At 56.1% G+C, this 57,671-nt stretch carries 48 protein-coding genes, 1 tRNA gene and 1 pseudogene (1 of these 50 running past the window's edge); 39 read left to right on the plus strand and 11 right to left on the minus strand.

Translation table 11 applies throughout. The features are described from left to right. Positions 1-107: 107 nt before the first annotated feature. The 7 genes from AB1805_02975 (at position 108) to mnmE (ending at position 11,135) form a co-directional block, all read left to right on the plus strand. Positions 108-353 (plus strand): hypothetical protein, encoded by a 246-nt coding sequence (locus AB1805_02975; GenBank protein MEW5744392.1) that lies wholly within the window; start codon positions 108-110, stop codon positions 351-353. A 108-nt stretch (positions 354-461) separates the two neighbouring features. Next, a complete protein-coding gene (locus AB1805_02980; GenBank protein MEW5744393.1) occupies positions 462-6,434 on the plus strand; it encodes a chitobiase/beta-hexosaminidase C-terminal domain-containing protein in 5,973 nt (1,990 codons plus the stop codon). Between the two features lie 16 nt (positions 6,435-6,450). Then, positions 6,451-7,458, plus strand: coding sequence for a tail fiber domain-containing protein (locus AB1805_02985; protein ID MEW5744394.1), 1,008 nt, complete (start codon positions 6,451-6,453; stop codon positions 7,456-7,458). Between the two features lie 265 nt (positions 7,459-7,723). Next, a complete protein-coding gene (rpmH, locus tag AB1805_02990) occupies positions 7,724-7,864 on the plus strand; it encodes a 50S ribosomal protein L34 (protein MEW5744395.1) in 141 nt (46 codons plus the stop codon). Between the two features lie 24 nt (positions 7,865-7,888). After that, on the plus strand, positions 7,889-8,098 hold the full coding sequence (gene yidD, locus AB1805_02995) for a membrane protein insertion efficiency factor YidD (GenBank protein MEW5744396.1): 210 nt from the start codon (positions 7,889-7,891) through the stop codon (positions 8,096-8,098). A 19-nt stretch (positions 8,099-8,117) separates the two neighbouring features. After that, the gene (gene yidC, locus AB1805_03000; protein ID MEW5744397.1) at positions 8,118-9,647 is read left to right on the plus strand and encodes a membrane protein insertase YidC; all 1,530 of its coding nucleotides are present in this window, start codon (positions 8,118-8,120) and stop codon (positions 9,645-9,647) included. Between the two features lie 108 nt (positions 9,648-9,755). Beyond that, positions 9,756-11,135, plus strand: a complete 1,380-nt coding sequence (gene mnmE, locus AB1805_03005; GenBank protein MEW5744398.1) for a tRNA uridine-5-carboxymethylaminomethyl(34) synthesis GTPase MnmE — start codon at positions 9,756-9,758, stop codon at positions 11,133-11,135. Positions 11,136-11,220: 85 nt separating this feature from the next. On the opposite strand, the gene AB1805_03010 is transcribed toward mnmE, so the two are convergent. Continuing rightward, positions 11,221-12,126, minus strand: coding sequence for a peptidylprolyl isomerase (locus AB1805_03010; protein MEW5744399.1), 906 nt, complete (start codon positions 12,124-12,126; stop codon positions 11,221-11,223). 305 nt (positions 12,127-12,431) lie between these two features. Here AB1805_03010 and AB1805_03015 point away from each other — a divergent pair, with 305 nt between their 5' ends. The 8 genes and pseudogenes from AB1805_03015 (at position 12,432) to holA (ending at position 21,656) form a co-directional block, all read left to right on the plus strand. Continuing rightward, the gene (locus AB1805_03015) at positions 12,432-12,779 is read left to right on the plus strand and encodes a DUF3024 domain-containing protein (GenBank protein MEW5744400.1); all 348 of its coding nucleotides are present in this window, start codon (positions 12,432-12,434) and stop codon (positions 12,777-12,779) included. A 27-nt stretch (positions 12,780-12,806) separates the two neighbouring features. Beyond that, a pseudogene (gene mnmA, locus AB1805_03020) lies at positions 12,807-13,883 on the plus strand (tRNA 2-thiouridine(34) synthase MnmA). A 111-nt stretch (positions 13,884-13,994) separates the two neighbouring features. Next, positions 13,995-14,441, plus strand: a complete 447-nt coding sequence (locus AB1805_03025; protein ID MEW5744401.1) for an MOSC domain-containing protein — start codon at positions 13,995-13,997, stop codon at positions 14,439-14,441. Between the two features lie 97 nt (positions 14,442-14,538). Next, positions 14,539-15,018 (plus strand): MogA/MoaB family molybdenum cofactor biosynthesis protein, encoded by a 480-nt coding sequence (locus AB1805_03030; GenBank protein ID MEW5744402.1) that lies wholly within the window; start codon positions 14,539-14,541, stop codon positions 15,016-15,018. Then, positions 15,006-16,805: a cytochrome c biogenesis protein CcdA gene (locus AB1805_03035; GenBank protein ID MEW5744403.1), complete on the plus strand. Its 1,800-nt coding sequence runs from the start codon at positions 15,006-15,008 to the stop codon at positions 16,803-16,805. Before AB1805_03030 ends, AB1805_03035 begins: the two co-directional genes overlap by 13 nt. Before the next feature lie 357 nt (positions 16,806-17,162). Beyond that, positions 17,163-19,730 (plus strand): leucine--tRNA ligase, encoded by a 2,568-nt coding sequence (gene leuS, locus AB1805_03040; GenBank protein MEW5744404.1) that lies wholly within the window; start codon positions 17,163-17,165, stop codon positions 19,728-19,730. Positions 19,731-19,805: 75 nt separating this feature from the next. Beyond that, entirely contained in the window at positions 19,806-20,741 is a 936-nt protein-coding gene (locus AB1805_03045; protein MEW5744405.1) for an LptE family protein, read from the plus strand. Positions 20,742-20,762: 21 nt separating this feature from the next. Continuing rightward, positions 20,763-21,656, plus strand: a complete 894-nt coding sequence (holA, locus tag AB1805_03050) for a DNA polymerase III subunit delta (protein MEW5744406.1) — start codon at positions 20,763-20,765, stop codon at positions 21,654-21,656. Between the two features lie 40 nt (positions 21,657-21,696). Here the strand turns inward: holA and rpsT are convergent, their stop codons facing one another. Beyond that, entirely contained in the window at positions 21,697-21,978 is a 282-nt protein-coding gene (gene rpsT / locus AB1805_03055) for a 30S ribosomal protein S20 (protein ID MEW5744407.1), read from the minus strand. A 128-nt stretch (positions 21,979-22,106) separates the two neighbouring features. Between rpsT and AB1805_03060 the strand changes: the two genes are divergently transcribed. Continuing rightward, positions 22,107-23,045: a hypothetical protein gene (locus tag AB1805_03060; GenBank protein ID MEW5744408.1), complete on the plus strand. Its 939-nt coding sequence runs from the start codon at positions 22,107-22,109 to the stop codon at positions 23,043-23,045. 1 nt (position 23,046) lies between these two features. Further along, positions 23,047-23,238 carry a ferredoxin gene (locus AB1805_03065; protein MEW5744409.1) on the plus strand — a complete coding sequence of 64 codons (192 nt, stop codon included), beginning with the start codon at positions 23,047-23,049 and terminating at the stop codon, positions 23,236-23,238. Positions 23,239-23,421: 183 nt separating this feature from the next. On the opposite strand, the gene AB1805_03070 is transcribed toward AB1805_03065, so the two are convergent. The 3 genes from AB1805_03070 to AB1805_03080 all read right to left on the minus strand — a co-directional run bounded on the left by AB1805_03070 (position 23,422) and on the right by AB1805_03080 (position 24,777). Next, on the minus strand, positions 23,422-23,973 hold the full coding sequence (locus tag AB1805_03070; GenBank protein ID MEW5744410.1) for a TetR/AcrR family transcriptional regulator: 552 nt from the start codon (positions 23,971-23,973) through the stop codon (positions 23,422-23,424). A 339-nt stretch (positions 23,974-24,312) separates the two neighbouring features. Further along, positions 24,313-24,398 (minus strand) — tRNA-Leu (locus AB1805_03075). 7 nt (positions 24,399-24,405) lie between these two features. Continuing rightward, entirely contained in the window at positions 24,406-24,777 is a 372-nt protein-coding gene (locus tag AB1805_03080) for a hypothetical protein (GenBank protein MEW5744411.1), read from the minus strand. A gap of 255 nt (positions 24,778-25,032) precedes the next feature. Here AB1805_03080 and AB1805_03085 point away from each other — a divergent pair, with 255 nt between their 5' ends. The 9 genes from AB1805_03085 to AB1805_03125 all read left to right on the plus strand — a co-directional run bounded on the left by AB1805_03085 (position 25,033) and on the right by AB1805_03125 (position 38,997). After that, positions 25,033-26,064, plus strand: coding sequence for a type IV toxin-antitoxin system AbiEi family antitoxin (locus AB1805_03085; protein MEW5744412.1), 1,032 nt, complete (start codon positions 25,033-25,035; stop codon positions 26,062-26,064). Then, positions 26,039-26,893, plus strand: a complete 855-nt coding sequence (locus tag AB1805_03090) for a nucleotidyl transferase AbiEii/AbiGii toxin family protein (GenBank protein MEW5744413.1) — start codon at positions 26,039-26,041, stop codon at positions 26,891-26,893. The genes AB1805_03085 and AB1805_03090 overlap by 26 nt, the downstream gene beginning before the upstream one ends. Before the next feature lie 422 nt (positions 26,894-27,315). After that, entirely contained in the window at positions 27,316-28,764 is a 1,449-nt protein-coding gene (locus AB1805_03095) for a hypothetical protein (protein ID MEW5744414.1), read from the plus strand. Then, entirely contained in the window at positions 28,761-29,468 is a 708-nt protein-coding gene (locus tag AB1805_03100; protein MEW5744415.1) for a hypothetical protein, read from the plus strand. The genes AB1805_03095 and AB1805_03100 overlap by 4 nt, the downstream gene beginning before the upstream one ends. 4 nt (positions 29,469-29,472) lie before the next feature. Beyond that, positions 29,473-33,807, plus strand: a complete 4,335-nt coding sequence (locus AB1805_03105; protein MEW5744416.1) for a hypothetical protein — start codon at positions 29,473-29,475, stop codon at positions 33,805-33,807. Then, positions 33,804-34,835 (plus strand): hypothetical protein, encoded by a 1,032-nt coding sequence (locus tag AB1805_03110; GenBank protein MEW5744417.1) that lies wholly within the window; start codon positions 33,804-33,806, stop codon positions 34,833-34,835. The genes AB1805_03105 and AB1805_03110 overlap by 4 nt, the downstream gene beginning before the upstream one ends. 36 nt (positions 34,836-34,871) lie before the next feature. Further along, on the plus strand, positions 34,872-35,579 hold the full coding sequence (locus AB1805_03115; protein ID MEW5744418.1) for a hypothetical protein: 708 nt from the start codon (positions 34,872-34,874) through the stop codon (positions 35,577-35,579). A gap of 257 nt (positions 35,580-35,836) precedes the next feature. Then, positions 35,837-37,579 (plus strand): SIR2 family protein, encoded by a 1,743-nt coding sequence (locus AB1805_03120; protein MEW5744419.1) that lies wholly within the window; start codon positions 35,837-35,839, stop codon positions 37,577-37,579. A gap of 194 nt (positions 37,580-37,773) precedes the next feature. Further along, on the plus strand, positions 37,774-38,997 hold the full coding sequence (locus AB1805_03125) for a hypothetical protein (GenBank protein ID MEW5744420.1): 1,224 nt from the start codon (positions 37,774-37,776) through the stop codon (positions 38,995-38,997). Positions 38,998-39,225: 228 nt separating this feature from the next. On the opposite strand, the gene AB1805_03130 is transcribed toward AB1805_03125, so the two are convergent. The 3 genes from AB1805_03130 to AB1805_03140 form a co-directional block, all read right to left on the minus strand. Beyond that, the gene (locus tag AB1805_03130) at positions 39,226-40,089 is read right to left on the minus strand and encodes a cation diffusion facilitator family transporter (GenBank protein MEW5744421.1); all 864 of its coding nucleotides are present in this window, start codon (positions 40,087-40,089) and stop codon (positions 39,226-39,228) included. After that, positions 40,073-41,257, minus strand: a complete 1,185-nt coding sequence (locus AB1805_03135; protein ID MEW5744422.1) for a tRNA guanosine(34) transglycosylase Tgt — start codon at positions 41,255-41,257, stop codon at positions 40,073-40,075. The genes AB1805_03130 and AB1805_03135 overlap by 17 nt, the downstream gene beginning before the upstream one ends. A 112-nt stretch (positions 41,258-41,369) precedes the next feature. Further along, positions 41,370-43,352: an ATP-binding protein gene (locus AB1805_03140; protein MEW5744423.1), complete on the minus strand. Its 1,983-nt coding sequence runs from the start codon at positions 43,350-43,352 to the stop codon at positions 41,370-41,372. A 294-nt stretch (positions 43,353-43,646) separates the two neighbouring features. Here AB1805_03140 and AB1805_03145 point away from each other — a divergent pair, with 294 nt between their 5' ends. From AB1805_03145 to AB1805_03170, 6 genes are all read left to right on the plus strand, one after another. Further along, on the plus strand, positions 43,647-45,890 hold the full coding sequence (locus tag AB1805_03145; GenBank protein ID MEW5744424.1) for a vitamin B12-dependent ribonucleotide reductase: 2,244 nt from the start codon (positions 43,647-43,649) through the stop codon (positions 45,888-45,890). Positions 45,891-45,988: 98 nt separating this feature from the next. Then, positions 45,989-46,516, plus strand: a complete 528-nt coding sequence (locus tag AB1805_03150; protein ID MEW5744425.1) for a dCMP deaminase family protein — start codon at positions 45,989-45,991, stop codon at positions 46,514-46,516. 204 nt (positions 46,517-46,720) lie between these two features. Then, the gene (locus tag AB1805_03155) at positions 46,721-47,104 is read left to right on the plus strand and encodes a TraR/DksA family transcriptional regulator (GenBank protein ID MEW5744426.1); all 384 of its coding nucleotides are present in this window, start codon (positions 46,721-46,723) and stop codon (positions 47,102-47,104) included. Between the two features lie 219 nt (positions 47,105-47,323). Continuing rightward, positions 47,324-47,557 carry a hypothetical protein gene (locus AB1805_03160; GenBank protein MEW5744427.1) on the plus strand — a complete coding sequence of 78 codons (234 nt, stop codon included), beginning with the start codon at positions 47,324-47,326 and terminating at the stop codon, positions 47,555-47,557. Beyond that, on the plus strand, positions 47,554-49,005 hold the full coding sequence (gene rmuC / locus AB1805_03165) for a DNA recombination protein RmuC (GenBank protein MEW5744428.1): 1,452 nt from the start codon (positions 47,554-47,556) through the stop codon (positions 49,003-49,005). Before AB1805_03160 ends, rmuC begins: the two co-directional genes overlap by 4 nt. Before the next feature lie 10 nt (positions 49,006-49,015). After that, a complete protein-coding gene (locus AB1805_03170) occupies positions 49,016-49,729 on the plus strand; it encodes a TIGR00730 family Rossman fold protein (protein ID MEW5744429.1) in 714 nt (237 codons plus the stop codon). Positions 49,730-49,818: 89 nt separating this feature from the next. On the opposite strand, the gene trpD is transcribed toward AB1805_03170, so the two are convergent. From trpD to trpE, 3 genes are read right to left on the minus strand one after another with little or no spacing between them, the layout of a single operon-like run. After that, positions 49,819-50,829: an anthranilate phosphoribosyltransferase gene (trpD, locus tag AB1805_03175; GenBank protein ID MEW5744430.1), complete on the minus strand. Its 1,011-nt coding sequence runs from the start codon at positions 50,827-50,829 to the stop codon at positions 49,819-49,821. After that, positions 50,826-51,401, minus strand: a complete 576-nt coding sequence (locus tag AB1805_03180) for an aminodeoxychorismate/anthranilate synthase component II (protein MEW5744431.1) — start codon at positions 51,399-51,401, stop codon at positions 50,826-50,828. Before AB1805_03180 ends, trpD begins: the two co-directional genes overlap by 4 nt. A 5-nt stretch (positions 51,402-51,406) precedes the next feature. Further along, complete coding sequence (gene trpE, locus AB1805_03185) at positions 51,407-52,918, minus strand: anthranilate synthase component I (GenBank protein ID MEW5744432.1); 1,512 nt, start codon at positions 52,916-52,918, stop codon at positions 51,407-51,409. Between the two features lie 318 nt (positions 52,919-53,236). Here trpE and AB1805_03190 point away from each other — a divergent pair, with 318 nt between their 5' ends. The 7 genes from AB1805_03190 to AB1805_03220 form a co-directional block, all read left to right on the plus strand. Next, complete coding sequence (locus AB1805_03190) at positions 53,237-53,734, plus strand: transcription termination/antitermination NusG family protein (protein ID MEW5744433.1); 498 nt, start codon at positions 53,237-53,239, stop codon at positions 53,732-53,734. A gap of 253 nt (positions 53,735-53,987) precedes the next feature. Beyond that, positions 53,988-54,959, plus strand: coding sequence for an SDR family NAD(P)-dependent oxidoreductase (locus tag AB1805_03195; GenBank protein ID MEW5744434.1), 972 nt, complete (start codon positions 53,988-53,990; stop codon positions 54,957-54,959). Between the two features lie 3 nt (positions 54,960-54,962). Further along, positions 54,963-56,288, plus strand: coding sequence for a UDP-glucose/GDP-mannose dehydrogenase family protein (locus AB1805_03200; protein MEW5744435.1), 1,326 nt, complete (start codon positions 54,963-54,965; stop codon positions 56,286-56,288). A gap of 44 nt (positions 56,289-56,332) precedes the next feature. Continuing rightward, positions 56,333-56,704, plus strand: coding sequence for a nucleotidyltransferase domain-containing protein (locus AB1805_03205; protein MEW5744436.1), 372 nt, complete (start codon positions 56,333-56,335; stop codon positions 56,702-56,704). Beyond that, positions 56,682-57,167, plus strand: coding sequence for a hypothetical protein (locus AB1805_03210; protein MEW5744437.1), 486 nt, complete (start codon positions 56,682-56,684; stop codon positions 57,165-57,167). The genes AB1805_03205 and AB1805_03210 overlap by 23 nt, the downstream gene beginning before the upstream one ends. Before the next feature lie 23 nt (positions 57,168-57,190). Further along, positions 57,191-57,532, plus strand: coding sequence for a nucleotidyltransferase domain-containing protein (locus tag AB1805_03215; protein ID MEW5744438.1), 342 nt, complete (start codon positions 57,191-57,193; stop codon positions 57,530-57,532). Then, positions 57,529-57,671, plus strand: the beginning of a protein-coding gene (locus tag AB1805_03220) for a HEPN domain-containing protein (GenBank protein MEW5744439.1). Its footprint extends 265 nt past the window's final position; the window shows 143 of its 408 coding nt (coding positions 1-143); the start codon lies at positions 57,529-57,531; its stop codon lies off the right edge, out of view. The genes AB1805_03215 and AB1805_03220 overlap by 4 nt, the downstream gene beginning before the upstream one ends.

The raw sequence follows: 57,671 nt of genomic DNA on the forward strand, positions 1-57,671 counted from the left end.
GAACGGGTCGCCCTTGCGGTGATGAGGGGTTCATACACAAGATAGAGCAAGTTGTCGGCAGGAAACTTGTTGCTTTGCCGAGAGGCAGGCCGAGGAGAAGGGAATAAATGGTCGCTGTCCCTATTAAGACCCTATTAAGACCCCGTGTATATGAAGAAAAAAAGACAGAAACTATCATACATGCGCTGGTAGACATTGCAGTATCAATGAAAAAAATCTATTTTGAAATTCTGCCTGAATTAAAACAGCGACAATTATCTGATAATGAATTGAGAGATAGAATTTGGGACATTAGAGAGGAGATGCGACACATAGAATACCATATTAAAGATGCATCTCTTACTGAATTGTAAGATAGAGACTTCAATAGGGTTGCTCAAAAGGTCAGCAGACTAGGATATTGGGAGTTTGAAGATTACAAAGAATTTGGAAAGTAAATGCACAAACAGGTAGGGGGATTGATGAATAATAAAGCACTAAAAATATGCTGGCTTATGATATGCCTGGTTTTACTCTTGCCCTCTTTCCTTTTCGCCGACGACTATTACGATGCCGCAGGATTCAATCCTAATCGAGAGACATTTTCGATGGTGCCCTACGAGCATATCGACACCTTTACCGGCGGGGTGATCCTTAATTTTATAGATGCCAAGCTGCCAGGAAACGGCGGGCTAGACCTTGTTGTACAAAGAACCTATAACAGCAAGATATGGAAGAATATAAATACTCTGAGTCAAAGGCTCGTTGAGAACTCCTGGATGGGCACTGGCTGGTCATTGCACTTCGGCCGAGTCATAAGTCCGGATTCACAGATTCCGATCATCGAGATGCCCGATGGCTCTCGACATAAGGCGTATGTGGCAGCAGGCGATACTTCGAAGAAGATAACAACGGATTATTGGATATATAATTCTCATTCAACACCCCCCACCTTAACATTAACTGATGGCAGGACGATATACTTTGGCCACCGGGGACCACTAGTGGAGGGGGTTACTGCTTTATATGCAACAAAAATAACAGATGCGGACGGCAATACTATAAACATTACCTATAAATATCCGCTTGCCGGCAATGATATTATAGCTTACATTGAGGATACAAATGGAAGAAGAGTCACCTTCAGTACTACTGTTGTTAACGGGGCTGAAAAACTAACAAGAATATCCGGACCCGGCATAAACATGACGTATACTCATGTCGCAGTTCCGGAGGCGCAGTATAGCATCCTGACAAAAGCTACTCCGGCTGTTGGAGCGAGCTGGACCTACTCTTACAATACTACCAATAACCCTCTTTATGAATTAACAGGAGTTACTTCACCTGCTGGCGGCGCCATCTCATATGCGTATGCTACTAAAGCCTTCGTAATAGGCGGCTCATATGTGTACTTCCGAACTATTGTCAGCCGGCAGGCAAGCGGCAGAGATATTCCCTCTGGTACATGGACCTTTAACTATCAGTCCGGTACATCAGGAGACACCACTACGATAAGCGACCCCTGCGGCAGAACAGTCACCTACCAGCACTATGGCTACGGATACGGCAACCAGTGGGGCGAGCTCTGGAAAACGGGTCTCCTGTTCTCAAAAGCCATCTCTGGAGAGGAAACGGTTAACTATGGCTGGGATAAGTCCGCAGCGATATCATACGTGAATGAGTGTACTCCTTTCTATTGCGACTATGATATCTGGGCTCCCCGCCTGATTTCGAAGAGCATAACGCGTGGCGGGAAAACCTACACAACAAATTACAGCAATTATGATTCTTATGGCAATCCTCAAAGAATATCGGAAGCAGGAGATAAATCCAGGACAACGGATATTGCCTACTGGACCAATGCGAGCAAGAATATAGTGCAAGGGAGACCGGCGAGCGAAGCGGTATCAGGCAGTTATCCTGGGACTTTCACAACGAGTTATACATATGACACGAACACCGGCAGGATAACATCGATCACAAAGTATGGTGTTAGGACAGACTTTACCTATTACAGCAATGGGAACCTGTATACTCAAAAGGATGCGAATGGCAATATAGCGAGCTATCAATGGACTAATGGGAACATTTCGAAAATAACCAATCCTCTCTATTCCATTACGCGCTCTATCAACAGCGATGGGACTGTTGCAAGCGAAACCAATGGTCGTGGGCATATCACCTCATTTACCTATGACGGTAATCAAAGACTGACCTCTAAAACCCCTCCTGCCGGTAATGTCATAAATTATACGTATCCTGCGGACAACTCTTATGTTAAAGAGGCGAGGGGAGGATTCTACACCTATCGCTATTTTGACGGTTTCGGAAGGCTATCTGGAACACAGGATAGCCTCGGGGCAACTACTGATATTCAGTACAAAAGCTGCGGTCCGAAATACTACACGACCTCAAATACGGGAGATACGGTCTACTATGATCATTTCGGCAGGAAGACTTCGGTTCTCCATCGAGACAGCAGCAGCATAAGCTACGCCTATTCGGGAAGCAACGTCACTGTTACTGATGAGGCAGCAGCTAAGACCTACTTGTACTACGAAGCATTCGGTAACCCCGATGAAAAGCTCCTGGTCAAAGTCGTCGATGCCAAATCCAACAGCACTGATTATACGTACAACATGGCCGGAAGTCTTACAGGGATGACGCAAGGGGGCTTGGCGAGAAGCTATACCTATAGCACAAAGAATTTTCTGTCTTCAGAAACACATCCCGAAAAGGGAACGATTTCCTACGGCAGAGACAGTGTGGGTAACATGACCTCGAAAACCGATTCCCTTGGCACGGTATCTTACTCGTACGATGGACTGCATCGACTTAAAACCATCTCCTATACCTCGGGACAGGTGAATTTCGGTTACGACAACGCCGACAACAGGATATCCATGAGCAACCCGCATGCCTCGGCAAGCTACGGTTACGATCCGGCGAACCGGCTTACCAACAAGGCGGAGACAATCAGTGGAAGGAACTACCCGACCTCCTACTCATATGACGGCAATGATAACCTGACCGACATCTATTATCCATCGGGTCGTCACGCCATCTATGCCTATAATGCCAATAATCAGATAACCTCGGTTTCGGGATTCGGCGGGACTATAAGCGGTATTTCGTACTATACATCCGGAAACTATTTAGGGCTACCCAGCGGTTTTACCTACGCCAACGGGCTGTATAATTCACTGACGTACAACAGCAGAAATCTTACCACCCAGGTTAGGGCGGGGGCTTCGGCACTCAACATAGGGTATGGCTATGACAGCAGGGGAAATACGACCTCTATCGTAGACTATCTTGATAGATCAAGAGATCAGTCGCTCTCCTATGACTCTTTAAACCGTCTCGAAACGTTCAATGCTGGCGGGCTGTGGGGCACAGGGTTGTTTACCTATGATGCCTCGGGCAACAGGATGAGCAAGACAGTGGCAGGAGTTACGACAAGCTACGGCTATTCCGGTAATCGGCTTGCTGCAACGTCGGGAGGGGAGGCCTTTTCATTCGGTTATAACGGCAGCGGCGATGTGACCTCCTTAAATGGATACGCTCTTGAGTACGACCAGCTTCACAACCTTACGAGCTACAAACAGAACGGCACGCCTGTTGCCGGATTCAGCTACGACGGCGACGGCATGCGGATTACCAAGACTGCAGATGGCAAAACTATCGTCTATCACTACGACCAGGGCGGCAGGCTTTTGTCGGAGAGCTACAGTGACGGAATGCTTATAGCCGATTATGTGTATCTATTCGGCAAGCTGGCGGCAAAAGTAGTTGCCACGCCCACCCTATCGGTGACCCCCGCCCCCAAGGATTTCGGCGCCGTGCCGCTCGGCACGCAGCCTCTGCAGACCTTCACCATAGCCAACACCGGAAGCGCAGTGCTTGAGCTGGGCGCCACAACCCTATCCGGGGCCCAGATAGACGAGTTTGTGAAGACCGCTGATAACTGCTCGGGGAGGGCTCTTGCGCCGGGCGGCAGCTGCACCGTTGACGTAACGTTGACTCCTAGAGGCATCGGCGTGAAGAATGCGATCCTCTCCATTGTCTCCAACGATCCGGACTCCCCCACGAAGAACATAGCCCTTACCGGCACCGTAGTCGTTACCCTCACCACGAGCAAATCAGGGTTGGGCATAGGCACGGTCACGAGCAGTCCTGCAGGCATCTCCTGTGGAACGGACTGCACGGAGAACTATAGCCAGGTTACGACCATCACCCTCACCGCGTCTCCGGATGCCTGTTCAGATTTTGCGGGATGGTCAGGGGGAGGATGCAGCGGGACAGGAGAGTGTACGGTGACGGTGGACAGCAGTCACGTGACCATAACTGCGCTCTTTAATCCTAAGCCAATAACGGCAGCTTTCTCGATGCTCCCTGAAAGCGGCTATGCGCCGCTTTTTGTAACACTTACCGATTTGTCGGCGCACTGCCCGGTCTCCTGGAGCTGGACATTCGGCGACGGTTCAAGCAGCAATGTGCAGAATCCGCCGCTTCACAATTTCGAGGGTGAAGGGAGCTACACCGTGTCACTCACCGTGATAAATCGGGCCGGGGTCTCCAGTACCGCAACCAAGACGGTAACAGCCCAGGCTTGCCCGAATCATCCGGTGAGGATCGGAACGACTTACTTCCCGTCACTCCAGGCGGCCTACGATGCCGCAGCGGACGGTGACGTAATTCAGAGTCATGCCATCAGGTTCTATGAGAACGTGACTATCGCAAAACAAATTGCAGTGACTTTTGACGGCGGCTATGGGTGTGATTACTCTTCGAAGCGCGGGTTTACGACACTGCAGGGGCAGATGGAGACGAAGCCCGGGGCCGGGACAGTGACGGTCAAGAGCTTTATGCTTACCTATGATACTTCACCGGTAACGACGGTTGCCGCGCCGACTGGCGGATATTACAATGCTCCACAGAATATCACGTTAACCTGCACCGGCCCTTGCGGCCCTGTCTACTACACCACCGACGGCTCTCAGCCGACAACCGCCTCGAGCGTTTATACAGGACCTGTTGCCATCTCGTCAACAACAACGCTCAAGTTTTTCGCCTTGACCACTGAAGGCGGCCGTGAATCCATTAGGAGTCAGACGTATATCATGGATACCGCACCGCCGACCGGCGGCATAACAATAAACGGCGGCGCTGCATTAACGAATAGTATAAGCGTGACATTGAGCCTTACCTGCACCGACGACAACGGCTGCGCACACATGAAATTCAGTACTGATAATGCGGTCTGGTCATCAGCCGAAGCGTACAGTACCGGTAAAGCATGGCAGCTGTCCTCGGGTGATGGGACTAAGTCAGTGTATGTGAAATATCAGGATATGGCAGGCAATTGGTCACCAGAGGCATACAACGCCGACATCGTGCTCGACGCGACACCGCCGGTGGTTACGGTGTCACCGGCAGGCGGGACATACAGCAGTACCCAGAGCGTAGTCCTTGGCTCGAATGAGCCGGCAACCATCTATTACACTGCCGACGGGAGCGATCCTTTAATCAATGGTATTGTTTATACGAATCCCCTGGATATTGCGGTGACAACAACGCTCAGATTCTATGCAAAGGATTCTGCAGGGAACAGCTCGGCTGGGGGACAGGAGATCTACTCTATCGGGGTGCCTACGTGCTCTATTTCTATCAACTCCGGTGCACCATTTACCAACAGTACGGCTGTTACCGCAACGATCGGCTGTGGGGGCGGAAACAGTTGCACAGAGATGCAGTTCAGCAATGACAATGCAGTATGGTCTGCAGCAGAGCCCTATGCATCGACCAGGGCTTGGGAGCTTGCGGCAGGAGACGGCTCTAAAACGGTTTATGCAAAGGTCAAGAACACTATCGGCGGATGGTCTTCGGCGTGCACTGCCACTATTGTGCTTGACACGGCCCTGCCGGTAGCCAGCGCATCTCCCCCCGGAGGCGTTTATACGGTGCCCCAGGAAGTCATGCTGACCTGTAGTGATGGCACTGGCTCCGGATGCGGCAGCATCTATTATACGATTGATGGAAGCACGCCAACGCTGCAGTCGCTTGTGTATAACGGGCCCTTAACTGTTGCAGCAACCACAACGCTGAATTTTTTTGCAGCTGACCGGGCAGGCAACAGCGGATCGGTAACTGCGGCGACCTATACCATTGATGCCAACGCGGCCCTGCCGGTAAGAATTGCCGGGACTGCGCCCTACTATTTCAGCACGCTGCAGGATGCCTATAATGCTGCAATTGACGGCGATGTCATTCACGTGCAGGGGACAACTCTCGTTGAGAGCCTGACCGTTAACAGGAATATCTCGGTACTTATCGACGGCGGCTACAGCAATGACTTTTCGAACAAGAGTGGATTCACGACGCTCAAGGGAACGGTACAGACCCTCCCCGGCGGAGGGACGATAACGCTGAAGAATTTTATGCTGATACAGTAAAGGAGGAGGAAAGACTATGAAGAAACTGGTGCTGGCGGTGCTAACGGGTCTATTGCTGATGGGAATGTCCGCATTTGCGGCAGATGGGGATTTGATTGTGAATGGGAAAGTGGGGGTGGGGACGACGAGTCCGGTAGATCGGTTGGATGTTTTCGGTAATATACGATTAGTGGGAGGAGGGTATTTGCAGCAGGTAGGCGGAAATTACTTGAGGTTAAATACGGATAGTGGAGTGCCGGGATCACATATTGCTTTCACAAGGGGAGCAACAGAGATAATGAGAATAGACGCTAGTGGGAATGTTGGAATCGGAACGACAAATCCAACTAACCCGCTTACAGTTGACGGTACTAACTATGGGGGCAATGATAGTATAATTGTTGCTCGTTCACGCTCAAATTATGATATGTTTTCTGTTCTTCCATGGTCTGGGGGTACCTATATTGGTTCAGGTGCGTATTATAAAGATGGGGTATGGATACATAGCGGCACTGATGCTACCAATGCCCTCTTTTACATTGGTGGAACTGGAGGACGCTGGCTTGCTTCGAATAATGGCGTAGCTTCCTGGAATGTAACGGGAGGCAGCTCAATTTTACTGTGGACGGCTTCAGGTGTTCTTCAAGGCGCCTCCTCTCGAGCGGGCAAAGAGAATTTTGAGCCTCTTAACTTCAACGATATTCTTCATAAAATAAACAAACTCGACATCACACGCTGGAACTATAAAACCGAAGGTAGTGAGGTGAAACACATTGGCCCAATGGCTGAAGATTTTAGGGAAGTCTTTGGGGTAGGCGAGAGCGACAAGAATATTGCCCTGATCGATGAGGCTGGTATAGCTCTGGCGGGAGTAAAAGGGTTAATAGAAAGGGTTAAGGTGCAAGAGGATATTATCACTAGTCAAAAGGATGAAATCAGCGGCTTGAAAAAGGAGCTGAGCGATATCAAGAGCGTGCTTCAGAAGATGGCAATTCAGATAACTATAAACAGCAATAATGCCATTGTATCTCAGGCTCAGCATTAAAGGTGTAATTAAGTTTTAGAATAGTAATCCCTTTTGTAGCTGGAGTGGTGAGAGGCGTTTTCACCACTCCGAGTTTTGTTGAGGCGCGTGCTACCGTAATCTCACTGTTGATAAAGCACAATAATTACAGTGATCTGCCCCGAACTTTTGGAGATATGTGCGGAGGCCTGTGTCTCCACGAGGCTGCAGAACGTTTGAAAGGATTGACAGAAGGACCCCTAAAAAATTATAATTTTATTTCAATAATTTTCTCAGGAGGTCTCTTATGGGCACGTATACTACCTATAATCCACATAAAAGCAGAAGGAAGAAGACCCACGGTTTCCTGACGCGGATGAGCACCCAGGCGGGCAGGAGGATTATCAAGAACCGGCGGGCCAAGGGAAGAAAGCGCCTTGCAGGATAGGTCTGCAGAGGGAGCATCGCTCTCGTGAAGACGCTGCTCATAGCCTTGCTCAAGGCATACCGTTATCTGATTTCTCCGCTGTTGCCGCCGCGTTGCCGGTTTACGCCTTCCTGTTCCGAGTACTCCCTGGAGGCAGTGCGGAAATACGGCGCTCTCAAGGGCAGCTGGCTGACTGCACGGCGCCTCTTGAAGTGCCACCCTTTTCATGCGGGCGGATACGACCCGGTGAAATAACATACGAGGATTTCACGTTATGGATAAAAGAACACTCCTTGCCATCGCGCTCTCCATGGCGATACTGCTGGGCTACCAGTATCTTTTTGTAACCCCTACGCCGCCGCCTGCTCCGGACAAGCAGGCCGCACAGGCTCCGGCTAAAGAGACCCCGGCAGCGTCTGCAGCGCCGGCTGCCGTTTCTCCCGGTCCTCCCGGAGCCGTATCGGGCCCCGAGAAAGAGGTCATTGTAGAGAACAATCTTTACCGGGCCGTGCTGACATCGCGGGGCGGCACTATAAAGAGCTTTACGCTGAAGCAGTACAAGGACAAAAGCGGCAACCCGATTACCCTCAAGGGCAACGAGGGCGCTGCGCCGCTCGCGCTCGGCACGAGCGAGGATTTTCAGCTCGCTGCGGTCAACTTCTCGGTAAGCGGGAGCGATATCCGCCTCGACCCTTCGGCGCCGACGGGCTCGCTCATTTTCGAATACGCTTCAGGAGACCAGGTCATCCGCAGGACCTATGTCTTTTACCACGATAAATACGGCTTCGACCTGAAGGATGAGGTGAAGGGGCTGCCTTCCTACTGGATCACGCCGGGCAGGGATTTCGGCATCTACGCACGCGAGGACGGCGCGCATGCCGGGCCCGTGATCCTGCGCGATGCCGAGCGGATGGAGTTCACCGTAAAGGATGTGAGGGATGCGCGGAGCTTCAGGGAGGGCATAAAATGGATCGCCCAGGAGGATAAGTACTTCTTCTCCTCCATCGTGCCGCGCTCACCCGTCGAGGAGGCGAGGGTCTGGAGCAGCAATAACGACGCCCTGGCAGCGCTGAAGATGCCGGCAGGGGTAAACAGCTACTTCGTCTATACAGGACCGAAGGAGCTCGGCCGGCTGAAGGACCTCGGCATGGGCCTCGAGCACATCGTCGACTTCGGTTTCTTCTCGATCCTGGCGAGACCGCTCTTCTGGGTCCTGATGCTCCTCTTCGATCTTACGAAGAACTACGGCGTGGCGATCATCCTTCTCACGATCCTTCTGAGGATTCCCTTCATCCCGCTCATCAACAAGAGCCAGGAGTCGATGAAAAAGCTGCAGGACATACAGCCCAAGATGGCGGCAATCCGGGAGCAGTACAAGAACGACCCGCAGCGGATGCAGCGCGAGCTCATGGAGCTGTACAAGAAGAACAAGGTGAACCCGGTAGGCGGCTGCCTCCCCATGCTGCTCCAGGTGCCCTTCTTTTTCGCCCTCTACCAGGTCCTGAATACCGCCATCGAGCTGCGGAACGCGCCGTTCATGCTCTGGATCAACGATCTGGCGGCCAAGGACCCCTACTTCATACTGCCCATCATCATGGGCGCGACCATGGTGATACAGCAGAAGATGACGCCGTCGACCATGGACCCGACGCAGCAGAAGATCATGCTGCTCATGCCGGTGGTGTTCACCTTCATGTTCCTCAGCTTCCCCTCGGGGCTCGTCCTCTACTGGCTGGTGAACAACGTGCTGAGCATCGCCCAGCAGTTCTACATCAACCGGAAGCTGAAAACCCAGCCCGCGTAAAGGCAGCTCGAAGCTCATGGCTGACAGCTCACAGCCGATGATGCATGGCTTGTGCTCTCACCCGGTGCTCATTTCATCAGACGCTCTAGGAATTGTGGAGCATAGGCCATGAACTCTCTCGATGACACCATAGCAGCCGTATCGACGCCGCCCGGAGAAGGAGGCATCGGCATTGTGCGCCTGAGCGGCAGGGACGCCCTCGCGCTTGCCGGAAGGGTCTTCGTATCGCCGCGGGGAAAGCCGCTCACCGGGACGCGGTCCCATACGATCCTGCACGGCTTCGCGGTTAATCCGGCCGACGGCGCGCGTATCGACGAGGTGCTCGTCACGGTAATGCGCGCCCCCGCCACCTATACCCGCGAGGATGTGGTCGAGATCAACTGCCACGGCGGCATCGTGCCCCTCAGGGCGGTGCTCCAGGCGCTGCTCGATGCGGGCGCGCGGCTCGCCGAGCCGGGGGAGTTCACGAAGCGCGCTTTTCTGAACGGCAGGATCGATCTCATTCAAGCCGAGGCAGTGATCGACGTGATACGGGCGAAGACGGAAACAGCGGAGCGGATCGCCCAGCAGCAGCTCGAGGGAAGGCTCTCCCGGCGCATCGCGGCGCTCCGGGAGAGGGTCACGGAGCTCTGCGCCCATGTCGAGGCGTATATCGATTTCCCCGAAGACGAGATAGAACCGCTCCCGGCCTCCGCGCTGCTCGGCGCCATGGCAGAAATAGAGGCTGAGCTGGCGGGGCTCTCGCAGGGGTATGCCGAGGGCAAGTTCTTCAGGGAGGGCGTCTCCGCAGCCATCGTCGGCAAGCCGAACGTCGGCAAATCGTCGCTGCTCAATGCGCTGCTCGAAAAAGACCGGGCGATCGTGACCGAGATCCCGGGTACTACAAGAGATGTCATCGAAGATGTCCTGAACATCAAGGGCCTTCCCCTCAGGATCATGGATACCGCCGGTATACGGGAGACGCACAACCTCGCCGAACAGGAGGGAGTGAAGCGGAGCGTGAAGGCGATCGAGGGGGCCGATCTCGTCATCGCCGTGCTCGATGCGGGCAGGGAGCTCGATGATGCCGACAGAGAGGTGCTCGACCGGATAGCTCGGAAGCGGGCGATGGTAGTGGTCAACAAATGCGACATCCTGTCGCCGCGCTTTGCCTTCACCGGATATCCCGGCGACGCCGTGAGGGTATCGGCGCTCACCGGAGAGGGCATCGAGGCGGTCAGGCAGCGCATCTATGAGCTCTGCATCGCTTCCGGCAGCGGGCACGACCGGGAAGACCTCCTGGTGACCAACCTGCGCCACAAGCACGCCCTCGACCGGGCGCTCCAGTCCCTCGCTGAGGCGCGGCAGGCGCTGGAGACTCACCTGCCGCTCGAGGTCGTCGCTCTCTTCCTCCGGGAATCGCTCGACCATCTGGGCGGCATCATCGGCGCAGTGACCACCGAGGATATCCTGGAGAGGATCTTCAGCGCATTCTGCATCGGGAAGTAAGGGCGGATACCCGGTTCCGGAAGGGCCGAACAAAAAAGGCAGGAAGAAGACTCTTCCTGCCTTTTTGCATCGTTGAGCGACAGCGCTATTTCTTGGGGGCCTCCGGCGTCTGCACCGGCGGATGGCCGCCTGGGGCAGCGGGGGCTGTCGGCGCCAGCGAGAGCTTCTGTGCCGCCTCTTTGTTTATGTCGACTTTATACGTCTTCTTCAGGTTCTCGATGAACGTGTCGAAGCTGTTCTTCTGGCGTTCTGCCACGAGCCTCTGGCTGATCAACCCCTTTACCTTCTCGAACTCGACGGTCGACCCTTTCAGATCGAGCACCTTCAGGATATGGATGCCGTCTTTCAGCCGTATCGGCATGCTCACCTCGCCCCTCTTGAGCCTGAACACCGCGTCTTCGAGCTCGGGGGAGAGGTCGCCCTTCTTGAAGGTCCCCAGCTTGCCGCCGTCCTTGGCCGACGCCTTGTCGGCGGACATTTCGGCAGCTACCTTTCCGAAGTCCTCGCCTTTCTGTATACGGTCATAGACTTTTTTAGCATCGTCTTCGGTCTTGACCAGGATCTGGCCGATGGTCACCTGGCTGCTCAGGATGAAGTCTTCCTTATGGCTGTCGTAAAACTCTTTGATATCCTTTTCGGTTATATTGGCCGACGCCTCGATCTCTTTTTCGAGGAGCTGGTTGATGAGGGTTATCTTCTTGAACTCCTCGACCTTGCGCTGGAACTCCTTATCTTTATCGAGCCCGCGCTTCTTCGCCTCGAGGTAGAGCAGCTCTTTCTTCGTCAGCTCCTCGACGAACCGCTCGGCTCCTCCGGGACCCATGAAGAACTGCTGGGCCATGGGAGGAAGCGACGCCATCTCAGCCTTCACATCCTCGGTCGTTATGGTGGTTCCCCCTACCTTCGCCACATAGCTGCCCTTGGACCCGCTTCCCTTCGAGCAGGAAACGGCAATCAAAAGGGCGAACGCCACGATGAGTACTTTCTTCATGTGTCACACTCTCCTTCACGGTTATTAATCTACCACTCTAACATATTGGTCTTCCCTGCGGCAAGCAGCAGTGGCGCTGGCGCAGAGAGGCATCGCCTTCGCCCGCAGCCCGTTCAGTACACGAAAGGGAAAGGCGCTCGCTGCTATTTTTGCTATAATTTTAGTAATACCCTCCGTACTTCCCCGCACCTGTATGCCGATCCGCTGTTCCGATCCCGGGAGATACTATCTTGTGCAAGAGGATGCGCAGCAGCACGGAGGGGAGGGTTTCCTGCAGCAGTGATTTGCAGAGAGGAGGAGCTGCTGTGGCGCTTCCAGCCCTGGTCAGGGTCATCGCGGAAAAGAAGGTGAGCCGGTTTTGCGAGCGGCGCGTGCCGAAGCAGGCGCGCCACCATGTCCGGCTCCTCTATCTGTTCCGGGGCAGTACGGTTACCATTGTCGAACGCAGGGCGCCCTGGCACGCGGGCATGAAGGAGTGGCCTTCGATGCCTATCGCCCAGATACGGTATAATGAGAAGACCGGAAGGTGGCGCCTCTATTATGCCGATGCGGCGATGGGCTGGCAGGAGTGCAGTGACATCGAGGCGACCAGGGACATCGATGTCCTCCTCCGGGAGATCGATGAAGACAGCACCGGTATCTTCTGGGGGTAGGTCGTCCGGTGAGCAGGAGTGCGGAGCATGAAAAAAAAGGTCATCGTCGGCATGAGCGGCGGCGTCGATTCGTCGGTGGCCGCCCATATGCTGCAGGAGCAGGGGTACGAGGTCGAGGGGGTGAGCTTCATTCTCTACGAGATGCGGCTGAGGGGGACGCGGCCTTCCGCGGCGCCCTCCTGATGTACCCTCGAGGCTCTGGAAGACGCCCGAAAGACCGCCGAGTCCCTCGGCATCCCGCACACCATGGTAAACCTGAGGGATGAGTTCATCAGCACGGTTGTGGAGCCGTTCACTGCCGCCTACGCGAAAGGTATCACCCCGAACCCCTGCATTCTCTGCAACAAGATGATCAAGTTTCCCCACCTGGTACGGGTCGCCGGGGAGAGAGGCGCCGAGGCTATCGCAACAGGACACTACGCCCGCGTGGAACGGCAGAGCGGAAGCGCGGAAGCCCTGCTGAAAAAGGGAATAGACTCGAAGAAAGATCAGTCATACGTGCTCTATGTGCTCGACAGAGAGGCGCTCGAGAGGCTGGTCCTTCCCCTGGGGACGAGGAGAAAGGAAGAGATCAGGCAGCGGGCGAGGGAGCTGGGGCTTTCTGCCGCCGAGCGGCCCGAGAGCCAGGAGATATGCTTCGTGGAGGACCGGTACTACTTCCGGCTTGTCGAGGAGCTGACCGGCGGTTCGCAGGGCCCCCTCATCGACAGCGAGACCGGAACGGTCCTCGGTCATCACGGCGGCATCCATCGGTATACGATAGGTCAGCGCAAGCGGCTGGGCATCGCGACGGGCGCGCCGCGGTACGTTACCGGAATCGACCCTGCGTCGAATGCCGTATATGTCGGGCCCCGGGAGGGGGCGATGACGCGGGAGTTCCTCGTGAGGGAGATCAATTGGCTGCTTCCGATAGCGGAGGAGAGCTTTCGCGCAGGCGTGAAAGTCAGATCTACCATGAGCGATGAGCCCGCGACCATCGCTGTTCTCGATCATGCTGCTGCAAAAGTCATCTATGACGAGCCCCAGTGGGCTCCTGCGCCCGGCCAGAGCGCGGTATTTTACGACGGCGATACAGTGGTAGGGGGTGGCGTCATCTCCCGGTGATATCGTGCATGATGCACCGCCCTTCAGCCTGATGCGATGGGCGTCGGTAGTGCTGACTTCACTGCATTTTTTGTGGTATCGTAAGAAGTATTACTACGGTGAGGCGAGGTCATGACGGGAAGAATAGTATCCATCAATATCAGCGAAAAAAAAGGCGTGCGGAAGAAGCCGGTCGATGAGGCGGTGATAGCAGAGAATTACGGCATCGACGGCGATGCCCATGGGTCGTCGGAGTGGCACCGGCAGGTGAGCCTGCTCGCGCTCGAGAGCATCAGGAAGATGCAGGACCTGGGGCTCGAGGTCAAGCCGGGAGACTTTGCGGAGAATATCACCACCGAGGGGCTCGACCTCCTCGCCCTGCCGGTCGGGACGAGAGTGCGCCTCGGCAGCGACGTTATCGGCGAGGTGAGCCAGATCGGCAAGGAGTGCCATTCCCGGTGCGCCATCTACTACCAGGCGGGCGATTGCGTCATGCCCAAAGAGGGGATATTCATCAGGGTCCTCAAGGGCGGCACGATCAAGACCGGCGACAGGATAGAGATTTCCCTCAGAAAATAGCTTCAAAGAGAGATGCCGCCCTGTGCTGGAGCGCGTACGATCCTTTCACCGCATTTCTTCTGAAGCGCCCGAATGGATAAACCTGTGAGAGGTAGAGATGATAACGGTTGCAGTGCTTACTCTCAGCGATAAGGGTTCCCGGGGAGAACGGGCCGATGCGAGCGGCCCTGCGATCGCCGAAGCGCTTAAAGATCTTGCCGAGGTAAAGCATTACGATGTCCTGCCCGATGAGCGGGAGATGATACGGGATAAGCTCATGGAGTATGTCAATAAGGTCGATCTCGTTCTTACGACCGGCGGCACCGGACTCTCGCCGCGCGACGTCACGCCCGAGGCGACACGGGAGGTCATCGAGCGGGAGGTCCCCGGCATTGCCGAGGCGATGCGGAGGGAAGGTCTGAAAAAGACGAACCGGTCCATGCTCTCCCGGGCGGTTGCCGGTGTGCGGGGAGCGACGCTGATCATCAACCTGCCGGGCAGCCCTGCCGCGGTGCGGGAGAACCTGGCGGTCATCATCGAGGTGCTGCCCCATGCAATCGAAAAGATCAAGGGAGATGCCGGAGAGTGCGCACGGTAAGCGGCCTTTCAGCCATACTCTGCAGCCTGCTCATCCTCATCGGCTTTGGACCTGCTGCGACTGCTGAAGCACCCGAAGATATCCTCGCCGTAACCCCCTACTACGCCACCGGCGAGATCGCTGCGGGCAGCCCCTTCACGCTGGCGCTGCAGGTGCGTCTCAAACAGGGCTGGCACGTGAACAGCAATACACCGTCCGGCGCGTTCTCGATTCCCTCCGAGCTCGTCCTCGACGCCGTACCGGGGATCGGCATCGAGAGGATCGTCTTTCCCCCTCACGTCGTAAAACAACTGACCAAGACCGGCGAAAAGAGCGAGCTCTTCGAGGGGACGTTTTACGTGGCTATTCACGGAAGGGCCGATGCTGGTCTCCAACCGGGGAACTATGCAGTGAACGGGAGCTTCCGCTACCAGGGATGCAACGAGGTCACCTGCCTGCCGCCCGCGGAGAAGACGGTCGCTTTTACGCTGCAGGTAGTGCCCGCGGGAGCGAGCGTCAAGGAGGTCAATCCCGGTATCTTTTCGAATATCACCGCCTCGGGAGCAGTCGTTGCCGCCGGAGAGAAAGCGGACGATTCCATCTCGCGCTCCATCGCCGAAAAAGGGCTCCTCCTCACGCTGCTGCTCATCTTCCTGGGCGGCCTTGCGCTGAATCTCACGCCCTGCGTCTATCCGCTCATTCCGATTACGGTCAGCTACTTCGGCTCCCAGCAGCATAGGGGCAAGGGGGTGCTTAATGCGGCAGCGTATGTGTGCGGGATTGCGCTCACCTATTCGGTGCTCGGTACCGTCGCTGCGCTTACCGGAGGCATGCTCGGCTCGCTGCTGACCAGCCCGGTTACCATCGTGGTCATCGCCGGTATCATGGTCGGCCTTTCGCTCAGCATGTTCGGCCTCTACGAGATACGGGTGCCCCGCTTCCTGATGAACATGGCGGGCGGCGAGGCGCGCGGCGGCGCGCTGGGGGCGCTGATCATGGGGCTCTCGATGGGCGTTATCGCCGCTCCCTGCATCGGCCCCTTCGTGATCGGGCTCCTGACCTATGTGGCGACCCTCGGGAGCCCGGTAAAAGGCTTCCTTATGTTCTTCGTCCTCTCCCTCGGATTGGGCCTCCCCTATCTCATCCTGGGCCTGTTCTCGAGCAGGATCAGCTCCCTGCCCCGGTCGGGAGAGTGGATGATCGGGGTGAAAAAGATATTCGGGTTCATCCTGATCACCATGGCGGTCTACTTTCTCAATCCGCTCCTGAGCGCCCCGTGGTACCGCATCCTCTTCTCCGGCTCGCTCTTCTTCGGCGGTTTCTGGCTCCTCGTCATCGACCGTTCGGGCGAGGGGAGGCGCGGTTTTCACGCCTTCAAGGCGGTTGTCGCCATCGCGATGATCGTTGCCGCCACCTGGTTCATCAAGCCCGAGCCCGAGGCTGCAGCGCGCCTCCCGTGGCAGCCCTATTCGGCCGAACAGCTTGCCGGTGCACGGGAGGCGGGCACGCCGGTGGTGATCGACTTCTATGCGGACTGGTGCATTCCCTGCAAGGAGCTGGACGAATTCACCTTCACCGACCCGCGGCTCCAGAAGTATGCAGGGCAGTTTATCTTTCTGAAAGTCGATCTCACCAGCGATGCGAGCGAACAGACGAAGCGGCTCAAGCAGCAGTACGCGATCAAGGGCGTTCCTACCATTGTCTTCCTGAATCCTGCCGGGGCCGAGATGGCGGAGCTGCGGCTCACCGGGTTCGAAGAGGCCGAGCAGTTCGCCGCCCGCCTCGAGAGGGCCCGGGGCGGCGGGTAATATTCCCGAGGAAAAGGGGAGGGACAGGTGCGCTGAGAACGCCTTTTCAGCGCACCTGTTCCTGCTCATTCCGTTAAGCACCCTCAGCCGGTAGTCAAGGCGTTTCCTTGCTAATGCCGTTCTGTTTATGGTAGTTTTTTAGAGCGTCTAACAGAATGAGCAGAGGCGAGTCAGACAAGGCACAGTATGTTCGCTCATTCTCGGACGGCATCCAGCCGTCCTCCGAGGCACCAGCCCGCTTCGTCATCCATGACTTCGCTCGGGCTGCTGATACCGCTCCACATACTATACCTTGTCTGACTCCAAGCTCTTTCATTATTATCAGGAGCTCTTAGATGGTTTCGGAGGAGAAGAGCGTTGGAAGAGAAGTATAATGCGCAGAAAATAGAGGAGAAGTGGCAGGCCTTCTGGTCAGGGCGGCAGCTCTACAGGGCGGGGCGGGACGAAGGGAAGAAAAAGTTCTACTGCCTCGAGATGTTCCCCTATCCCTCGGGTAAGATCCACATGGGGCATGTCCGCAACTACGCCATCGGCGATGTTATCGCGCGCTACAAGCGGATGCGCGGGTTCACTGTGCTCCATCCCATGGGCTGGGACGCCTTCGGCCTCCCTGCGGAGAATGCGGCGATCAAGCACGGGCTGCATCCGGCAAAGTGGACCTATGAGAATATCGCCTTCATGAAGAAGCAGCTCGTCCGCATGGGACTGAGCTACGATTGGGATAGAGAAGTGACCACCTGCAGCCCCGGGTACTACCGGTGGAACCAGTGGCTCTTCCTCAAATTCTTCGAGAAGGGGCTCGCGTATAAAAAGGCCTCGTTCGTCAACTGGTGCCCCTCCTGCGTCACCGTCCTCGCCAACGAGCAGGTCATCGACGGCAGGTGCTGGCGCTGCGACGCCCCCGTCGTCCAGAAGGAGCTCGAGCAGTGGTTCTTCAAGATCACCGCTTACGCAGAGGAGCTGCTCCGGGGCTGCGATAGCCTCACCGGCTGGCCCGAGCGGGTGGTCGCGATGCAGAAGAACTGGATCGGCAAGAGCGAGGGCGTCGAGGTCGATTTCCCTGTCGAGGGGAGCAGCGGGGCGTTGCGCATCTATACCACGCGGCCGGATACCCTCTTCGGGGTCACTTATATGTGCCTCGCGCCGGGCCATCCGTTTGCGGACCGCCTCGTGGCTGATAAGCAGGCGCTCGAGGCGATCAAGGCGAAGTACGGCAAAGAGGACGAGAAAGTCGGTCTCTTCACCGGCCATTACGCCGTCAATCCCCTCACCGGGGACCGAATCCCGATCTATATCGCCAACTTCGTTCTCATGGAGTACGGAACCGGCGCGATCATGTCCGTCCCCGCCCATGACCAGCGCGACTTCGAGTTCGCCCGGAAGTACGGCCTGCCGGTCAAGGTCGTCATCGTACCCGAAGAAAGTCCGGAAGCACGGGCTTCCGAGCTTAGCGCCGCTTTCGAGGATGAGGGCGTGCTCGTGAGCTCGGGCCGGTTCAGCGGCATGAGGAGCAGCGAGGGGAAGCGTGCGATCGCAGCGTATATCGAAGAAAAAGGGTTGGGGAAGCGGACCGTGAACTACAAGCTCCGCGATTGGGGAATCTCGCGTCAGCGCTACTGGGGCACGCCTATTCCCATCATCTACTGCGACCGCTGCGGCATGGTCCCGGTCCCCGAAAAGGAGCTCCCGGTCCTCCTGCCCGAAGATATCACGCTCACCGGGAAAGGGTCCTCTCCGCTCAAGGAGTCGGAGGCGTTCCAGAACGTGCCCTGCCCGCAGTGCGGGGGAAGGGCGCGGCGGGAGACGGACACCATGGATACCTTTGTGGACTCCTCATGGTATTTTGTGCGGTACTGCTCGAAGAAGGAGGAGGACCCCTTCGCCAAACAGAATATCGCCTCCTGGATGCCGGTGGACCAGTATATCGGCGGCATCGAGCATGCGGTGCTGCACCTGCTCTATTCGCGCTTCTTCACGAGGGCGATGAGGGACCTCGGCATCCTCTCCATCGACGAGCCCTTCGCGAACCTCCTCACGCAGGGGATGGTCTGCAAGGAGACCTGGAAATGCCCGGAGCACGGGTGGCTCTTCCCCGAAGAGGTGAACATAAACATATGCGTCCACTGCGGAAGCGCGGTCGAAAGGGGCCGGGTCGAGAAGATGTCGAAGTCGAAGAAGAATGTCATCGACCCCGATGCGCTGATAAGCCGCTACGGCGCTGACACGATGCGGCTCTTCTCGCTCTTTGCCGCACCGCCCGAACGGGATCTCGAGTGGTCCGATAAGGGGGTCGAGGGCGCGTACCGCTTCCTGAACAGGGTCTGGGCCGTTGTCCATAAAAACCGTAACGAGCTGCGCGCGGCGGGCGGCGAGAGGGAAGAGATTTCTCCCTCGCGGATCACGGACCACGCTTCACGGCTCCTGCGGAAGACGCACCAGACGATACGGAAGGTCACCGCCGATATCGAAAAGGACTACCACTTCAACACGGCGATCGCCTCGCTGATGGAGCTGGTGAACGAGATGTCGTCCTTCACTCCGTCCCCCTCGCCCTCGAATAACGAGGATGCTGCGGTGCTCTCCTTCGGCGTGAGGAACACCCTGCTGATGCTCGCTCCCTTTTCACCGCATATTGCCGAAGAGTTGTGGCGCGCCATCGGCGAAGAGCGCGGCAGCGATACCAGTATCTTCGAGCATCCCTGGCCGGCATGGGACGAGGAGCTCGCCAAAGAGGAGGAAGTGGAGCTGGTCATACAGATAAACGGAAAGCTCCGCGCAAAGGTCCTCGTGCCTGCCGGGATATCCGATGAGGAGGCGCAGCAGCGCGCATTGGCCGATGCGAAGGTGAAGGAGATACTCGACGGCAGGAGCGTCAGGAAGATCGTGGTCGTAAAGGGAAGACTCGTTAACATTGTCGTATCATAAATGAGACGTGGAAGGTGGAAAGTGGGAACTGAAGAACGGAAGGAAAGCAGAACCGGGGCAGCCCTGTCTGCAGCTATGGACCAAAGCCCAGGCTCTTCGACAGTTCGTCCTAAGGCTTGCTCTCCTCTCCTCCTTACTTCCTGTTTTTTACTCCTTGCGTTTTTTTTATACGGGTGCGGCTATACGCTCCATACGAGGGCCCAGCTTCCTTTCGATACGATCGCGGTCGGCAGGATCGAGAATAAAACGTTCGAGCCGAAGCTGCAGGACAGGTTCAACAGGGTGCTGGTCGATACCTTTGCGGAATACGGCTATCGCCTCAGCCCCTCGGCCCGGTACCTGCTCGAGGGCGAGATCGCCGAGTTCGAGCTGACGCCCCGCTCGGAGCAGGCCCTCGTGGCTACACAGTACGAAGTCATCATCAGGGCAGCGTTTCGCCTGATCGACCGGGAGACCGGCAGGGCCATTCCCCTGGTTGCCGGGAGCCCCTTCATCACCTACTTCAGCACCACGGGGAAGCTCGAGAACGTCCTGGCGCAGAAAGAGGTCTCGACCGTAAGCGCGATGAGGAACCTCTCGCAGGAGCTGGTGCGCCAGATAACGTATACGACGCCCCAGAACTTCGCCTCCCTCCTGTTTACGGCCGATACGATACGCGATGCGGACAGGTTCGCTCGCAGGCTGCGGGACGCCGGAGATCCCCTTTCGCGGTACCTCTACGGCAGGCTCTCGCCGGATACGCGCCGGCTTCTGTCGGAAGCCGGCAGCACGAGGGCTTCCGATAAAGAGTTCTTCGAGCGCCTCAAGACCGCGCTGGCGAACGAGCTGAACCAGGTCGTTCAGGGCCTTAGTTTATATGACGAGGAGCGCTTCGCCCACCTGCAGCTCTCTGCCGAAGCGCGCCGCCTTGTCGAGCAGCAGCCGACAGGAATAGAACGCATGCGCCTCAACCGGCTCCTGCTCGAAGAGGCATATCCCGCCGAGCTCGCCCGCTCTTCGGAGCAGCGCTGACCGGGTGAACGGGGGAGCGGTATGAGCATCAAGCAATTCGAACAGGAGCTCGCAGCCGGGCTTCCCGCGCCGGTATATCTCTTCTCTTCATCAGAGGGCTTCCTCCTCTACGAAGTCCTCTCGGCGGTCAGAGAGCGGTATGCCGCTGACAGCGGGTTCAACTTCGATGTCTACGACAGCAAGTCCCCGGATGACGACGTGCCGATGGAGCATATTGTCGATACGCTGAATACGCTCCCGTTTCTTGCGGAGCGGCGGGCGGTGGTCCTGAAGAATGCGCAGAAGCTGGCCAAGAAAGAGGTAAAGAAACTCGAAGAGTACCTGGCGGACCCGTCGCCGGCATCGCTCCTGGTCCTGCTCCACGAGGGGGCAGCGCCCAAGCTCTTCGACGCTGCTGCGCTGAAGAAGGTGAAGGCGATCGCGCTCGCGGTCCCCGAGCGGGAGATCCCGATGTGGGTAGCGGCGCAGGCGAAGAAGAAGGGGATGAAGCTCACGGGCGAGGCGATAGAGTATCTCGTCAGCATCGTGGGGACGGACCTCGGCCTGCTCGCCGCAGAGCTCGAGAAGCTCTCCTGCCTCGGCGCTGCCTCGACGATTACCCTCAACGATATAAAAGGAATGTTCTATGCCGGCGCAGAATACAGCGCCTTTGATCTCATCGATGCGCTCAAGCGGAGGGAGGTGCGCGAGGCCTTCCGGATATTCGAGCAGGTGAGCAGGGACCAGGACCCGCAGATGCTGCTCGGTGCTCTGAACTACCACTTCTCCCGGCAGTTCGGGGGGGGCTACGGTTCGGGGAAAGGCGCGGGAAACGACGGCGGGGTCTTCAGGCTCCTGCACGAGGCCGATATCGCGCTGAAAACCTCGCACCGCTACGTCATCGAGGAGCTCCTCGTCACCCTGCTGCGGCGGTAGCCGCGCGCAGGGCCTGCCGCCGTGCGGAGCCCGGGAGCGACTAGCTCAGCGCTCCCTGGACCTTCTTGCTCAGCCGGGCGATCTTTCTCGATGCAGTGTTCTTGTGGATCACGCCCTTCGATGCAGCCTTATCGATGGTGCTGACCGTCTTCTTCAGCTCTTTGGCCAGTTCGTCTTTGCTGCCTGCCGCCAAGAGGGACTCTATCTTCTTGGTCGAGGTCTTGATGCTGCTCTCTACGGACTGGTTGCGCAGCCTGCGCTTTTCATCCTGCCGGGTCTTCTTCAGTGCGGAAAGATTTTTTTTCGGAGCTGCTTTTGCCACTGCCGCCCTCCTTGCTATAGGGAAAGTTTTTATACGCTCAGGGATACCCCTCGCCCCTGAAGGGGCGGAAATACAAACTTAGCATAAAACTTAACAGAAAATCAATGTTTATGCTACACTTAGAGGTTATGAGATACCGTCCCGTCGACAGCAGCAGGCTCACGACCTACTCTCTGCGCGAGCGGACGAGCAAGGTCTCTGTCGAGTACCTGGCCCGCCCGCACGACAAGGGAGCCTCGTTCGGGTCGTTTGTCGAACGCCTCCCCGGGTTCCTCGCTGCCCGGGATATCCGGGCGGTCGCACAGGCGGTCGTGGCTGCCTTCCGCAACGGACGGCCGGTCATCCTCGGGATGGGGGCGCATGCGCTCAAAGTGGGGCTCTCTCCGATCATCATCGACCTGATGCAGCGGGGCGTCATCAACGCGGTGGCGACCAACGGCGCCTGCATTATCCACGATTTCGAGCTCGCCTGCATCGGGCAGACCTCTGAAGATGTTGCCCGGGAGCTCTGCACCGGCACCTTCGGCATGGCTGAAGAGACGGGCCGGCTGCTCAACGAGGCTATCAGCAGGGGCGTTGCAGAGGGGCAGGGCATCGGTCGCGCTGTCGGGAGCTTTATCGATGCCGCCGATTTCCCGTTCAAGGACCGGAGCATCTTCAGGGAGGGGTTCCGTAAGGATATCCCGATGACGGTGCATGTGGGCATCGGAGCGGACATCATCCATATGCACCACGCTGCCGACGGCGCCCGTATCGGCGAAGGGAGCCTCAGGGATTTCAGGCTCTTCGCCGGAGTCGTCGCCGAGCTCGAGGGCGGCGTCTACCTCAATCTCGGCTCTGCGGTCATGCTTCCCGAGGTCTTCCTCAAGGCGTTGACCATGGCGAGAAACCTGGGCCATACGGTGGAGTCGTTCACGACCGTGAATATGGACTTTATCCAGCACTACCGTCCGCGCGAGAATGTGCTGCGGCGTCCGACCATGGGCAAGGGGCGGTGCTTCGCCCTTACCGGCCACCACGAGATCATGGTCCCGCTCCTCGCGGCCCTTATCATAGAGGAATTGTAGAATGAACATTATCATTGACGACGAAAAGTGCATCGGCTGCGGCAGGTGTGAAGAGATCTGCCCTGCCGTGTTCCATCTCAACGAGACGATCGGCAAGTCCGAGGTGATCGACCCCGAAGCGTGCGAGTTCGTGGGCTGCTGCGAAGCTGCGGAAGAGAACTGTCCTGTCGACGCGATAACCGTAGAGGAATGAAGCCCCGGGACCTGGCAACGGCCTGGCCGCTGCTGAAGTGCAAAGGTATGAGCAGATAAAAAAAGGGCCCTCTCCGGGGGAAGAGAGGGCCTCTGTATGATCCAGGGCAAAGGGGGGTTCACCCTGGAGGGGGAAAATGCCTGTGCATAGGGGGGAGGGTCAATCCCGCACAGGCAGGAAACATCACGCTGCTACACCGCGCATCAATACCGTGTAAATTTCCGCTGAGAGCCGCTCTGCCTCGACCGTCCCGTTCATCGATGATTTGATCATCCCCATCACGATCTCGGCGGTGGTCGGTATATCCAGATCCCGCCGCAAGCGGCCGTCGGCTATGCCGCGGGCCAGGAGCGCATGGAGCAGGTCCCTGATCGAGCAGGCGCGCTCGTAGCAGTTCTTCAGCCTTTTCGAAAAGAGGCTTCCCTCATCCCGCCGCAGCACCTCGAAGAATTCCTTCTTCTCATTGAAGAACAGGGCGAGTCGGGTGATGAAGAGCCTCAGGTCCTCGACGGCGTCGGTCCCCTTCGATTCGGTTTTGAGACTGACCAGGAGGTTGTCGATGCCCTCCTGAAGGAGCGCGGCATAGAGGTCCTCCTTCGACGTGAAGTGGTAATAGAGGGTCCCTTTTGCCACCCGCGCCTTCTTCGCGATATCGTCCATGGCCACCTGGTGGTAGGGATTCTTCGCGAAGAGCCTGGTAGCGGCGTCGAGTATGGCGGTCCGCTTCGCACTCATGTGGTAGTATACTGACCGCCCGGTCAGATTGTCAATATATTATTAAACTATTAAACTAATTAATAGCAGGTGCGGGGGCAGGGGCTGTGGGCAGGGGCTGTGGTCAGGGGGAACCGAGGCGAACATATCATCTCCGCCCGGTCTCAAGGGCCTCTCTCTATTAAAAAGGTGGCTCTCCGTTCCCCTCGCGTACCGTGGCCGTAGCGCACATTTTCCCGTTTCTGCGGGAAGGAGGGCCTGATCGCCACCTTAACAGCCTCATCTCTACTTACAGAGTATCGCCATTCCGGAGCGCTGTCAAGGGGCGGGGAAGGGTATTTCTCAGGGTTCCTCAAACAATGGTGCCGGAGGAGAGACTCGAACTCTCACGGGGTTGCCCCCAGCGGATTTTGAGTCCGCCGCGTCTGCCATTCCACCACACCGGCAATAGTATTAACAGCTTTCTTGTATTGGGCTTTGGGGATGCAGAAAATAGTGCTTATTTTTTAATATAGCATAGAGTTTCTTTGAAATGGGAATTTCTTGTAGGTAGCTTCCGCTCTTCGATGCTTTGATCTTTACGAGCCGGTTGGAAATATCTAAGACCTCTTTCCCTGTGGCCGATGTGCTTCGACTAATCGGCATCCTGTGTGGACCCTGAGCACAATAAAGGCATAAAGGTATTCCGATGTTGCAACTGCCAGCAATCTTTTCTCCTCCTCTCTCCTTGCTTTCGGTAATGTAATCATTTACCTTCTTTGCGGTGGTCTCTCTGGCTTTCGTCACGAAAAAAGGGATAAGATGATCCAGGTATGCTTTTGCCACGTCCTCATCAGTGGTGTCGCAAGAGCGGAAATAGCGTTGCCCGTTGAGCATGAAGTGGATCATGCCATATTTGTTCAAAATAACAAAGTGTTCATAAAAAATGAACATATATATTTTTGAACGTATTATAGTAGTTCATTGATATAAAATTAAATTAAGAAAAGTTAAATTCTGGCCAACTTGACTTTTGTTCAAAAATTATATATGTTCATAATAGTTGAACATAATAGGATGGTGAACAAAATGCGTGGAACTATGGAGACCTTGGAAAATGAAATCGTTCAGCTTGCGGTAAACGCACTCAAAAAAGATATCACTCTGGATATCCAGCCCGAAGTGTTGATGCCGACGGATGACACGGCCAGAAGAGGAGATTTCATCGTTACGTTTACTGTTCAAGGGAGAGAGTTCCGTTATTTTGCTGAGGTGAAGACGCTCGTGACGAAGGCTACGAAGCTTTTGGCTCTCGTGCAAAAGGAAAAGACCAATCTCCCCTATCTGCTGGTCACCCGCTATGTCAATCCTGAAATGGCAGAGCAGTTGAAAGCAGACGACCTCCAGTTCATCGACACGGCAGGAAACGCCTATATCAAGCAACTGCCCCTCTATATCTTTGTTAAAGGCAACAGGCCCCCTGAGATAACTATGCGTGCTCCTCAGAAAAGAGCCTTTAAGCCGACGGGGCTTAAAGTCATCTATGCCCTTCTCTGTAACCCAGGTCTGGAGAACAAGCCCTATCGTGATATCGCTGATGCCGCTGATGTCGCGCTGGGAACAATCGGGTGGATGATGAGGGAGCTCAAACAAATGGACTACCTGCTCGACATGGGAAAAAGAGGGAAGAAGCTGACTCAGAAAGAGGCGCTCTTACAACGGTGGGTGACGGAATATCCGGAGAGGCTGCGGCCAAAGCATGTAGTGGGCCGTTACAGAGGACCGGAAGAGTGGTGGCAGCAAACAACTCTGGACCCTGTGATTGCGCAGTGGGGGGGAGAAGTGGCTGCACAGAGGTATACGAATTATCTGAAGCCTCAGGTGATTACTCTCTATACAAATACCCGGTACCTGAACCAACTCCTCATGCAGCATCGACTGAAGCGGGACCCGCAGGGAGATATCGAGATCCTCGAAAGGTTCTGGAAGACTACGCAAGAGTGGCAATATGGAGATAAAGTTCATCCGCTACTGGTTTACGCAGACCTTATGGCTACCGGTAATGAAAGAAACATCGAAGTCGCTAAAATGATCTACGAGGAGTACCTTGCTGGACTTGTCAGGCAGAATTGATAATCATTACGTCGAAGCACTTCATGTGCTGAAGGGCGTTACGGATGACCTCGGCATTCCATTCTTCATCGTGGGTGCGACGGCCCGAGACCTTATTTTTGAGCACTGCTACAATATCAGGGCACCCAGAACGACGTTAGATATCGACCTGGGAGTTGAAGTCGCGGACTGGGACCAGTTCACCAGGTTGACTCAAGCAATGATCGGTTCAGGGAGACTCACCGCAGGTGGAGAACCACAGAGGTTTCTTTTCGGGCCTGTCAGAATTGATATCCTTCCCTTCGGACCGGTTGCCGATGCGCAGGGAAGGATATACTGGCCGCCGGAGCATGAAGTATTAATGAGTATGCTGGGGTACCGAGAGGCATATGATTATTCGGAAACTGTAAGGCTGAGCACGGCTCCGGAGTTGGATGTGCGCGTGTCTACATTGCCCGGACTTGCCTTGATGAAGATCATCTCCTGGAATGATAACTATTCTGTTCGTAAGAAAGATGCAGAGGACCTGCTGTTCATAATGCATAACTATGGGGAAGCGGGTAATGAAGAGAGACTTTATGATCGCGAGCAAACCTTGATGGAAGAGGAGAGATTCGATATTCGTCTGGCCGGTATAAGGTTGCTCGGGCGCGATATCGCCCGCATTTGTGATCAGAACACCGCTGAGGTGATTAAATCGATCTTTCTGAAAGAGACTATGGAAGAAGGAGAGTATAGGTTGGTTCGGCATATGATCGCAGGCACTCAAGAGTTCGATAGCAAGTTCGAAGATGTGCTGCAGCTTATAGAGAAGTTGAAGCAGGGTTTTTCAGAAGGTACCGAGAGCTGAAATCGAGGGATTACTCTTAAAAAATTATAGAGGAAATCCCAGGATATTCTTTCCCGAACCCATCTGAAAGGAATCAAGCATGTCCGCCTGCTGCGCCGCTTATGTAAGCCACTTATCCATCTCTATGAACGAACGTATAAAATGTATTAAAACCAAAAAACAGAAACAGCTTGAAATTTAAGCAATGAGTCTGCAACAATATGCCCATTATTATGTTGCTGGGGGGAGCATGGCAGTTGTCGAAAAACTTATAGAGGCATCAACGTGTAGTTTTTTCTCATGTTTAGAATTTGAAGAGAGATGCAACACAGTTCAAGAACACCAGCCTGCCCTCAATCACTCCCTCAGCTCTGGGTGCATACCCAAGACAATGATGCTTTCTTCTGATTAATTGGTGCCCCATGAATGCGCCTGTAGGAAATATGGATCACAATAGATCGTCGGGACAATTGGCAGAAGGTCTTATCGACCTTGCGCCACAGCAACGGAATTTGCTGTTGATGCGCCCATTGTTTCACTTGGAGCTCACAAAAAACAAATTTTCAGACGGTAGTGGCGGGAATCTTCTGGAGAGCATCGATACCCACTATCTCAGCCTTGCAGCGCTAGCCTATATGATGGAAGGCACAGCCGTTGCTTTAGGATACACTCTCTCAGAAGTTCAGCAGTATCTGGCCCAAGTTATCGCACACATGAAGCCAGCGCTGACGACGGCACAACGTAGCCGAATCTCTGAAATTATTCTTGATTCGCTCGACAACGCGTCAAACAACTATCAAGAGCACAGCTACGATTATTTCCACGCACCCACCGGCGACACACGGACGGTGCGCTTCAGACTCACAACCTACGAGCCGGACCTCGAAGACACTTATCGTTATCGCCCCACCGCCGAGGGTTACCTGCTTCTGATGGGGATGCTGGATTTGGAGGTCGAGGATCATCAAATTCTAATCGAGCGTATGCTCCAAATGCTTATCGAGAGGGGAAGATTCGACCAGGCGTATGAGTTTGCGCGCCGCGCACGGATGCTCTCCATCGAGCACCGTCAACAGTTACGCGATTTCATTACCCAGGCCTGGCGGGCACCGGGTTCGGTGGTCTGGACGCGCGACATAGCCCCTCGCCTGAACGAAGCCCGCATTCACATTCATGCACGGCAGGAAGAGGATCGCCGGATGGAGGAATCAGTACGGGAACAACTCATCCAGATCGAAGATATCAGAACCCGCGAACAGCTCGTCCGCCTACACGGAGTACTGAAAAGCGCAAGCAACGTCCGTGCCCACCTTCAGCTGGAAGTGACGAGGGCGGGGGACAAGTTCATGGATGCACAGGCCGGCGCGTTCCGTGCCCGCAAACCGTCGGGACTACCTGACTTGGAGGCAAAACTACTTCCGGCACTCTTGGAGCGTCCGGTGAGCATACTTGCGGAAAATGCTGAGGAACTGCTCCTCAGCCTATATCCCGCCATTGTGCCAAAAACCCCTGACCTTTCAGACCTTCTATCCTTGCTGCTAGAGCAGCGCTCAGTCGAGGAAGACTTTGATGACGAGGAGGAGAAAGGGGAGGTACTGCTATTCAGGATCTATCGAGAACCTTTCTCTGCTGAGATCGTTCAGCACGTATACCAGTGGTTAAGGACGAAATTCTCGCTTGGTGCCAGTTGGAAACTTGATGAGTTATTGATTGCTGCAGAGGATGAGGGCTTTACAGCCCTGGAGAAGCAGTGCATTGCGTATACTCTTTATGGGAGTTTCCCTGATAGCGAGAGCCTTTTCCCGAACATGAAGGCGCACCCTGATGGCGTTTTTCGCGCAGACGTTGTCCAGGGCGACAACCTGCGTTTCGACCAACGGGAGGCAGTGTGACAGCGCTCGCCCGTGATGCTACCCGCCTGCTCTATAAGGCTCTCCAGCTAGGTCTCTCGCCAGCAAACGATACTGAATATCGCGAGTTGCTGGGCAAGTACCGGGCGGACGGGGCCTTTTCAGAGGCCGTTCAGGCGGCAGCCACCGGCATGGAACTGATGATTCTGGACGTGAGCGAGCGAGGACTCGTTATTGCGCCCTTGAGCAGAGAGAGCCGCTTCTCCTTGCGGCTGGCCGACCTGAGACAATACCTCAGCGGCGAGCAGAAGGTGGCGCTTGTGCTTGCGCATCTAGCCATTAGCGCGGTGTTTTTCCCCACTACTGACCGTTTGGAAGATGACGCTAAAACACCATTGCCTGCAACAGTGGCCCGTTTCCGCGATACACTGCTCAGCATGGTGAACCGTCTGGCTGAGGCACAGACTCCGAACGAGTCTGTAGAACAGCTGGTCCCCGGCTGGCAGCTGCTCAAGCGCCTTCCCCCTGTTATCCCGAAGGCTGAGCGCGCAGCGACGAACTCGGTTGAGGGATTTGTGAAACTCGCTCTCAAGCAAATGGCTGAGTACGGGCTTGTCCGCCTGGAACGGGAAAGTGAGGACGAAACACAGACAGTCTATACCGCCACTCATCGCCTCCGCGTCCATTTACGAGAACTTACGCTTTGGCGTCTTTTCGATGCGACGCGTGAGAGCGTCGAGTCCTGAGGCTATGATGCAAAGAATCTCTCGCATCTACGTCGGCCGCTTCGGCAGCAATACCGCTTGGTATGAGCATCATTTATTTGACTTGACTGATCCCGATACACAGGAAACTACTGATACGGTCTTCAATTTGGAGAATGGCGGCGGGAAAACATCTCTTCTTTCGTTCATATTCAGCATGTTCGATCCTAAACAGGAGCGCTGGTTACAGCACCTTCAGAAAAAAGAACTTCGATTCACTGACTACTTCGCTCGGGATGGACGCCCTTCGTTCCTGATAATGGAGTGGGACATGCCAGCTCGTGCAGCAGACCTGTTTGACTATAAGCTCATCATCGGCCAGTCGGTTGCCTTAAAGGAGAGTACCGAACGTGGCACTGATGTGGACCGCTGCTTTTTTGCATTCGAAGCTACAAAAGATATGGGCCTTGAGGAGATCCCCGCTCCCGGCCTCACGGATACGCCGGTGCGCTCAATGACGGAATTCACGCAATGGATGCAACAGGCGAGCAAACGTGCCGGGGACTTCCACCACACAAAAACACAGGATGATTGGGTGAAACACCTCAACTATCGGCTCTTGGATACCGAGTTGTTGCGCATGCAGGTCGATTTCAACAGCAGCGAAGGCGGCATGGAAAAAGGCTTCCTGACTTTTAACACTGAGATAGACCTGCTGCGTCGTTTCCTCTGGCTGACTCTCGACCAGGAGAGATCCGCAACGGTTCGGGATGCTGTAGCTCAGACAGCCGATAAGCTTAAATCAAAACCAAAATACGAGCGGAGGCTTGAGCAACTGATACGCCTTCAATCGGTCATGGTACCTTTTGCGGAGACTGCCACACAGTATGAGACCGCTGATGCAGTCCACAAGGAAACGCAGAGACAGGCGGCGGGTATAGCCGTAGCACTTCTTAAGCACCGTGAACAGAGGCAGCGAAGCATGCAGGAAAAGACGTCCTACGCGCTCACGCAGGACGGCATTGTCAAAACATCACAGGATATAGCCGCTCAGCATCAGAACGATATCATAGCACTGCGGGGACTACTGTATGATCGCAAAGTTGCTGCCGCGGCTGAAAAGCACGGCGCATCCAAGGAGGCTCTTGAGAAGGGAGCACACCGCTTGCGGTGCGTTGAAGGCACCGAGGCCATGGTCCATGTTGAAGCAGCCCGTGAAAGGGTGAAAGAGCTTGAGGCCTTATATGAAAGCGAACGTGAGGGGCTGAAGCCCGCCCGCCAGCAGGCCGAAATTCAAGGCTCTCTCTTTAGCTGCGCACTGCACTCTGCTGAAAAAGCAGCTCTTCAGCGAAAAGGGCAGGCCGAGGAAGCGGAGCGAATCGCAAAATCATTGATTGCCGCCCTTAAAGGGCAACAGAGTGATACCCATAAAGAAATCATTGCGTTATCTACCGAGGAAGGCCAGCTTATACAGTTTCTGGAGACTTACCAAACACAGCGGGATCGACTACGGCAGGAACTCCTTCTTCAGCCTGATGATGCCGATTCTTCATCTGCCCTGAAAAGGCTTCGGCAGCAACTCAAGGGTCTGGAAGAACAGCTCGTAAACTTTCACAAGGAACACCAAGAGTTGGACGCAAAGGAACGCACCCTTAGACAGGGAGCGTCAGAAGAAGCGCTTGCGGCAGCCCATGCGCATGCCGAACAGGAGGCACATCGGACTGTCCTTGCAGCCGGAGAGGCACTGCGTGATGCTCTCAGGCAAGATTCCTCACTGTGCACCGCAGCAGATGCCGAAGAGGTCGATCCAGATTCGCAGGTCTTGTTGGAAGCACTAGACCGTTTGCTCGCTGATACACAGCGAGAAATAGCAGACCGGAACATCAGTCTGGCACAGTTGAAGGCGGACAGAGGGTCGATCATAGAGACAGGTTTGGCTGGCCGCAGCGCTGATATTGATGCGGTTGTTCGTCAGCTTCAAGGAGCGGGAATCCGCTCGGCGAGGGCTGCCAATACGTATGTGGCTGAACTGCGTCCTTCGGTGGAAGAGGCGCGGGCACTTGTTCTCTCAGATCCAGCCCGTTTTCTAGGGGTGAACGTTGCCAAGGGGGAGTGGGCGAAAACTCGACAGCGCATAGGGAGCTTGGTATTCAAATTGTCTGCACCGGTCACCATCGCAGTGGCTTCCGTGGACGATGCCCCTGACACAGGCGACCGTATTGTACTTGCGTCACAGGATGACTCAGCCTACAACAAAGAGGCGGCCCGTACTGTTTTAGCGGCTCTTGATGCACGCATCCACGATCAGGAGGACCAGCTGGCTGCATACGAGAAGCGGCGTGACCTTGCTATAGGAGCACGGGAAAAACTTGTACGGTACCAGTCCGATTACGGAACAGCTTGCTTACGGAAGGCCGAGGCAGAGATAGAACGCCTTCAGGCCGAAGAGCAGGCAGCGCAGAACAGGGGGCACGAGCTTACTATACTGGCAAACAGTGCTCAGGAGGAAGGCAAAATAATTGCGGCCAAGACGCAGTCTTTGCCCACACAGATAGAGAGTATTAAAGGCTCGATCAGACGCATCGGGGACTTCCAGCGGGATTTAGAAACGCCATCGGCAGATAAACGGGACCGTCTTAAGGAAGTGCAAAGTTTGCTGGATTCAAAGAGAAAGCTCCTTGAGGATACAGATAGACAACGCAACGAGGCGGATGAACAAGCCAGGCACGCACTGGAAGACTGCATCAATTACGGCAAAGAGGCGCAGTCCCTTGCAGCCGAGCGGGCGCAAATCACTTATCACGACACTGAGTATCCGGCCGAAGAGCAACTACGGAAAAAACCACGGGGGATCGAAACTCTTCGAATCACGTATGCCGATGCGGAAGAGGCACTGAAAACTCAGGAGAGGCATCGTCTCGGTGTGCTTGCTGAAAAGCTTTCAACTGCGCGTAATGAGCTCACGAAGGCGACAGTCTCTTTCAATGAGGAATTTGCCGACCTTGATACCGCCGAGTTGGAACCTTTTCGGGCCCTCGACTTTGAAGGAGCTCTTCGCGACCAGCGCATTGCTGTGCAGAGGTTGTACAATGCACAACAAGAGGCTCAAACGGCATTCACCGTGGCAAACACCGAAAGAACTGAATTCTGGAAAGGGAAGCGGAAAATTACGTCTACTCAGGAAATGCACGAGAAAACGGATGAAGCCCTTGTTACCACAATCGAGGAGATCAGTGCTGACATCACACGATTTGAAGATATGGCTACCAGGGCAGCACAGGAGGCTGAAAAGGCTCGACACGTAGCCAACCAGGATGATAGGATTGCCAAAGAACTCGAAACACTCCACGCGGCATTAAAAGCGACTATTCCCTTCGACTCGGTGGTGTCTGAACATCTCAGCCTTTCTGATGATGTGTCCATTGCTGTACAAAATATCATCTCTGAGTTCCGTAGACAAGAGAATTCTCTCAATACATTACGGGAGAAGGCGCTCGAAGCTTTTCGCCATCTCACCAGGGTTGCTAGCGCGAAGGAATTTAGCGACGTGGAGCCAGAACTATCACGTGATATTATCGATAGCGACTTTGAGCCCGCCTGCTCAGACCGTGTGCGGATTGCGTCGCTTGTCGAGGATCGAATTAAGGCAACTCAAGATACGCTGGAGGGCATGAAGCCGGATTTCGAAAACTGCGTCGGCGAACTCTACAACCTGACCTATGAGGGGATTGGTCTTCTGAATCGTGCGTGCACGATGACCATGCCCTTTTCGACCCCTTATGTGGGTGGCAAGCATATCCTTAAAATGAAAGCATCGTTCGTGGGAATTTCAGTAGAGGTGCGCAAGGAGGCGATTCGCCACTATTTGAATACCTTGATCGATAGCAATGTTATTCCTGCCAAGGGAGCGGATATCGTAGCACAGTGCCTTGTCCTTGTCAGTGGTCGCAAGGAACTGGGTCTTCAAGTGCTCATAATGGAACAAAACGAGGCCTATCAGTATCAGTTCATCGCTGCCCTGAAAGACTCCAGAGGACAAGGTACCGTGATTGCCATGTTCCTTTACCTGCTTATTAGCCAATTGCGCGCCGACACCCAGGCGCGGGTAAAACGCGGAGGAGGTGGCCCTCTTATCCTCGACAATCCGTTTGCCAGTGTCCAGACCCGCTCCCTCCTCGATGCGCAACGTTTGCTGGCGAAAGAAATCGGCGTTCAACTGATATTCTTTACCGCTCTTAAGGATCCCAATATCCTGTCCGCTTTCCGTCGTTTGAACCGCCTCAGGAAAACCGGCGTAAACTCTGTAACAAACCGTTCACATGTGGAGATGGTGAGCGGCGTATTTGAGGATTTAGCCGGACAGCAGGCAGAGGAAGCATGAGTGAGCTATTTCTGCAGGCCATTCGGTCCGGCCACCGGAAGCGCATTGTTCTGACAACTCTGCGACGTCTCTGGCTGGACACGAATCCGGAGCAGTTACAGCACCCCGAGCGTGATGCGCTCCTTCTAGCTGCCCTGAAGGAATTGGAAGTGAGGGGTGAACTAATATTGCCGGCGCAGGGTAGCTTCGAGCGGCTCGGGAACCCGCCTATGCCAAAATTCGTAACCTTGGTAAACAAGTCTTACGTTCGTCCCCCTGATGATTGGTCTCGTATTTCGTGGCTTCCAGAGCTTGGATTTTGGACTGATTTGAATACAAGCGAGCTAGTTACTGCCAAAGCTATCAACGACTGGCTGCTCCGTAGACGGGGAAAATTCCTACGCGTGCCTCTGCGAGAGCGGTCATTAGAGATTTTTGGCGACGAGAAATACTTGGATCTTCGGGTCCGGGACAACGCTCTATTCTCTGGGCGCTTGCCTCTCGCGGTAATTGGTGCATTTATGGTCCCGCATCCGCTACCTTATCGTGCAGCTATCGCACCTGGTAAGCCATTACTCGTAGTGGAGAACCATCATACCTACTGGAGTCTGGCAGAATGGAACCTACAGGTCTGCCGGTATGCTGCGATTGTCTATGGAGCCGGGAAGGCCTTCTGTTCGAGCGGGCAGGCTCTTCATGAGATAATACGTGAATGTCACGGCGATGGAGCTTTGTACTTTGGAGATCTGGATCCCGCTGGTATTATGATACCCCTTCGGTTTAATGCTTCCAGTGAGTTTCCCGTTCACCCAGCAACCGACCTTTATCAGTTCGCTCTTGAGCGCGGTTATCGGCGTCCCAGTGTTATCAGAGTAGCCGAGGATGAAACAGCTGCGAAGAGATGGTTGCCACAATTGAGCGATATGCTTTGTTTGCTCTGGGCCTCGGATCACTGGATTCCCCAAGAAAGCCTCGGAACCGAACAACTCTTCAGCAACTGGAATATTGATCCCAATATGGTCGTACCGCGCCTTCTGGAAAGCCGATGACTATTGTTGCTGAATTTAATAATATAAAATAGCTGAATGGACTTCAATCAGGCAATCAGGGTCATCACTAGGTTATTAACTGCTAAAAATCCCGATGCCTTTAACAGTTCCTGGATACTCGCCCATGCTCCGGAGTGTTATCGCTATATTCATAAAAATGTCAGAACGGAACTGGGATACATCGATTGGGATAGAGTTACCTCAGCTTTACCACGGAAATTCCAGCGCAGATGGGTTCCTGCACGAATATCCATGCGTCGGAAACCCTATGAGGATTGCTCGGAGGTTACAACGATTCTCAATAAATACCAGGAGAAGTTATATGTCTTCGACGCCCTCATGAACGAAGATGACAGGAGAATACGGGATAGTATCAGCATCGCTCTGGTGCGTCTTGCTCAGCATGGTAATATCTCAGCAAGACAGGAGATCTTAGAACGCGCTCGCCATACCATTGACGACTGGATTGAACGGTATCGCTCCTTGGCTCGTTGGCAAGGATACAACGAGGAGATTCAGAAAAGGCTCGAAGCATGTATACGCTGTTACCGCTATTCGGGATCATTCATCAAATATGTCTTCCTTACCTTGGTATATGCCGGGAGGGGGCTGCGGCCACTCTACACATACTCTTTAGATGACCCGATAGCGTTCGGCTCGGAGAAACGTAGAGTTGAGAATGTCTTTAAAGATGAAAGGACGAATGAAATTCGTATCTATAAGCGTACTGATCACCGCTCATAAGTTACTCCTACTTCATCCTGCAAGCTTTTCTCTATAATCACTGTAAAAATTACTCTCGTTTTGTGCATAATAGAGTGGCTTTAACCTTTTGCATGGATAGGGGGGTATCTTATGCATCTAATTGTAGCAGAGATAAGTAACGCTTATTCTCCTCTCGAATTAAAAGCTATATACGCGTATGCATGCCTTACCTTATTTTCACCTAACAGACTATTCCCATTGGTAGGTGTAAATCGGCACGGCTAGGATGAATCGTTATGGAAAAAGGAAACGATGTGCCTCAGATAGACGCGGATGATTTTGCCCGACGTTTTTCTTTGCGGGCTGGAAATCTTATGTGGCTGCTCGGTGCCGGTGCATCAGCAGCGGCGGGAATTCCAACTGCCGGGGATATGGTTTGGGAGTTTAAGCAGCAGCTGTTCATTAGCCAACGACGCGTTTCACCCCAAGCTGTGGCTGATCTCTCGAATCCGGCAATCCGTGCTCAGCTGCAGGCCCATATCGATGCCTCTGGGAAAATGCCAGCGCCCGGATCTCCGGATGAGTATGCCGCACTTTTTGAAGCAGTCTATCCGGCTGAGACAGACCGTCGCACCTACTTAGATGCCAAGATGGTCGGAGCAAAGTTGTCGTATGGTCACGTGGCCCTCGCTACTCTGATGCGTGCACAACTGACGCGCCTGGTGTGGACGACGAACTTCGATCCTCTCGTGGCAGATGCTTGTGCTAAGGTCTATGGCGGAACGGGATCACTCACGACGGTGGCTCTCGACGCACCGGATTTAGCTGCTCAGTGCATCAGCGATGGAAGGTGGCCGATCGAGGTAAAGCTGCATGGCGACTTCCGATCTCGGCGACTCAAGAATACAGGAGATGAGTTGCGCCATCAGGACAAACGCCTGAGGCAAGTTCTGGTTGATTCCTGCAAGCGGTTCGGACTTGTAGTAGTCGGCTATAGTGGCCGCGACGACTCTACTACGGAGGCGTTAGAGGAGGTGCTGGAACACAGCGTCGCTTACCCTTCTGGATTGTTTTGGCTGCATCGTGGAGAAGAGCCACCGCTCGACCGCGTTGAACAATTGCTGACGCGTGCGAAACAGGCTGGAGTGGAGTCAGCCCTGGTTAGAATTCAAAGCTTCGATGAGGCAATGCGAGACTTGATGCGCTTGGTAAAAGGCATCGATACCACAATACTCGACGCTTTTGCTGTCGAGCGCCGTCGCTGGAGTGGTGCACCGCTACCAGGGGGAAGTCGTGGTTGGCCAGTAGTGCGCCTTAATGCCTTACCCGTCGTGCAGATTCCTACTGTCTGTCGGCGCGTCATCTGTCAAATAGGTGGCTACGCAGAGGCTCGGGAGGCTGTCGAGCAGGCCGATGTCGACGTGCTCGTTGCTCGCACTCAGGCTGGCGTGCTGGTCTTTGGAGCCGATACTGACGTGCGGGCAGCCTTTGAGAAGTACAGGATCACTGAATTCGACCTGTACACCATTGCCATCAAGCGCTTGCGCTATGATTCCGGCGAGCGAGGGCTATTACGTAGCGCGCTGACCCGTGCTATTGGACGCCATCATCGCTTAGACGTTATTCGTCGGCGAAGTACCGACTTGCTGGCACCTTCGAATCCAAAGGAAAGTACCTGGGCACCACTAAGCCGCCTAGTGGGACCGCTTAGCGGCTCAATTAAAGGTTTCGATAACCTGCATTGGCGAGAAGGCATCAGCACTCGCCTCGATTGGGCGGATGATCGGCTGTGGCTTCTGGTCGAACCGCGCACTGTCTTCGACGGAATTACTGATGAGAACAGGGCGGCGGCTGCTGATTTCGCCCGTGAACGAACGGTCAAGCGTTATAACAGGCAACTCAACGATCTGATCGACTTTTGGGCAGACCTGCTCTCCGGTGATGGAGGGGATCTGCGCGCGTTAGGGGTCGGAAGCGGAGTCGATGCGGTCTTCCGTCTTTCCAGCACCACGGGGGTATCGAGGAGGGCTGGTGTATGAGTAGCGAAATTTCCCCTCACGTTTGGCTTCCTGAACCCAAGTTGGCCTTCCATCCGGACCGCCAATCAGACCAAGACATTCACCCTCTTCGCGGGCTGTTGAGATTCGGTCCACACTCAAGTGGTCTGGTGCCTGACCCAATCAGGGTCGCCACAATAGCCCCAGCTGACGAGGGGCATCACCTTTACAGTTTCATGAGAGAACTCAAGGTGGTAGCAAAAGCAACCGAGCGTGTCGACTATCTTCCAGAGTGGCCCGGTTTTCATAGAGTTTTCGGCCTCCATATGCGTAGCGCTGGTGCAGGCTGCCATATAGAACTCGACAAAGAGCTTGAGGTCGAATTGCGTGCCTCCTCAACGCCACACATAGTACTGGCTGACCGCTTAATCCGTACGATCCAAGGACTGGAAGCTCAACGCGACAAATTTGATGTGCTGTTTATCTACATTCCCAAGCGTTGGATGCCCGCCTTCACAGGAGGCCCGGGTGAGGATTTCGATCTGCACGACCACCTGAAAGCCGCCACCGCTACACGTCGACTCCCCGTCCAGCTGGTGCGTGAGGATAAGGCTTTGGCTTACCCACACCGCGCCAGCGTTATGTGGCGTATTGGGCTGGCGCTCTATACAAAAGCCGGTGGTGTGCCCTGGAAGCTGGCTGATGTCGATCCTGAAACAGCCTACATAGGTATCTCTTACGCTGTACGCCCACCTGATTCGGAGCGACCGCGCTTTGTGACCTGCTGCAGTCAGGTCTTTGATGCTGAGGGATCGGGTCTGGAGTTCATCGCTTATGACACTCATGAGGTAGAAGTACAGCGAGAAAATCCCTTCCTCTCACGAACAGAGATGTTCCGTGTCATGACACGCTCTATGGACCTTTACCGTCGACGGCACGCGGGCCGCTCTCCCCGGCGTGTGATGGTGCACAAAACCACCGAATTCAAAAAAGACGAGATTGACGGTTGCATGGAGGCTCTTCACCTCTGCGAGGCCGTCGACTTGGTGCAAATTGTCGAAGACGTTGGATGGCGCGGCGTCCGGGTCGACCTTGACACTGGCACAGAGAGAGGCAAACCTGCTCCTTTTCCCGTCTCACGAGGTACTCTTGTTGGCTTAGGTCCGCGTGAAGCATTACTGTGGACACACGGTGATGTGCGCGGCATCAGTGATCGCAGGGCATATTTTCAGGGGGCTCGAAGTACTCCGCGGCCAGTGCGCTTGGTGCGACACGCTGGCCATGGCCCATGGGATGAAACAGCACGCGCGATCCTTGCGCTTTCGAAGATGGACTGGAACAACGATGCCTTGTATGACCCACTACCTGTAACAATCGGGTACGCGAAGGTGCTTGCACGAGTTGTTAAGCGTATGCGCGGCTTGGGTAGCGCGCCTTACCAATTCCGCTTTTTCATGTAGACAGGGAAGATGTTCGATAAAAGACTTAAAAGAGGCGGAACTCCACTGTATCTATTTTGTATCTTTTTTGCGGTAGTTAAGGGTATTTACCGGTAAGTATCTATGACGCCAAACGGTACTATTTTACTTAATAATCAATGGTATTAATTGAAAATAGAGGAAAAGCCTAAACCTTCAAAATGGGATTTTGAGTCCGCCGCGTCTGCCATTCCGCCACACCGGCAGCGGTTACGGTCCCGGAGACGGCTCGATATGGACGACCACATCGACTACTTCGGGGATCCGTTCCTTGATGCGCTGCTCGACGGCGTCGGCGATCTTGTGGCTGTCTTCGACCGAGAGAAAGGGATTCACCAGGATGTGGAGGTCGATGAAGATGTTGTTTTTCGTTCCGCGCGTCCTGATACCGTGGCACTCCACCACTCCCTGCGTGGCGCAGGCGACCTCCTTGATAATCGCGATATCCACCTGTGTCCTGTCGACCAGCATCTCGGTCGACTCCCTGATCACCCGTGTTCCTGCCCGCGCGATGAAGAAGGCGACGATAACCCCCGCGATAGGGTCGGCCTGGGGGAACCCGAGGGCGATGAAGGCGAGGCCCGCGATCACACCGAGGGTGACGTAGATGTCGCTCATGGTGTGCTGGGAGTCGGCGATGAGGAACTCGCTGTTGAGCCGCTCTCCGACCCGTCTCTCATACGTCGTGACGAAGATGTTTACCACGAGGGTGGAGAGCATGAGGATGAAGCTCGCCGTTGTTACCGATACCCCGGAAGTATTCCCTAACGCATGATAGGCATCCTTCAGGATCTCGAAGACGGTGATGAACATGAGCACGCCGACGAAGATGGCGAACACCGTCTCGTATTTGCGGTGTCCGTAGGGATGCGCCTCATCGGGAGGATGGGAGGAGATGTAGATGCCGATCAGTCCGGCGATGTTGGCGACGCCGTCGAAGAGGGAGTGAAAGCCGTCGGAGGTGATCGCCACCGAGCGCGAGAAGTAGCCGTAGGCTATCTTCGTCCCGGAGACGAGCGCGTTGAGGACGAGCGTCACCACGAGTACGCGCCGTATCTCAGCGGTCCGGTCCAAGAATACCTTCCCAATGCGCCTTGAAGGCGCTGAAGCGGTTCATCGCGATCGCCTCGCGCATCTTCCTGAAGAAGTCGAGGTAGAAGGCGAGATTGTGCATCGTGTTGAGCCTCATCGAGAGGATCTCCTTCGCGAGGAAGAGATGCCGCAGGTATGCCCGGGAATAGTTCCTGCAGGTGCAGCAGCCGCAGTTCGGATCGAGGGGGCCGGCATCGTCCTTGTATTCCGCTCTCTTGATGCTGATCCTGCCGACGCTGGTGAAGAGCGTTCCGTTGCGCGCATTCCGGGTCGGCATGACGCAGTCGAACATATCGGCTCCCTGCTCCACCGCCACGAGCATATCGACCAGGTCGCCGATGCCCATGAGGTACTTCGGCTTGTCCGGCGGCATGAGCGGCACGAGGCTGGCGATGATGTCGTACATCTCCTCCTTGGGCTCGCCGACGCTCAGCCCTCCTGCGGCATAGCCGTCGAAGCCGATGGCAACGAGCTCTTCGAGGCTCCTCTTCCGCAGGTCCTTGTACATGCCGCCCTGGATGATGCCAAATAAAGAGGGAAACGGGGAAGGGGAGATACGGTGCACCGGAGAGCCCTCAGGAGTCTTGTAGTTTTTCATCTCCGTTTCCCCGCTTCTCCGCTTCTCCCTATCCAGATAATCTTTGCACCGCTGCGCCCAGCGTGTCGTCAACTCAAGGGACTTGACCGCGTAATCGTGCTCAGCGGGGTAGGGGGGGCATTCGTCAAAGGCCATGGCGATATCCGAGCCCAACGCGACCTGTACCTCCATCGCCTTTTCCGGCCCGAGGAACTGGAGCGAGCCGTCGATATGCGATCTGAACTCCACGCCGTCCTCCCGTATCTTCCTCAAGGACGAGAGGCTGAAGACCTGGAACCCGCCGCTGTCGGTGAGAATGGGCCTGTCCCAGTGGATGAACGAGTGGAGTCCGCCGAGCCGGCGGACGATATCGTGCCCCGGCCTCAGGTAGAGGTGATAGGTATTGCAGAGGATGATCTCGGCGCCGATCTCCTTGAGCTCTTCGGTCGACATGGCCTTCACCGTTCCCTGGGTGCCCACCGGCATGAATGCGGGGGTATGGATGGCGCCGCGACCGGTTTCGAGGATTCCGGTGCGTGCGCTTCCGTCGGCGTGGGTTGCGAGAAACCTCATCGAATGGCGCGCTCTCTCCTGACTGTTATCTTAATTATAACCGCAATGCCTCGTTCATGCAGGATGCACTGCAGCTGTCACGTGCCCGCCCCTGATCACGCGAGGCGTGCAGTTAAAGGGCGGGCAGATGGATCGTGAACTGCGTGCCTCTGCCGACCGTGCTTTCGACGGCAATGTGGCCGTTGTGCGACTTCACGATGGCATGCACCGTCGCGAGTCCGAGCCCGGTCCCCTTATCAACGGGCTTGGTGGTAAAGAAGGGCTCGAAGATATGGCTCAGCACCTCTTTGTCGATGCCCGTACCGGTATCGGCGATCATAATGGTAACATATCTTCCCGGCGGGAGGTAGGGATAGCGGGGGTCCTTGTCCGCGATGAGGAGCTCGAAGGTCGTGACGGCCAGCCTCCCCCCTTCGGGCATGGCGTCCCTGCCGTTGATGCAGATATTCAGAACAGCCTGTTCGATCTGGGACGCATCTCCCCGGACCGGCGAGAGATGCTCCGCGAGCCCGGTGACAATCTCGATGTTCTTGGGAAAGGTGTTGCTGAGGAGCTGTTCGAGGTCGGCGATGATTGTATTGACCGCTACGGGCCCCGCGGCGTCTTCTCCCAGCGCCTTTCCCTTCGCCAGCTTGCTCAATTCGCGCGCGAGATTGCTCGCCCGTTCGGAGGCGCGTTCTATCGACTCCATATGCCGGAGCAGCGCCTCGAGCGCTTCCCCTCCGATCGCCTCGTCCCTTTCCCGCGCCTCCCGCAGCTGCATGCTCACGAAGGAGGCGTAGCCGAGGACGCCGACGAGCATGTTGTTGAAGTTGTGCGCCACGCCGCTGACCAGGACATTGATGCTCTTCAGCCGCTGCTCCTGCAGGATCTGCTCCATGAGCCGCTCCTCTTCCCGCTCTTTTTCGAGGATCTCGAATTCCGCAGCGACTATCTGGCCGATGGTCTTGAGCACATTGATATCCGACTCGGAGAACTCCCGCCGCGGCCCCGAAGCATTGACGACGCCGATGACCTCGTCTTTCCGGTCGAACACGGGGAACCCTATATAGGACTCCGCCTGTGACGCCCTCAGGCCCGCTGCATCGGGGAACATCCTGAAGGCGTCCCGCTCTACGATCACCAGCTGCCTCTTTGCGCAGACCCCTTCACAGGGGGTTCCCTTGAGGGAGATCGTCATGTCCCTCCTGAGCGCGCCGTCGAGATACTGCGCCACGATATGGGCGTCCGCGCCGTTGTTGTTCACGGTGGCGATGAGGGAGCTCATGCCGAACATCTTGCCTATGGTGGTTGCGATCTCGCCGAAAAACTCGTCCCCTCTCCTGGTGACCGCGATCTGATAGATATGGTTGATCCAGCGCGTCTTTTCTTCCAGCGCTGCCACGATCCCTCCGATCCTGCTGCTGATGAAGGCGAGCTCCCTGATCGGTCCCTTGTAGACAGGGAGCTCCCCGCGCTCGAGGGGCGCGATGATGTCGTTAACCGGGCGCGCAATGGTCCTGTTCAGGTAGGAGAGGAGCAGTATCGTGGCCAGGAACAGCACGCCCCCGGTAACCCCGTGGGCGATCTTGACGTCCCGGAGCAGCGCGGCATGCGCGGCAGCGTCCTTGATGAGGAGAATATCCCACTGCCAGGGCTCGAACGGTATCTTGTAAAGATAATATTGCCTTCCCTCATGCCGGATCAGCGAAAAGGTGTTCTCTTGTATCGTTTTCCGCGCCGCATCGGATAACGAGGGGTACGTCTCGCAATCGCAGATGAGCTCTCTCCCTCCCTCGAGAACGATCCCCTTGAGATTGTTCTGAAGCATGAAGCCGCCGATCGTCTCTGCAACCATCGCCTTTTTGGCCTTTACCGCACGGAGGTCGGCTGTCATGCCCTCCTCGATGAGCTCATGGAGGCCCTTATCGCAGATGCTGTAGATGGCACGCGACAGCTCCAGGAGGGACTCTTTTATCTGGCGGTCGGCAAAATCGGAAACGGAGCGGAGGATGACGACGTAGAGGCCGAATCCCATCACGCCAACGACGGCGGTCACCGGGACTATGATCCTGAAGGCGAGGCTATTGACGATCCTATGGCGGTATGCAGTCATTTGAAGGGATGCTGGGCATCAGGTACAAAGAATGCTATAATTAGGAAAACGAACAAAGCTGCCATGACAGCGGTTCCGGTCATGGCCCCTAGTATACCAGATTTTTCTTAACAATCAGTTCACAGGCATTTCACAGTAAAAGGACAACAAAATCAGCTAATTTAGAAACTTCCAATTTTTTCCTTGACTCGTACAAGATATTGTGGTTTAATTCCAGTCGTTATACAAAATAGCGGCCTGTTCAAGAACGCTGCATCAGTTATTGAGGGGTTAAAATCTTATCAGGGGGACTCTATGGAAGAGACGTCAAAGAATGTTTTACACCTTACCGCGAATGCAAAGACGGTACTCGAGAAGCGCTACTTGAAGAGAAATGAAGACGGGGCCGTTACAGAGACCCCTGAGGAGCTGTTCCGCAGGGTCTCCCGTTGCATCGCTTCCGCCGACGCCCTCTACGGCAAGAGCGAGCAGGAGGTGCGGCGTACCGAAGAAGAGTTCCACGAGCTCATCACCTCGCTCGTCTTCCTCCCCAACAGCCCGACGATAATGAACGCCGGCAGGAGGCTGGGCCAGCTCTCGGCCTGCTTCGTCCTGCCCGTAGAGGACTCCATGGAGTCGATCTTCGATGCCGTCAAGTACGCCGCCATCATTCATAAGTCGGGCGGCGGCACCGGATTCAGCTTCTCCCGGCTGCGGCCCAGGGGCGACGTGGTCGGCTCCACCAAAGGCATCTCCTCGGGCCCCATCTCCTTCATGACCGCCTTCGACACCGCCACCGAGGCGGTGAAGCAGGGCGGCACCAGGCGGGGCGCCAACATGGGCATCCTGCGGGTCGATCACCCTGATATCCTCAACTTCATCACCTGCAAGGACCACAACCACCGCCTCAACAACTTCAACATTTCGGTCGGCCTCACCGAGGACTTCATGAAGGCGGTCGAGGAAGACAAGGAGTACGACCTCATCAACCCGAGGACGAAGAAGGTGGCGAACAGGCTCAGGGCGCGGACCGTCTTCGACACCATCGTCAAACAGGCGTGGAAGAACGGCGAGCCGGGTATCGTCTTCCTCGATCGGATCAATGCATCGAACCCGACACCGAAGCTGGGAGACATCGAGTCGACCAATCCCTGCGGCGAGCAGCCGCTCATGCCGTACGAGTCATGCAACCTCGGCTCTATCAATCTCGCCAGGATGGCGCGCACCGGCGCCGACGGGAGCTGCGAGATCGACTGGGAGCGGCTCAGGGCGACCACCTGGAAAGCGGTGCACTTCCTGGATAACGTCATCGACGTCAATAAATATCCGCTGCAGATGATCGACGAGATGACCAAGGCCAACCGGAAGATCGGCCTCGGGGTCATGGGATGGGCGGACATGCTCCTCCAGATGAAGATACCCTATAACTCCGACCGGGCGATCAAGCTCGCCGAAGAGGTCATGGGATTCATCCAGACCGAGGGGCGGCTCGCTTCAGGCGCCCTTGCCGAGGAGCGCGGCGTCTTCCCGAACTTCGAGCTCAGCATCTACAAAGACGAGATGCAGGTGCGGAATGCGACGGTGACGACCATCGCGCCCACGGGCAGCCTCTCGATCATCGCCGGGTGCTCGTCGGGCATCGAGCCCCTCTTTGCCGTGTCGTTCGTGCGGAACGTCATGGAGGGGACGAAGCTCATCGAGGTCAACCCCCATTTCGAGAGGGTGGCGAAAGAGCGCGGGCTCTGGAACAGGGAGCTCATGGAGCGCATCGCCGAGACCGGCTCGGTCAAGGACATAAAGGAGATACCCGAGGAGGTGCGGGAGGTCTTCGTCACGGCGCACGACATCACGCCGATCGACCATATCAGGATGCAGGCGGCGTTCCAGAAGTACATCGATAACGCGGTGTCGAAGACCGTGAACTTCTGCCGCACCGCGACCACCAAGGATGTGGAGGACGTCTACATGCTCGCCTACAAGAAGGCCTGCAAAGGGGTGACGGTCTACCGCGACGGGTCGCGCGAGGACCAGGTGCTCTCGACGAAGACCGGGAAGGAGGCCTCCGGGCAGGAGGCGGCTCCGGCAAAGATCAGCCCGAAGAAGCGGCCGGCGGTGATCAAGGGAGAGACGAGGCTGATGAAGACCGGGTGCGGCCATCTCTATGTCACGATCAACGAGGACGAGAACGGCAGGCCCTTCGAGGTCTTCACCAATATCGGCAAGGCCGGCGGCTGCGCATCGAGCCAGGCAGAGGCGATCGGCAGGCTCATCTCGCTCGCCCTCAGGTCCAACATCGAGCCCGAAGAGATCATCCAGCAGCTCAAGGGGATCTCGTGCCACCAGCCCTCATGGACCGAGGGCGGCAAAGTGCTCTCCTGCTCCGATGCGATCGCCAAATCGCTCGAGAAGTACAGGCATGCGGGCCACGGCAACGGCAACGGCAAGAAGAGCGACGAGGTGCTGCACCAGATCGGCGCCTGTCCCGAGTGCGGCGGCGCGGTCGAGCACGAGGGCGGCTGCGCCATCTGCCACAACTGCGGGTTCACGAAGTGCGGATAGGCTGTTGACGGTAATTCACCACCCGGGTGCATGAACAGAGCCCCGAAGAGTCGAGCGACTTTTCGGGGCTCACGTATGACATGGTAGAATAGAAGAGTATGAGCGGAGATAACGGAAATAAACCTTTTATCCGGCCTGCGTGGGATGACTATTTCATCGAAATCGCAAAGGTCGTCTCATCGCGCTCCACCTGTCTCAGGCGGCGCTACGGCGCGGTCATCGTCAAGGACAATGTCATCGTCAGCACCGGCTACAACGGCGCGCCGCGGGGCTCGGTGAACTGCGTCGACCTCGGCAGGTGCAAACGGCGGGAGCTCAACATCCCCGCGGGAGAGCGCTACGAGCTCTGCGAGGCCGTGCACGCGGAGCAGAACGCCATCATCAACGGCTCGCCCGAGCGCATGAAGGACGCCGTGATCTACATAGCGGGCTTCGAGGAGGACGGTTCCTTTGCCGACGGCACGCCCTGCCTCCTCTGCCGCCGCATGATCCAGAACTCGATGATCCGGCAGATCGTCTATCTCAAAAAAGACGGGACTATCGAAAAGATCGACAACGTGCTCTCCTGGCTCCACCAGGGAGTACCGCATGCAGACGCAGGGGAAGGCTCCTCGAACAAGGAGTAACGGGCTCCCTGCCCGCCTTTCTGTTGAGCACCGTGAAGCCGAAGTGGAGAGAGTAGTCGGCGCTCCTCGAAAAATCTCCGAGCACAAAACCACCCCGCATTTCCAGTTGACAGCATTTTGTTTTGTCTCTATAGTTAGATGATAGTCTGCAAAATTCATTATGGGATTTTTCCCAGGGCAGCGACAACGGTCCGGAGTGTGGTGATGAATACAGAGAGAAAAGAACGGTTGACGGCCCTTCTGCTGAACAAGAAAGCGGAACTGCTCAACATCTCGAAGCGAGACATGGGCAGCCTCATCAATGCCGAAGCGCGGAAGGCCTACGGCGCGGGGAGCGACGACGGCGACGTGGCTGCCTCGCTGCAGGTGGAGGATGTGAGCATCGGCGCGCTGAATGTGCGGAGGGACATGATACGGCAGATCGACAACGCCCTGCTGCGTCTGCGGGAGGACGAGTACGGCATCTGCAGCGACTGCGGCGAGGAGATCGAAGAGCGGCGCTTGAATGCGCTGCCGTTCGCCCTGCTCTGCCGGGATTGCCAGGAGATCAAGGAAGAGCTTGCAAAAATAGGAGAACGCCCGTCATAGAGGAGCGCTGCGCTGTTTTGCTTCGCGCGCTGAGCATAAAAAAGAGACGGTGGGCCACGGGCCACCGTCTCTCCGGTCACAACCGCCAGCAGAGCAGCTTGCTGCAGTCTTTTCAGCCGGCTGATCTCGGCATTCCTCCGGCCGGTGATCGCTTTCCGGGGGCCGTATTTATACTGGGCATCGGGAAAAAGCAGCGACAAATAGTTTACAATAGCCCTCATGAAGGCAAAGAAGAACCTCATCGTCCCCTATTCCGCCATCCCCGCCCTCGTCCGCACTGATATCAACGATAGAGATGAAAAACAGGCATGGGAGCTTTTTGTCTCCCGGCCGGATAAATTCTACAGCTTTACCGGCTGCACGAGTTTCGCCGTGATGAAGAGGTTGAAGATCGTGAAGTGCCTTTCGCTCGACCGCCATTTCAAGCAGGAAGGCTTCGAAGAGGCAGTATGACCGAGCTGCTCCTCATAGGGTCGGGAATCCTCATCGGCGCGTTTTTCTCGTGGCTCATTGCCGGTTTCCGCCACCGTGGCGAGATCGCCCGCCACACCGCCGCGCTCCAGGCGGACTATGCTGACCGCATCGCCGGCCTCGAGGGCAGGGCAAAAGGTTCCGAGGCGGTCGTCGGCGAGCTGCGACAGCAGCTGCAGCAGAAAGATGACGATCTGCTCCAGCTGCGGAAAGAGCTCCAGGGGGAGCGCCACCAGCGCATTGAGACCGTGACGCGATTGGAGGAGTCGCAGAAGCGGCTCGAAGACTCGTACCGCAGCCTAGAGCAGCAGAAAGAGCTGATCGAGGTGATGAAGAAGGAGATCGCCGACACTTTCAGCGTGCTCTCGTCGGCAGCGCTCAAGAGCAGCAGCGAGGATTTCCTGAGGCTCGCCTCGGAGAACCTCGGCAAGATCGTTGCCGAGACCAAGGGCAAGCTCGGGGAGCACCAGGCCGCCCTGGACGGCACGGTCAAGCCCCTCCAGGAGATGCTCAAGCGCTACGAGCAGCAGCTGCGCGAGATCGAGGAGGGCAGGCACCGGAGCTTCGGGAGCCTGACGGAGCAGCTGAAGTCGCTCTCGACCATGCACGAACAGCTCCAGCGGGAGACGAGCAACCTGGTCACGGCCCTGAGCAAGCCGAAGGTGAGCGGCTCCTGGGGAGAGCTCGGCCTGCGGAGAGTGGTGGAGCTTGCAGGCATGACCGCCTATTGCGATTTCTACGAGCAGGAGTCGGTAGCCACCGAAGGGGGCCGCATCAGGCCCGATATGATCGTGAGACTGCCGAACGGCAGGGAGATCGTCATCGATGCAAAGGCCCCGGTCGAGGCCTATATGGCGGTGGTGGCCGCTGCCTCGGACGAGGAGCGGAAAAAAGCGATTGTGCACTACATCGCCAGCGTGCGCAGCCACCTGAACGTCCTGAGCTCAAAGGCCTACTGGGACCAGTTCGCCCAGTCACCGGAGATCGTCGTCATGTACCTGCCGGGCGAGTCGTTCTTCAGCGCGGCCATCGAGCACGACCATACGCTGATCGAAGACGGCAGCGCCAAGCGGGTCATCCTCGCCACGCCGACCACCTGCATCGCGCTGCTCAAGGCGATCGCCTACGGCTGGCAGCAGGAGCAGATGACCAAGAGCGCCCAGGAGATCAGCAAGCTCGGCAAGGACCTCTATGAGCGGTTCTCGATCGTGCTCGAGCACTATACAAAGAGCGGGCAGGCGCTCCGCAAGGCGGTCGAGTCGTACAACGACGGGGTGCGCTCGGTCGAGACGCGGCTCATCCCCTCGCTGCGGAAGTTCAAGGAGCTCGGCGTCTCGAGCGCCAGGGACGCTGCTCCTCCTCCGGAGATAGACCAATCCCCCAAGCGCGCACAGCACCTGGCCCTTGAATTTACCGAGGAAGATACGTAGGATAGAGGGCATGGCGCCGTACAAAGACAACACGGTACGAATCGAAGACCTCAAGGGATCGGAGTCATTCAGGATATTCAGGATTCAGGGCGAGCTGGTCGACGGCTTCGAGGCGCTCTACAATCTGGGGCCTGCGGTGAGCATCTTCGGCAGCGCCCGGCTCGGCGAGGATACCTACTATTATCAGAAGGCTGTCGAGGTGGCGCAGATGCTCTCGAAAGCGGGCTTCTCGATCATCACCGGCGGCGGCCCCGGTATCATGGAGGCGGCGAACAGGGGGGCCAAGCTGGGGAAGGGCACCTCGGTGGGCCTGAATATCGTCCTGCCCCATGAGCAGAAGCCGAACCCCTACCAGGACATCAACATCTCGTTCAAGTACTTTTTCGTGCGGAAGCTGATGTTCGTAAAATACGCCATGGCCTTTATCATCTTTCCCGGCGGCTTCGGGACCATGGACGAGATGTTCGAGGCATTGACCCTCGTCCAGACCGGCAAGATCGACGCCTTCCCGGTCATCCTCTTCGGCAGGGAGTACTGGCAGGGCCTCATCGACTGGATGAAGACTTCCCTGGTAAAAGAAGGGACCATAGGCCGCGAGGACTTCGCCTTCTTCCAGGTTGTCGATGAGCCGAGAGAGGTGTGCGAGCTCTTGAAGGAGCACTACCGCGTCTTCGGCGGGCCGGTGCCGATCGGCGAGTGCAACGAGAATAACAAAAGACCGTGACGCGTAATGCGTGATGCGTAACGCGGTCAAAGCCATAAGGCCTTTTAATCATCTACAGAGTACGCTTTACGGATCACGCATTACGGCTTTTAAAGTGAATTCGTTACTTTCCTGACCTCTTCCAGCTTGTCCAGCGCCTTCTTCGCATCGATCGCATCCGCCGCTATTTCTATGCCGGCAGTGAAATTGTCGGTGCGGCCGCCTGCAATCAGGGCGGCGGCGGCATTGAGCAGCACGATATCGCGCCGCGGGCCGTCCTCGCCGTTGAGGATCGAGAGGGTTATCCGGGCATTCTCTTCCTTGTTCCCTCCGGCGAGCGCTTCCGTAGCGGCCCGCGCGAAGCCGTAATCTTCCGGGGTGATATAGGAGGTCTCGACCTCCCTGTTGCGGTAGCGGGAGATCCTCGTGCCGTCGCAGACCGTGATCTCGTCGAGACCGTCCTCTCCATGCACTACCATGGCGTCTTCGGCGCCAAGGTTTCCGAGGACCGAGGCGAGCAGGTCGGTGAGACGGCTCGCAAAGACGCCGAGCACCTGGCGCTTCGCATTCGCCGGATTGGTCAGCGGGCCCAGGATATTGAAGATGGTCCTCACCCCCATCTCGCGGCGGGGGCCGATGGCGTACTTCATGGCCGGGTGAAAGAGCGGGGCGAAGAGAAAGCCGAAATTCGTCTCGAAGAGACACGTCTCGACCTTTTCGGGGACGAGGTCGATCTTCACGCCGAGGGCTTCGAGCACATCGGTGCTCCCGGACTGGCTCGACACCGAGCGGTTGCCGTGCTTTGCCACAGGCACTCCCGAGGCGGCGACGACGAGGGCAACGACGGTCGAAATATTGAAGGTGTTCGACATATCGCCGCCGGTGCCGCAGGTGTCGATGACTCCTTCAGGCGCCTTGATCCTCGTCGCCTTCTCCCTCATGATGCGCGCGGCGCCCGTAATCTCGTCCACGGTCTCGCCCTTTATTCTGAGCGCAGTCAGAAAGGCGCCGATCTGGGCATCGGTGGCGCGGCCCTCCATGATCTCGGTCATGCACTCCGCCATCTCCTCCTCGGAGAGGCTTATGTTCTGGATGAGCAGGTTGATACCCTCTTTGATCATGACGCGGCCCCGAGGCCGAGAAAGTTCTTCAAGAGATCTCTGCCGGCCGTGGTGAGAATGGATTCGGGATGGAACTGTACTCCTTCCACGATATGCGTTTTATGGCGGACGCCCATGATGACGCCGTCTTCGGTCCATGCCGTGATCTCGAGGCAGTCGGGCAGGGACTCTCTCCTGATGACCAGGGAGTGGTAGCGCGTCGCGTCGAAGGGGTTGGGCAGTCCCGTGAATATCGTCCTGTTGTCGTGGTGGACGCGGGATATCTTGCCGTGCATGAGATACGGCGCCCGTATGATCTCGCCGCCGAAGGCCGCGCCGATCGACTGGTGGCCCAGGCAGACGCCCAGGAGCGGGACTCTGCCGGCGAAATGCGTGATTACCTCGATCGAGACGCCCGCCTCCTTCGGCGTGCACGGCCCCGGAGAGACGACGATCCGCTCCGGCCCGAGCCGCTCGATCTCTGCGATAGTGATCTTGTCGTTCCTGAAGACGCGGACCTCCTCGCCCAGTTCCCCCAAATACTGAACGATATTATAGGTAAAGGAGTCGTAGTTATCGATCATCAGAAGCATCTGCGCTACTCCCTGCGGGGCCGCTCGAAGAAATCGACCGCCTTCATCATGGCTGACGCCTTGTTCACGGTCTCGGTATACTCGCTTTCGGGAACGGAATCGGCGACGATCCCGGCGCCGGCCTGTACATATATTCTACCATTCTTGACGACGAGCGTTCTAATCGTGATGCAGATATCCATGTTGCCGGAATAGCTGAAATAGCCTACCGACCCGGCGTAGGGTCCGCGCCTGGTCGGCTCGAGCTCCTCGATGATCTCCATAGCCTTCACCTTCGGCGCGCCGGTGACGGTGCCGGCGGGAAAGCAGGCCCTGAAGACATCGAAGGCGTCGAGGCCCCTCTTCACCGTTCCTTCCACATTCGAGACGAGGTGCATCACATGGCTGTACCGCTCGACTTTCATGAGCTCCGTCACTGTCACCGAGCCGATCTCGGCCACCCTGCCGACATCGTTCCTGCCCAGGTCGACGAGCATGATGTGCTCGGCGACCTCTTTGGGGTCCTGCTTCAGGTCCTCCTCGAGCGCGAGGTCCTCTTCTTCGGTGGCGCCCCGCTTCCGCGTGCCGGCGATCGGCCTGAGCGTGATCGTCTCCTCCTCGAGCCTCACCAGGATCTCGGGAGAGGAGCCGACGAGCTGCGCATCCCCGATATCGAGATAATACATATACGGCGAGGGATTGATGACCCGCAGGGCGCGGTAGAGCTCGAAGGGGCCGGCGGTCGCCTCGGTCTCGAAGCGCTGCGAGAGGACGACCTGCACCACGTCGCCGGCAAGGACATGCTCCTTCGACTGCGCAACGGCCTCGAGGAAGTCCTCTTTCCGAAAGTTCGAGACGAACTTTTTGGCGGGGGTCGGGCGTGCCGCTCCCGGGGATGGATGCCCCGAAGGAATCCTCAGCGCCGCGCCCGGGCTGACCTGCCCGCCGGTCAGGTCCCCGATGATCCGGTCGATCTTCTTTCCCGCCTCGTCATACGCCCCTTTCCGGTCGTCGCCGTTCACATGAACGTTGCAGACGATCTTTATGGTCTGTTTGAGGTTGTCGAAGATGAGGAGGGTATCGGTGAGCATCAGGAAGATATCGGGCATGTCGAGGGCGGGCTTCCGGAGGTCGGGAACGCGCTCGAAGAATTTCACCACATCATACCCGATGTAGCCGACGAAGCCGCCTGAAAAGCGCGGCAGGCCCGGCACCTCGACCGGCGTAAACTGCCCGAGGGTCTCTTTTATAATGATGAGCGGATCCTCTGCCTCGACCGTCGAGCGGCTACCGTTGCTGCTGATCTCGCCTCGCCGCCCGTGAAAGACGACGGTCATCGCCGGATCGATACCGAGAAAGGAGTAGCGGGCCCACTTCTCGCCCCCGGTTACGCTCTCCAGGAGAAAGGCGGGCTTTTTGTCGAGCTTCAGAAAGGCGCTTACCGGCGTCTCGCTGTCGCCGAGGATCTCCTTATACACGGGAATAAGATTACCCTGCCGTGCCAGGGCGATGAAGGTGTCGAAATCGGGAAACAACATGGCCGCAACTCCCTCTCTTGCTGCAAAAACTACAGCGATTTTACACGCATAAGGCTCGAAATAGAGCGAAAATTCAATAACTAGTAGCATACCATACTTTACTTTTTCAGAGAAAGCTTTCAGCCGTCAGCAATCGATGACAAGCTGTCAGTCCTCAGCCGTCAGCTATCAGCTAAAACGACAGGCATTGAGACCCGGGCCCTCAGAGCTGATTGCTGACGGCTGAGGACTGACAGCTGATTGCTGATGGCTGATTGGATCGAAACCGCGGGATATGTGCTACAATTTACCAGTATGCAGCTTTCAGGTGATGGCGTAATGAGCTGGTATGCGATTTATACGAAGCCGAAGCAGGAAGACCGCGTGGCCGAAAATCTCTCCCGGGCTCTGCACGGGGTCTTCAACCCGAAGCTGAAGAGAAAAAAGCTGATCCGCGGCAGGTATGAGCAGGTGATACGGCCCTTCTTCCCCTGCTATGTGTTCGCGCAGTTCGATCCTGCAAGCCAGTACCACATGATCAAGTACACCCGCGGCGTGCGGGGCATCGTCGGAAGCCCGGGCTCTCCCTGGCCGGTGAGCGAAGAGATCATCGGCATCATCAGGGCAAAAATGGATGACGAGGGGCTCATCGTCATCAAACCGGATATACGGGTGGGGGACCCGGTGGAGATTACCGAGGGGCCTCTGCAGGGGTTCGCGGGGATCTTCGAGAAGGAGATGAAAGACCGGGACCGCGTCGTGGTGCTGCTGAACACGATCGAGTACCAGGCCACGGTCGAGATCGAGCGGGAGTTTCTCAGGAAGCGGCCCGCCTGAGCGATCATGGTGAATAGTACCCAAGGCAAGAGATATGATACGAACCACCATAAGGGCGGTCAATAGAGTGGATGGGAGTAAATCATCTATGCTATCCTACTATGCTGTTCTGCTTCTTTATCCTCAGTGCGGTCATAGTGGGGGAGATAGCTACAGAAGTAATTTTTTGCGTGCCCGTAATCGGACATGAAGGGCGGTAGCCTGTCCTTTTTCCTCTAACAACCCGACGCACTAACCCCGAGAGCAGGAACTAATGGGAAAAATCATCGTTACCGGAGCTGCAGGATTCATCGGCTGGAGGACCTCGGCCCAGTTGCTGGCGGCAGGACGGCAGGTCATCGGCATCGACAACATGAATGATTATTATGATGTCTCGCTCAAGACGCATCGTCTCGATGAGCTCAAACGGCAGGCGGGGTTCTCCTTTCACCAAACGGACATCGAGGACCTCAATGCTCTTGATACGATCTTCGGCAAGAGCGGGATCGATGCCGTGATCAACCTCGCCGCGCGCGCGGGAGTGCGGTACAGCCTCGAAAACCCCCATGTCTACATGAGCACCAACGCGCAGGGCACCCTGAACCTTCTCGAGATGATGCGGAAGCACGGGGTGAAGAAGATGGTGCTCGCTTCGACCTCTTCCCTCTACGCAGGGCAGAAGATGCCCTTCAGCGAGGACCTGCCGGTCAATACCCCCATCTCGCCCTATGCCGCATCGAAAAAGGCGGCGGAGGCGATGGCCTATGCCTACCACTACCTCTTCGGCCTCGACATATCGGTGGTGAGGTATTTCACCGTCTACGGCCCGGCGGGCAGGCCCGACATGAGCATCTTCCGGTTCATCAAGTGGATCGATGAGGGGACCCCTCTCGAGCTCTTCGGCGACGGCTCGCAGAGCAGGGATTTTACCTATATCGACGATGTCGCGAGCGGAACCGTACTCGCCCTGAAAGAGGTGGGATACGAGATCATCAATATCGGGGGGGGAAAGGACCCGCGCTCGCTGAACTACGTTATCGGCAAGATCGAAGAGCATCTCGGGAAGAAGGCGGCCTTCGACTATAAACCGTTCCATAAGGCGGACATGACCGAAACCAGCGCAGATGTCGGGAAGGCGGCCCGGCTTCTGGACTGGAAGGCGGAGGTGGGCCTCGACGAGGGGATCAAGAGAACGGTGGAGTGGTATCTGGCCAACAGGCAGTGGCTCAAGGACGTGAGGCTGTAGGGCATGAAAGTATCGATCATCGGCACCGGATATGTGGGACTCGTCACCGGCGCATGCATTGCCGAGATGGGGAACAATGTCATCTGCGTGGACGTGGATGCAGGGAAGATCGAGGGGCTGAAGAAGGGGATAATCCCCATCTATGAGCCCGGCCTCGAGGCCCTGGTCCTCGAGAACTTCAAGATCGGCACCCTGGCGTTTACGACCGATATCAAAGAGGCGCTCGACAGCAGCGAGATCTGCTGCATCGCCGTCGGCACGCCGATGGGAGAGGACGGGAGCGCCGACCTCCAGTACGTGCTGCAGGTCGCCCGGGACATCGGCAGGAATATGTCCCACTACCTCGTCGTCGTCGATAAATCTACCGTGCCCGTAGGCACTGCCGAAAGAGTCAGGGAGGCCATTCTCGAAGAGCAGCGCGCGCGGAAGGTGGCGATCCCCTTCGACGTGGTTTCGAATCCCGAGTTCCTGAAAGAGGGCGCTGCAATCGAGGACTTCATGAAGCCGGACAGGGTGGTGGTCGGCGCCGATAGCCCCCAGGCCCTCGAGAAGATAAAGGAGCTCTACGCCCCTTTTACGAGGAGCCACGAGCGCTTCATAGCAATGGACATCAAGAGCGCCGAGATGACGAAGTACGCGGCCAATGCGATGCTGGCGACCAAGATCTCTTTCATGAACGAGATCGCGAATATCTGCGAGCGGGTCGGCGCCGATGTGAACAAGGTGCGGGTCGGGATCGGGAGCGACACCAGGATCGGCTACAGCTTCATCTATCCCGGCTGCGGCTTCGGTGGAAGCTGTTTCCCCAAGGACGTAAGGGCGCTCGAGCGGCTGGCGATGGAGAGCGGCTACCTGCCGAAGATGCTCAGGGCGGTTCAGGAGGTGAACGAATCGCAGAAGCTGGTGCTCGCGGAGAAAGTGGTGAAGCGCTTCGGCGAGGATCTGAAAAGTCGCGCCTTCGCCGCGTGGGGATTGTCGTTCAAGCCCGAGACCGACGACACGCGGGAGGCTTCGAGCATCACCATCATCAACGAGCTGACGAAACGCGGCGCAAGGATAAAAGCGTATGACCCTAAAGCGATAGAGATGGCGAGAGACTTCTATCTTAAGGACAACAAGAATATCGAATACGTCGATTCCAAATATACCGCGCTCACCAATGCCGACGCCCTGCTCCTCATTACGGAGTGGAAAGAGTTCAGAAGCCCCGACTTCGACGAGATAGCGAAACGGCTCAAGAACAGAGTCATTTTCGACGGCAGGAACCAGTACAATAGAGAGCGGTTGCAGGAGATGGGGTTTGAGTATTATCAGATAGGGGTGGGATAGAGCAGGATCAGTCGGCAACGAGTCAAGGGAATCGGCAGCAAACCATGACTACATTATCGCACTATAAAAAGTACTGGGATGAGAGAGAAGCCAGAGATAAAAGGGCACGAGAGCGACTGCGCCAAAAGGCGATCCGGAATGCAAGGCAATTGGCGAGAATACTGGCTGAAGAATTCCCGGTGAAGAAGGTGGTTTTGTTCGGCTCTGTCCTGGAAAAAGAGGGCTTCAAAGAGGATTCGGACATTGACATTGCAGTCGAAGGCCTTCCCAAGGGAGCTTACTTCACCGCGGTGGCAAGGCTCATGATGGAAAGTCCGTTTGAAGTAGATTTGAAGCCGTTAGAAGATGTAGACGATCTCCTCAGGAAGAACATTGCAAGGGGAAGAGTCCTCTATGAGAAGAGAGCATATTCCTGATTTGGTCTCTGAGCTCAGAGATGAGCTTGCTCTCCTGGAAACTCTTGTCGCCGATATCAAAGAGACCAGCACGGCCATACCAAAGTCCCCCAAAAAGAGAAGGATATACGAAGAGAGCCTCGCCCTCAAACTGCATAATTTCTATACCGGATGCGAACGAATGTTCCAGAAGATAGCCGAGGATATTAACGGCGGCGTTCCGAGGTCGATGGATTGGCATAAACGACTGTTACGGAGCATGGCCCTGGAGATAGAAAACATACGGCCTCCGGTCATATCCAAAGAGACAGCGAGGGCACTCGAGGAGTACTTGGCATTCCGCCATGTCATAAGAAATATCTACGGCTTCGAGATTGATAGTGAGCGCCTGAAAGGCCTGATAGGGCGGATATTCGGAACATATACCCGGCTGAAGAAAGAGCTTTTCGGCTTTATCGACCTACTAAGAAAACTGGCAGGATGAGGGCGACGGCCTAAAAGGAGTCGATGGTGAGGCCAACAGGTAATCAGAGTATCGAGGAACAGATTTTAATAGATGTGAAAAAGGTAATTAAGGACATAGGTGGTGACAGCATCCTTAGAATTGTTCTCTACGGCTCAAGGGCGAGAGGAGATTATGATGCCATATCTGATATTGATGTGGCGGTCATCGTCCGTGGTTTGACCAGAGAGCTCAAAACGAAACTGCTCGATGCCGTGGCAGAGGTGGAATTGAGATATCTTGCTCCGCTTTCAATGCTCGTTCTCGACGAAAAGGATTTCGAGTTTCTTAAAAAAAGGGAGAGAAGGATAGCGCTTGATATTGAAAAAGAAGGAATTCTCCTATGACTGAAGAGAACAAGAAGGAGAATATCAAAGATGAACTGCAGCGGGCCTCACAGGCATTGCAAGCCGCTGACCTTTTGTTTGAGAAGGGATTATTAAACGATGCAGTCTCACGCTTATACTATTTTCTGCTTCATACCAT

This window comes from Nitrospirota bacterium (assembly GCA_040752355.1).
GTDB lineage: Bacteria > Nitrospirota > Thermodesulfovibrionia > Thermodesulfovibrionales > Dissulfurispiraceae > JBFMCP01.

Bases quoted from the DNA above. Each gene is read 5' to 3' on its own strand.
- AB1805_02975 (MEW5744392.1), top strand. From the start codon at position 108: ATGGTCGCTGTCCCTATTAAGACCCTATTAAGACCCCGTGTATATGAA.
- AB1805_02980 (MEW5744393.1), top strand. From the start codon at position 462: ATGAATAATAAAGCACTAAAAATATGCTGGCTTATGATATGCCTGGTT.
- AB1805_02985 (MEW5744394.1), top strand. From the start codon at position 6,451: ATGAAGAAACTGGTGCTGGCGGTGCTAACGGGTCTATTGCTGATGGGA.
- rpmH (MEW5744395.1), top strand. From the start codon at position 7,724: ATGGGCACGTATACTACCTATAATCCACATAAAAGCAGAAGGAAGAAG.
- yidC (MEW5744397.1), top strand. From the start codon at position 8,118: ATGGATAAAAGAACACTCCTTGCCATCGCGCTCTCCATGGCGATACTG.
- mnmE (MEW5744398.1), top strand. From the start codon at position 9,756: ATGAACTCTCTCGATGACACCATAGCAGCCGTATCGACGCCGCCCGGA.
- AB1805_03010 (MEW5744399.1), bottom strand. From the start codon at position 12,126: ATGAAGAAAGTACTCATCGTGGCGTTCGCCCTTTTGATTGCCGTTTCC.
- AB1805_03025 (MEW5744401.1), top strand. From the start codon at position 13,995: ATGACGGGAAGAATAGTATCCATCAATATCAGCGAAAAAAAAGGCGTG.
- AB1805_03030 (MEW5744402.1), top strand. From the start codon at position 14,539: ATGATAACGGTTGCAGTGCTTACTCTCAGCGATAAGGGTTCCCGGGGA.
- AB1805_03045 (MEW5744405.1), top strand. From the start codon at position 19,806: ATGGACCAAAGCCCAGGCTCTTCGACAGTTCGTCCTAAGGCTTGCTCT.
- holA (MEW5744406.1), top strand. From the start codon at position 20,763: ATGAGCATCAAGCAATTCGAACAGGAGCTCGCAGCCGGGCTTCCCGCG.
- AB1805_03060 (MEW5744408.1), top strand. From the start codon at position 22,107: ATGAGATACCGTCCCGTCGACAGCAGCAGGCTCACGACCTACTCTCTG.
- AB1805_03065 (MEW5744409.1), top strand. From the start codon at position 23,047: ATGAACATTATCATTGACGACGAAAAGTGCATCGGCTGCGGCAGGTGT.
- AB1805_03070 (MEW5744410.1), bottom strand. From the start codon at position 23,973: ATGAGTGCGAAGCGGACCGCCATACTCGACGCCGCTACCAGGCTCTTC.
- AB1805_03085 (MEW5744412.1), top strand. From the start codon at position 25,033: ATGGAGACCTTGGAAAATGAAATCGTTCAGCTTGCGGTAAACGCACTC.
- AB1805_03095 (MEW5744414.1), top strand. From the start codon at position 27,316: ATGGATCACAATAGATCGTCGGGACAATTGGCAGAAGGTCTTATCGAC.
- AB1805_03105 (MEW5744416.1), top strand. From the start codon at position 29,473: ATGATGCAAAGAATCTCTCGCATCTACGTCGGCCGCTTCGGCAGCAAT.
- AB1805_03110 (MEW5744417.1), top strand. From the start codon at position 33,804: ATGAGTGAGCTATTTCTGCAGGCCATTCGGTCCGGCCACCGGAAGCGC.
- AB1805_03115 (MEW5744418.1), top strand. From the start codon at position 34,872: ATGGACTTCAATCAGGCAATCAGGGTCATCACTAGGTTATTAACTGCT.
- AB1805_03120 (MEW5744419.1), top strand. From the start codon at position 35,837: ATGGAAAAAGGAAACGATGTGCCTCAGATAGACGCGGATGATTTTGCC.
- AB1805_03125 (MEW5744420.1), top strand. From the start codon at position 37,774: ATGAGAGAACTCAAGGTGGTAGCAAAAGCAACCGAGCGTGTCGACTAT.
- AB1805_03135 (MEW5744422.1), bottom strand. From the start codon at position 41,257: ATGAGGTTTCTCGCAACCCACGCCGACGGAAGCGCACGCACCGGAATC.
- AB1805_03140 (MEW5744423.1), bottom strand. From the start codon at position 43,352: ATGACTGCATACCGCCATAGGATCGTCAATAGCCTCGCCTTCAGGATC.
- AB1805_03145 (MEW5744424.1), top strand. From the start codon at position 43,647: ATGGAAGAGACGTCAAAGAATGTTTTACACCTTACCGCGAATGCAAAG.
- AB1805_03150 (MEW5744425.1), top strand. From the start codon at position 45,989: ATGAGCGGAGATAACGGAAATAAACCTTTTATCCGGCCTGCGTGGGAT.
- AB1805_03155 (MEW5744426.1), top strand. From the start codon at position 46,721: ATGAATACAGAGAGAAAAGAACGGTTGACGGCCCTTCTGCTGAACAAG.
- AB1805_03160 (MEW5744427.1), top strand. From the start codon at position 47,324: ATGAAGGCAAAGAAGAACCTCATCGTCCCCTATTCCGCCATCCCCGCC.
- rmuC (MEW5744428.1), top strand. From the start codon at position 47,554: ATGACCGAGCTGCTCCTCATAGGGTCGGGAATCCTCATCGGCGCGTTT.
- AB1805_03170 (MEW5744429.1), top strand. From the start codon at position 49,016: ATGGCGCCGTACAAAGACAACACGGTACGAATCGAAGACCTCAAGGGA.
- trpD (MEW5744430.1), bottom strand. From the start codon at position 50,829: ATGATCAAAGAGGGTATCAACCTGCTCATCCAGAACATAAGCCTCTCC.
- AB1805_03180 (MEW5744431.1), bottom strand. From the start codon at position 51,401: ATGCTTCTGATGATCGATAACTACGACTCCTTTACCTATAATATCGTT.
- trpE (MEW5744432.1), bottom strand. From the start codon at position 52,918: ATGTTGTTTCCCGATTTCGACACCTTCATCGCCCTGGCACGGCAGGGT.
- AB1805_03190 (MEW5744433.1), top strand. From the start codon at position 53,237: ATGAGCTGGTATGCGATTTATACGAAGCCGAAGCAGGAAGACCGCGTG.
- AB1805_03195 (MEW5744434.1), top strand. From the start codon at position 53,988: ATGGGAAAAATCATCGTTACCGGAGCTGCAGGATTCATCGGCTGGAGG.
- AB1805_03200 (MEW5744435.1), top strand. From the start codon at position 54,963: ATGAAAGTATCGATCATCGGCACCGGATATGTGGGACTCGTCACCGGC.
- AB1805_03205 (MEW5744436.1), top strand. From the start codon at position 56,333: ATGACTACATTATCGCACTATAAAAAGTACTGGGATGAGAGAGAAGCC.
- AB1805_03210 (MEW5744437.1), top strand. From the start codon at position 56,682: ATGAGAAGAGAGCATATTCCTGATTTGGTCTCTGAGCTCAGAGATGAG.
- AB1805_03215 (MEW5744438.1), top strand. From the start codon at position 57,191: ATGGTGAGGCCAACAGGTAATCAGAGTATCGAGGAACAGATTTTAATA.